The following is a 57,671-nucleotide window of genomic DNA, read 5'->3' on the forward strand; positions in this document are numbered from 1 at the left end:
CGCCTGCGCACGCTTTACGCCCAGTAATTCCGATTAACGCTCGCACCCTACGTATTACCGCGGCTGCTGGCACGTAGTTAGCCGGTGCTTATTCTTCAGGTACCGTCATTCCCGGACTGTGTTAGAGCCGGTGTTTCTTCCCTGACAAAAGAGCTTTACAACCCGAAGGCCTTCTTCACTCACGCGGCATTGCTGGATCAGGGTTTCCCCCATTGTCCAAAATTCCCCACTGCTGCCTCCCGTAGGAGTCTGGGCCGTGTCTCAGTCCCAGTGTGGCTGATCGTCCTCTCAGACCAGCTACTGATCGTCGCCTTGGTGGGCTTTTACCCCACCAACAAGCTAATCAGGCATCGGCCGCTCTAATCGCGCGAGGTCTTTCGATCCCCCGCTTTCCCCCTCAGGGCGTATGCGGTATTAGCACAGCTTTCGCTGCGTTATCCCCCACGATAAGGTACGTTCCGATGTATTACTCACCCGTTCGCCACTCGCCACCAGGTGCAAGCACCCGTGCTGCCGTTCGACTTGCATGTGTAAGGCATGCCGCCAGCGTTCAATCTGAGCCAGGATCAAACTCTTCAGTTCAATTCCTGTGATCCTTGCGGATCGTCGCACTCATTCAAGAAATTGACTTGGTAATAAAACCAAATCTTTTTACTGTCTATGAGTACTATTTATTTACATCTGTCCCGAAGGACTTGATGCTTTCACTTAGTACCCACAATTATCGGTTGACTAATTTTTAAAGAGGGCTGACTTGTTTCGTATTTCTTAAAAACATTCAGCAGAGAGATGAGACTATATCCCACGTATTTGGGTCTGTCAACACCTTTCGTAGTCTTTTTCTCTCAAAATGCGAAGTTTTTTCTTACTTTTAAAATAAACCCATTCAAAACAATGAGATAGGGATTAAAAAAATTTTGAACTTTTTTTCAAAATTTACGTATTTTTTATGGATAGGGCATAAAAAAGCAGTGGTATACCCGCAGTTTTTACCTTCTAAGCTGTTTGCCATCCATAAATTGACATATACCTAGGGAAAACCCTGAAATTTTTGGTAATTTCTGCTAAGATACTGCAATGCACCATAAATTAGCGACCAATCACTTACCTAGCAAGCCATATACGGCTGGCTCGGTTGTTCCTGTTCGCGAATTACATGCTGGACACAAGGGTGAGATATTGCGTCATCTTTTGTTATTAAATGAAGAGGATCGCCGTTTACGGTTTGGCACCCAAACACCTGATGAGGTTATTCATCACTATGTTGATGGACTAGATTTCAATAGAGATACCGTTTTTGGTAGCTTTGATTCGGAACTAAACCTGATTGGTATGGCGCATTTGGCCTATTTACCAAAAATCAAAAATCAGCCACGGGCTGCGGAGTTTGGCGTATCCGTGCTTCCAGCTGGGCGTGGAATGGGGATTGGCACTGCATTGCTAGCACGGGCTTCAGTGCACTCACGCAATACGCGTATCGAAACCTTGTTTATGCACTGCCTAGCAAACAATAGAGCGATGATGCGGCTGGCTCAAAAGGCTGGAATGCGCGTTGAATATGCATATGGTGATGCAGACGCTTACTTGAAGCTGCCGCCTGCAAATCCAGGCACGATTGTTGAAGAGGCCACCAATGAGCAATGGGCAGACTTTGACTATGCGCTGAAAGAAAATTTTAAGCGTTCAAATGATGCCTGGTCTTGGTTACTAGGAAAGCCTGTCGTTCGCCCAACTTAATTTGCGCTAGATGCTCCGCGCAAAATCCAAGTTGTCAGCAGGGATACATCGGCATCGCTTAACTTCGCATTTGCTGGCATTGGCACAACACCCCAAGATCCCGAACCGCCTTTAATAATTTTGTTTTTTAAAAATACTATTGCGCTAGGATCGTTCGCATATTTTTTTGCAATTGCCTGAAAGCTTGGCCCCACAATTTTTTTATCTACCGCATGGCACCCTAGGCAAGCACTTTGTTTTGCAAGTGCGAGCGCCTTTGCATCATCCGCAGTAGCGCGCGCACCAACAGAGAAAAGCGAAAGGAGGGTGGCGAGCAAAAAAAGTTTCACGTCTGATCTCAAAAATAATTTTGCTGACTCACCACCAAACTACTTACTGATTTGGAGCGGAGTTAGGCTGAGACTCATCGGCCTTGCCTTGTTTTTCTAAGCGTACTTTTTCTGCCTCAGAAATAATATCGAAGTAGGCGTAAACCTCTTTTACGCCGTCAGCATTGCTTGCTACTTTCTTAGCAATCGCTGCTTCATTCTGCGTCAGAATTCCCATCAAATAAACACTGCTACCTTCAGCAACAATCGCCATGGAATTGGATGGCAACTTGTCTGTAAAAATCATTTGTGTTTTGATTTTTGATTCGAGGAATGTATCGTTTGCGCGAGCCGTATAACTGCTATTTGGCCCCATGATCAATTCATTAAAGACAGAACGTACGTTCTTCATAGCCTTTACATAAGCGCCGGCCTGGCCTTTAATGTCGGCATCTTTCGCTTCACCGGTCAACAATACCTTTTGATTAAATGATGTCACATTGATATGTGCATCATCGCCATAGCGCTTAGCCAGAGCATTGCCAGCCTCAAGTTCAATGCCCTTATCAATTGCCTGCACAGCTGGCGTACGACGGTCAGCCATGACACTCGCGCCCGCTACAACACCACCAACGGCTAACACTCCACATCCAGATAGGAGCGATGAAATCAAAATCGCAGCAAACAGTTTGATGGTGAGCGTATTTCTCATGTAAGAACTTTCTAATTGGTGAGACTATTAATCAAGCAAGAGATGGTCTACACCATCACATAGCGCGTGAAGCAAAACTAAATGCGTTTCTTGAATGCGTGCAGTACGAGTGGAGGGTGCACACAAATGAATGTCATCAGCGTCTAGCAAGCTTGCAATTTTTCCACCGCCATTACCAGTCAGGGCAATAATTTTGATCCCCATTTTTTTTGCAGCATCGATTGCCTTCACTACGTTTTTTGAATTTCCGGATGTAGAAATTCCAAGCAAGATATCGCCTTTTTTTCCAAGACCACGTACTTGCTTACTAAAAATCTCGTCATAACTGTAGTCATTTCCTACCGCAGTCAAAATTGAAGTATCAGTTGTCAATGCAATCGCAGCCAACTCTTGTCGCTCTCTCTCAAAGCGACCAATCAGCTCAGCGGCAAAATGTTGTGCATCAGCAGCAGATCCACCATTACCGCAGGCCATCACCTTTCCGCCAGCGCGCAAACAATCTGTCATGGCAACGATGCCAAGAGCAACTTGCTCGGGAAGTAATTTTTCAGCTTCTTGCTTTACAGCAATGCTGTCCAAGAAATGTTGGGATGCGCGAGCGCGCAAACGTTCGAGGGTATCTTTATCCATCACATTATTATGCGCCAAAGTACGCGCAAGATGTCTATGCTGCCCCCTAATTCAAAAGAGACGTATTCTCTTACTTATTAATGTCTCTTGTATAAAAGATCGCCCCATGGAATTAAGCTCCTTTGACTTTTTAAAACAGCAGGATTTACCGGCTGGGGCCTTATATATGGTTGCCACTCCCATCGGCAATATGGGAGACATCACTTTGCGGGCTCTGCATGTACTGAATTCTGTAGACGGCATTGCTTGTGAGGACACCAGGCATAGCGCGCCCTTGCTTCAACACTTTGGCATTCATAAGAAGTGTGTCGCCTTGCATGAACATAATGAGATTGCTGGCGCTCAAAATATTATTCAGCATCTCTCCCAAAATGAACGTTGGGCCTACATTTCAGATGCGGGCACGCCTGGCGTTTCTGATCCAGGCGCACGCCTGGTGAATGCAGTTCAAAAAGCAGGCTTTCGAATTATTCCCATACCTGGCGCTAGCGCCGTATCCTCTGCCGTTTCTGCTAGCGGCTCAGTGATGCTACCTTCAGAAGGGCGCTTTCAGTTTCTCGGCTTCTGGCCAAACAAAGTCAAAGAGCGAAGCACGCTGATCCAAGATATTCGCAGCAATTCAAAAGCGAGCATTTTTTTTGAATCGCCACATCAAATCCGCGAGACGCTGATGATGATGAACAAAGAGCTAGAGCCAGATCGACAGGTACTGGTAGGTAGGGAGCTGACTAAAAAATTTGAGCAACTCGTCACCCTCACTGCCGCAGATATTCCCGTGTGGCTTGAACAAGCAGAAAGTCTCAAGGGTGAATTTATTGTTTTGGTGGCCGGCCGCCAAGCTAATGCTGATGAGGCTCCGGAGCGCTCGGCGCTATTGCTGTGGGCAAATGCATTAAGCCCCTATTTAGGCAGCAAGGAAATTGCTGCTGTGCTCGCACAAACGCTAGGGCTCAGCAAGAAAGAGGCCTACCAAGTGGCGCTTGATGCTAAAGGCCAAGATGATGGGCAATAAAAAAGCTGGCTACATGCCAGCTTTTTTGAGTGCGCTAAAAATTATTTAGCGGCAGGGGTGTCGGGAGCCTTAGGCTCTGGCAATTTACCGCCAGCTGAGTTTGCCAGATACACAACGGCGCGACCTAGCTCGTAATCGCTGATGTCAGCTGGGCTTGCACCACCACGTGCAGGCATAGCGCCTTTGCCCTTGATTACTGAGGTCAACAATCCATCGTAGCCCTTGCTTAGGCGGCCACTCCAGGCAACCGCATCACCAAACTTCGGCGCACCAGCGGCACCGCTTGCATGGCATGATGCACATACTGTCTTGTATACCTGCTCCCCAGTTTGCAACTCACGCGGCTTGCTAGCGTCTTTAAAGTTTAATTGCGCAACAGGTTTAATCAATACCTCAGCAGATGCTTCAGCATCTGTACGCTTGCCGTTATTTACAAACACCATTAGTAACAAAATAATAATCAGTGGCACAAAAAAGCTAGCAAACACCATGATGATTAGTTGTTTAGGGGACTTAATTAGGCTGCCGTGCGCTTCGCTCATAGGACTTTTATCGTTTGACGGGTTAAAGGATTACTTTGCCGTGATTATAACGAGACCGAGAGGGTATAGGCACTTACAATGGCGTAGTTAGCGAATTTCCTACTGGCGCCCGTAGCTCAGTGGATAGAGTATTGGCCTCCGAAGCCAAGGGTCGCAGGTTCGATTCCTGCCGGGCGCACCAAAACAGGGGGGTTTTTGACCTATATCATGCGTAAATCCGTGAAAAAGGCTATCATTTGCACCTAACTTATTGATTCTTATCATGTCAAATCATCTAAATTCTGCACTCTCTGAGCCCTCAATTGCCAATCCTTTGGCACCTGACCTTCCATTGCCGCACCGTAAAATCATTCGCAGCTGGCTGATCCCAATGGCTCAAGGAGAAACAGCAAAAGCAATCGCGCTTTTAGTAATTGATGCAGTTTTATGGCTTGCTTGTATTGCTGGGACCATTTTTGTCGAAAGCATCTTAATTAAGATTATCTTGGGCTTGGTAGCTGGTTTTGTTACCGGCCGCATCTTTATCTTAGGGCATGATGCTTGCCACCAAAGCTATACACCTCACCGCGAGCTGAACAAGGTCTTGGGTCGTATTGCGTTCTTGCCATCCCTAACCCCATACAGCTTATGGGATGTAGGCCATAACGTAGTTCACCATGGTCAAACCAACCTTAAGGGCTTTGACTTCGTCTGGGCTCCTCTATCGAAAGCTGAGTTTGATGCTCTGCCAGCATGGCGCAAAGCTCTGGAGCGCCTTTATCGTAGCGGCTGGGGCCCAGTTTTCTACTACCTTATTGAAATTTGGTGGAGACGTGAGTACTTCCCAAATGCGAAGAATAAGCCGGGTGATCGCCCAATCTTCCTTAAAGACAATTTATTAGTGACTGGCTTTGCAATCATTTGGATTGGCTGCCTAATTGCAGGGGCTCTCGCTACAGGCCAATCAGTTTGGATCGGCCTGATTACTGGCTTTGTTGTTCCATTCTTGTTCTGGAACGGAATGATTGGCTTTGTGGTCTATGTTCACCATACCCACCCAAAAGTTTCCTGGTACGACAAGAAGTCTGAGTGGTTGCGTGCGCAGCCATTTGTTTCAACTACAGTTCATTTGACCTTTAACTGGGTTTGGGGCTCTTTAATGCACCACATTATGGAACACACAGCCCATCACGTGGATATGAGCGTACCCCTGTATCGCCTTCAAGAGGCCCAAAATACCCTCGAAACCATCCTTCCAGAGCGTATTTTTGTGCAAAAGTTCTCTTGGGCCTGGTATTTCGATACAGCGCGCAAGTGCAAGCTGTATGACTTTGAAAATAAGGCTTGGTTAGATTTCGATGGCAATAAAACGGCCGATTCAGTCCGAGTCGTCCTAAGCCCAGCCCCAGCGGGACAAAACGGGTAAAATAGATCTTCTGTACAAGATTTGGCTTACCCGGATTGCCCATGACTACCTCGACTCCAGCTGCTACCCAAGAAACCTCACAGAGCCTTAAGTTTTGCTCTTCATGCAGTCGCGAAAAGCGCCTAGAAGGTGGCACCTGGATTCCGACAAGCAATCGAAAGCAACGCTGGATTTGCGCTAGCTGTTTGTACAACCGCACACATCGCACTGGCTCAGCAAAAGCCTAATTTCTCAATTAGGCGTCACCAAATTCAAGTTTGATCAATCCCCAACGTAGGGATTTGTTTGGCGCTCTTTGCCAAAAGTGGACATAGGTCCGTGTCCCGGAACAAACTGCACATCATCGCCAAGCGGCCACAACTTTGTCTTAATCGCATTAATTAAGTCGGCATGATTGCCACGTGGGAAATCTGTTCTGCCGATTGATCCAGCAAATAAAACATCGCCAACTAAAGCTAAGCGATTTTCTTTGTCAAAAAATACTACGTGGCCTGGGGTGTGGCCAGGACAGTGCAAAACTTCCAAATCAACATTGCCAACTTGTACATGGTCGCCATCCTCCAACCAGCGAGTAGGCACAAATGCTTTTGCATGACCAAATCCAAAGCGAACAGTTTGCTCAGGCAATTGATCTAACCAAAACTGTTCATCAATTTGTGGGCCCTCAATAGGGACGCCTAATTGATCAGCCAAGTCCTTAGCTGCAGCACAATGGTCTAGATGGCCGTGAGTCAATAAAATTTTTTTAACAGTTCCGCCCAATTGCTTAACGCCATCCAAAATCTTATCGATATCTCCGCCCGGATCAACTACTGCCGCATCGCCAGTTTCCTGGCAAACCAAGATGGAACAGTTTTGTTCAAATGGGGTAACAGGAACAATTCCTAATTTGATCGGCATAAATAAAAAATGCTTAAAGTAGTTAGCCACTAGTTTATGGCAAAGACGCTAGAATATGTCTCACAGGATACACAATGAAAACTCAAGACACATTTAAATTTGCAGAATCACATGAGTGGGCCAGCATCGAAGATGACGGGCTAGTGTGGGTCGGCATTAGCAATCATGCGCAAGAAGCTTTGGGTGATGTCATGTTTTTTCAAGCGCCAAAAGTTGGGCAACAAGTAAAACGAGGTGAGGCTATTGCTGCGATAGAGTCTGTTAAAGCGGCGAGCGATATTCATGCACCCATTAATGGCGAGATCGTCGCCCTTAATGAAGAGATGGATGCCAACCCTGAAGTAGTGAATGAAAAACCATATGCAGTTTGGCTATTTAAAATTAAGCCGACATCAAAAGAATCTCTGACGGCCGATCTAAATGCCTTAATGTCTCTTGCGCAATATGAATATGGACCGGGTGCCTAAATACTAATTGGGTCCCGCTCAACGAGCCAACGGATGCGTGATGTTTTGCTGATTCTTCCTGTGGAATCTTGACGCAAATCTTGATCAATCATTTCAAGGGCCTCCTGTAGCGTCTTGCGATTAGCTGACTCAATTAATAATTGAGCACGCTCTGATCCCGCCACCCTCATAACAGGCTTGGGCACAGGATCATAGGCTTTCAGCTCTTTCGTAAGCATGCCTTTACTTCTCATGCGAGCCTTCAGCTCATTCAAAAACTGAATCGCCTTATCTAAGCTTTTGCCTTCCGCGTGTATGAGGGCTTGATAAGAGTAGGGCGGTAACTTTGCCTCTTCACGCTCGCTTGCAGTGAATGCTAGAAATCCATCGATATCGTGTCTAAGCAAATACTGAAAAACCGGTGACTCGGGGTACTGAGTCTCAATATAAATATCACCACCAGCATCACTGCTGCTGCCAGATCTACCTGCCCGTCCAGCCACTTGAACTAACTGCGCAAATAATCTTTCTGCAGCCCTAAAGTCTGCCGAATAGAGTCGACTGTCTGCATCCAATACCGCAACCAATCCAATGTTTTGATAGTCGTGTCCCTTGGCAATCATTTGAGTGCCAACAACAATATCTACATTTCCATTGTGGATTTCCTGAAAGAGTGCCTCTGCTCCTTTACTCTTTCTGCTTGAGTCTGTGTCGACCCTTAGCACCCTAGCTTGAGGCCACATGTCTTCAATTGCATCTTCTAATTTTTGTGTACCATGCCCAAGCGTTTTTAGATCGGCATTCCCACAATCTGGACAAAACTGTGGAACAGGTTTTGCCAAGCCACAATGATGACAACTCAACACCGATCTTTTCCCTAATGCTCCCGCCTTATGCATCACAGTGTAGGTTGAGCATTGCGCGCACTTTGACAACCAATTGCATGCCGAGCAACTCAGTACTGGAGCATAACCTCGGCGATTAATCAAAATTAAGCTCTGCTTTTTTTCTGCCAAGGTCTTAGTGATGGCATTCGCAAGCGTTTTACTAATAAGGCTCTTTTCTTTGGTTGCGCCCACATCCCCTGGACTAAATTGATTTTGAGGGTCACGCGTATTGATTAGGTGCACGCTTGGTAGGCTTGCACCCTGCGCTCGCTGATCTAGCCGAATATATTCATAGCGGCCCGATTGAGCGGCAAGCCAGGTTTCTAGTGATGGCGTTGCAGAAGATAAGAGGATGGGAATTTTTTGATCATGCGCTCGCCATATTGCTAAATCTCTTGCTGAGTATCGCGTACCATCTTGCTGTTTATATGACGGGTCATGCTCCTCGTCGACTACGATGGCGCGCAAATTTGGCATTAGCGTTAATGCTGCCAACCTTGTTCCTAAAATAATTTTCGCCTTGCCTGTCATTGCCTCATACCAAGCAACCCCTCTTTTCTTTTCACTGACACCGCTATGCAGTACAGCCATTTTTTTATCTGGGAAGTAGGCCTTCACTCGCCTTTCTAGTTGCGGCGTTAAATTAATTTCTGGCACCAGCAACAGCACTTGTGCGCTTTCATCATGCAAGATACTTGCTAACCAATTCAGAAATACAGCGGTCTTTCCGCTGCCGGTCTGACCCTGTAAAAGGATTGCTCTAAATTGATTTTCTTTTTCATGACTTGCTAATAATTCTTGCAAAGCATTCTTTTGACTAGGATTTAATTGTTCTTGGGTTATTAAACCCTCTGCAAGTACATCAAGCTTTTTTTTACTCTTTTGGGCTGACTCTAGTTTTTCGGGAATTTTTTCCCAGTTATCAGCCTTTTTCCACATCTGCGGAATAACCGGCAAGATGGTTTCTCCCAGGGCGTGGATATAGTACTGGCTTGCAAAATTCATCAGCCTCAATAAGGCGGGGTCAAATGCTGGAAGAGGAGCAAGGCGCTCTACAGACTTAAGCTTTTCTATCTCATAATCGGAGTGATTGCTCACTTTTATTACAAGCCCAATCTCCTTGCCCCTAGAAAAAGGCACCTCTACTACATTACCTATTTCAGGTAATTTGCCTAATTTTTCTGCATCCCATAGATAGTCAAACCCCTGTGCTAGGGGCTTATCTATCACTATCTGAACAACGATGGGATGGGGCGTCATTTACTCAAATTTTCTGTCTTACCCTGTGGATAAGTCTGTGGATATCATTCGCTGCTTTATATTTCTACATCTATTTTATAGGAATGCACTTCTGCACAGAATTTCAGCATTTTTATAATTATTATTATAAATCAATGGCTTACATTGCTTACTAAAGGTGAAAGTTGATAATTCTCACGAATCTCACTGTATTTATGATTTTGCACATTTCTGTGCATAACTTTTGCCACAATATTGGCCAAAGTTAGCAATTACTTGTGCTTATTGCTTTGCCCGAAGGGCTTTTGACTTAGAGATTACAGCTTCAGAGAGGGCTGTCACACTTTCAGGCGGTGTAAATTGATTAATGCCATGACCCAAATTAAAAATGTGCCCATCAAGCGGGTGCAAGCCTGGCTTTAATGGTGGCGCACCAGCTAAGTCTGTCAAAAGATCTTCTGCAGCGCTTGTAACTTGCTTTGGATCTGAGAACAAGATGAGAGGGTCTAAGTTTCCTTGCAATGCCAAGGGCTTATTGATGTCTAAAAGCTGCTTGCGTGCACGACTTAACTTCATAGTCCAGTCAATCGCAATAACATCCGCACCAACCTGGACCATATCATTTAACCAAATACCGCCACCCTTGGTGAACATAACTACCGGGATCTTACGACCCTCATGCTCACGGGGTAGTAGTGCAATCACTTTTTGCATGGCTGCTAAAGACATGCGCTGATACCAGCCATCAGGAAGTAAACCTCCCCAGGTATCAAAAATCATCAGCGCTTGTGCGCCAGCTTTTACCTGCTCAATTAAATAAGCGGCAACTGACTGCACATTAATTTCAAGAATATGTTCCAGTAAATCAGGGCGGCTAAACATCATGGTCTTGGCATGACGGAAGTCGTCAGAGCCAGAACCATCAATCATGTAGCAAGCCAGTGTCCAGGGACTTCCAGAGAAACCAATCAAAGGTACACGCTGCTTACCATCCTGAATCAAAGCTTTACGAATTTCAGAGACAGCATCAAAAACATATTTGAGCTGATCCATATCTGCAACACGTAATTTTTTCACCGCCTCTTCTGTGCGAAGGGGATGATCAAAACTCGGGCCTTCACCGGCAGTAAATTTCAAACCCAAACCCATTGCATCGGGAATGGTCAAAATATCAGAGAATAAAATTGCTGCGTCTAGCGGATAACGATCCAATGGTTGGAGCGTTACTTCGGTAGCATATGCAGGATTTTTTGCGAGGCCGAGAAAACTTCCAGCTCTTGCACGAGTGGCATTGTACTCAGGGAGATAACGACCCGCTTGGCGCATGAGCCAAAGCGGTGTTTGATCAACCGCTTCGCCCAAGCAGGCTTTTAAAAACCGATCATTTAACAGCAAGGAGATGACCGGCTCTTACTTCTTACGACGGAAACGAGCAATTGCTGCAAGCTGTGCTGCTGCCATTGCAAACTCTGATTGAGCCAATGCCAAATCAAAGTCAGTGCCACGATTTTGCATTGCTTCTTCAGCGCGCTTCTTAGCTTCGTAAGCTTTAGCTTCATCTAAATCATGACCACGAATAGCAGTGTCTGCCAATACAGTGACATGATCAGGCTGAACTTCTAAATAGCCACCTGCAACGAATACAAACTCTTCATCACCGTCAGCTTTTTCAATACGAACTGAACCTGGACGAATGCGTGTAATCAAAGGAGTGTGGCCGCGCAAAATACCGAGCTCACCATTCTCACCAGGAAGCGCAACAAACTTGGCTTCACCGCTGAAAATAGATTGCTCAGCACTTACTACATCGACGCGTATGGTTGACATAATTTCCCTAGATGAGTTCGATTAAAGCTTCTTAGCTTTCTCGATGGCTTCATCAATTGAACCCACCATGTAGAACGCTTGCTCAGGCAAGTGATCCAATTCACCGCTGCAAATCATTTTGAAACCACGGATAGTTTCTTTCAATGGAACGTATTTGCCTGGTGAACCAGTAAATACTTCAGCAACGTGGAAAGGCTGGGACAAGAAACGTTGAATCTTACGTGCACGTGATACGGCCAATTTGTCTTCTGGTGATAACTCGTCCATACCCAAAATAGCAATAATGTCGCGCAATTCTTTGTAGCGTTGCAATGTCATCTGAACTTCACGTGCTACTTCATAGTGCTCTTGACCAACCACTTGTGGGTCGAGCTGACGGCTAGTTGAGTCCAATGGATCAACCGCCGGGTAAATACCCAAAGCAGCAATATCACGTGACAACACAACTGTAGAATCTAAGTGCAAGAAGGTTGTTGCTGGTGATGGGTCGGTCAAGTCATCCGCAGGAACGTAAACGGCCTGAATAGAAGTAACGGAACCAGTCTTGGTTGAAGTAATACGCTCTTGCAACTTACCCATTTCTTCAGCCAAAGTAGGTTGATAACCCACAGCTGAAGGCATACGACCTAACAACGCTGATACCTCAGTACCTGCGAGTGTATAACGGTAGATGTTGTCAACGAAGAACAAAATGTCACGGCCTTCGTCACGGAACGCTTCAGCCATTGTTAAACCAGTCAACGCTACGCGCAAACGGTTGCCAGGAGGTTCGTTCATCTGACCAAACACCATCGCCACTTTGTCGATAACGTTAGATTCTTTCATCTCGTGGTAGAAGTCATTACCTTCACGAGTACGCTCACCAACACCGGCAAACACTGACAAACCTGAGTGTTGCTTAGCGATGTTGTTAATCAATTCCATCATGTTCACGGTCTTACCAACACCCGCACCACCGAACAAGCCAACCTTACCGCCTTTAGCAAACGGGCAAACTAAGTCAATAACCTTAATACCGGTTTCTAACAAGTCAACGGAAGGTGAGAGCTCATCAAACTTTGGTGCTGGCTGGTGGATTGCGCGACGCTCTTCAGTAGCGATTGGGCCTGCATCATCAATTGGGCGACCTAAAACGTCCATGATGCGTCCTAGTGTTGCTGGACCAACAGGAACAGAAATTGGCGCACCAGTAGATTTCACTTCCATGCCACGACGTAAGCCATCGCTTGCGCCCATGGCAATCGCGCGAACTACGCCGTCACCGATCTGTTGTTGCACCTCAAAGGTCAAACCTTTTTCAGCAAATGATTTTTCGCCGCTATCAACTAATGTCAACGCATCATAAATGTTTGGCATTTTGTCGCGTGGGAACTGAATGTCCACCACTGGACCGATACACTGCACGATATTTCCGTTACTCATCGCATTTCTCCGCTTTTAATTCCTGAATTCTTTCGTATTCCTAAACGCTGACCGCTTAAACAGCAGCCGCTCCGCCAACAATCTCTGACAACTCTTTAGTAATAGCAGCCTGTCGTGTTTTGTTGTATTCCAATTGCAATTCGCCAATCACATTCTTCGCATTATCTGAAGCGGCCTTCATTGAGACCATGCGTGCAGATTGTTCTGAAGCCATATTCTCAGCAACAGCTTGATAAATCATTGCCTCTACGTAACGCTTGAGCAAGCCATTCAAAATGGACTCTGCATCCGGTTCGTAGATGTAATCCCAAGAATTTCCTGCCTTCTCTTCTGGAGCTAATGCAGCAGACTCCAAAGGTAAGAGTTTTTCTAAAACAGGCTCTTGTTTCATTGCATTAACAAAACGTGTGTATGCCAAATAAACCGCATCAATTTCGCCACGCTCAAACGCTTCTAATTGAGCAGTAATTGCACCAATCAAAACATCCATATGTGGCGTATCACCAATCTGAATTGTTTGAGAAATGAGTTTTGCTTTTGAGCGATTTAAAAACTGAAGGCCTTTTGAACCGATGGCAGTGTATTCAATGCCAACATTAGTGCCTTCCATATCGCGCACTTGGTTTGCAATCAGACGCAGCACGTTGGTATTCAAGCCACCGCATAAACCCTTGTCTGTTGTAACCAAAATCGTGCCAATTTTCTTCACTTCGCGAGTTGCCATGTAAGCGGGGCGGAACTCAGGATTTGCTTTAGAAAGATTGGCAACAATCTCACGAATTTTTTCAGCATATGGACGCGCATTGCGCATGCGCTCTTGGGCGCGACGCATCTTGGATGCGGCGACCATTTCCATTGCCTTCGTGATCTTGCGCGTGTTTTGCACGCTCTTGATCTTTGATCGTATCTCTTTTGTGCTTGCCATGATTTATGCGAGCCCTCTTAGAAAGAGGCTGAACGCTTGTAATCCTCAATTGCAGCACGCAAAGCAGCTTCGTCATCTTTGCTCAAATCTTTGGTCTCTTCAATACGGCCAACTAAATCAGCGTATTTAGATTTCAAATGATCTTGCAAACCTTTTTCGAATGGCAGTACGTTCTTCACTTCGAGGTCATCAAAGTAGCCGTTATTCACAGCGTAGAGTGAAGCCGCCATTTCCCAAACCTGCAAAGGCTTGTACTGAGCTTGCTTACACAATTCTGTAACACGACGACCGCGCTCCAACTGCTTACGAGTTGCTTCGTCAAGATCAGAAGCAAACTGAGCAAACGCTGCCAATTCACGATACTGCGCTAAGTCGGTACGAATACCGCCGGACAATTTCTTAATGACTTTGGTTTGAGCTGCGCCACCAACACGTGAAACAGAAATACCGGCGTTAATCGCAGGGCGTACGCCAGCGTTAAACAAGTCAGTTTCCAAGAAGATCTGGCCGTCAGTAATCGAAATCACGTTGGTTGGAACGAATGCAGAAACGTCACCCGCTTGAGTTTCAATAATTGGCAATGCTGTTAAAGAGCCTGTCTTGCCTTTTACTGAACCGTTTGTAAATTTCTCTACATAGTCAGCGCTTACACGAGCAGCGCGCTCAAGCAAACGTGAGTGGAGGTAGAACACATCGCCAGGATAAGCTTCGCGGCCTGGTGGGCGACGCAAGAGCAAAGAAATCTGACGGTATGCAACAGCTTGTTTTGTTAAATCGTCATACACGATCAATGCATCTTCACCGCGATCACGGAAGTACTCACCCATTGTGCAACCAGCATAGGCTGAGAGGTACTGCATCGCTGCAGACTCAGATGCGCTTGCTGCAACAACTACTGTGTACTCCATTGCGCCGAGCTCTGTGAGCTTGCGAACAACGTTAGCAATAGTAGAAGCTTTTTGACCAATCGCAACGTAAACGCAATAAACGCCTTTACCTTTTTGGTTAATGATCGCGTCAACCGCAACTGCTGTTTTACCTGTTTGACGGTCACCAATGATCAACTCACGTTGACCGCGGCCGATTGGAACCATTGCATCAATCGCCTTCAAACCAGTTTGAACTGGCTGGCTAACGGATTGACGAGCAATAACGCCTGGAGCAACTTTTTCAATAAAGTCAGTCAACTTAGTATTGATTGGGCCTTTGCCATCAATTGGTTGACCAAGTGCGTTTACAACGCGACCGAGCAACTCTGGGCCAACTGGAACTTCCAAAATGCGGCCAGTACATTTAACTGGGTCGCCTTCTTTAATGTGGGTATATTCACCCAACACCACAGCACCAACTGAATCACGCTCAAGGTTCAACGCGAGGCCGATTGTGTTGTTAGGGAATTCCAACATTTCGCCCTGCATAACACCAGACAAGCCATGTACGCGGCAAATACCGTCGGTCACTGAAATTACAGTGCCTTCGTTGCGAAGTTGGGAATCAACACCCATTTCGCTAATTCGGCTTTTGATCAGTTCGCTGATCTCGGAAGGGTTGAGTTGCATTACTTACTCCTGGGTCTTATTTCGTATGTTCTTAATAGGGATAACTTATGCGCCAAGACTTGCTTGCATTTGAGCCAACTGTGCCTTAACAGAACTATCCATTACCTCATCACCAACCTGAATGCGTACTCCGCCAATCAAAGATGGGTCAACCTGAATAGTTGGGCGCAATTCTTTACCCCCAAAGCGCTTCTTCAAACTTGACAATAAATCTTTTAGCGCAGGACCCTCTAATGGGAATGCGCTAGTAATCATTACTTCTGCTGCACCTTCGCTCTGATTCTTCATTGCTTCAAATTGCTGAGCAATTTCAGGAATGGCAGATAAGCGATGGTTTTGGTTTACAAGATTTAAAAAGCTTGCAATCTTGCTATCCAGCTTTGTCTTCACCATGCCGGAAAGCAGTTTGCTTAAATCGTCTGCAGATACTTTAGGATTGTTTGATAAGGCAGCAACTTCTGGCAATGCAGCAAGCTGCGCCAATTCATTTAACTGCTCTAAACAAGTGGCAAGCTCAGCAGGCTTGGCGCTTTGAAAAAGCGCTTCAGCATAAGGGCGTGCAATCGTGGCTAATTCAGCCATATCAAAGTTCTGCCTTTAGTTGATCAAGCAATGCGCCATGTGCTTTTGCGTCAACTTCACGACGCAAAATTTGCTCTGCACCTTTAACAGCCAACACTGCAACCTCAGCGCGCAAGACTTCACGTGCACGAGTAACTTGTTGATCTGCATCTTGCTTGGCTTGAGAAATAATGCGGGCTGCTTCTGCTTGTGCGTTGACGCGAATTTCTTCGGCGGACATTTGTGCACGTTTTTCTGCTTCTGCAACACGCTGCACACCTTCTTGGCGTGCTTTATTTAATTCTTGCTCTGCTTCATTGCTTGCTAATGCGAGTGCTTCTTTACCGCGCTCGGCAGCAGCTAAGCCGTCAGCAATTTTGCTTGAACGCTCATCTAACGCCTTAACTAGCGGTGGCCACACAAAACGTGCAACAACCCACCATAAGACGAAGAAAACGATCATTTGCGCGAATAGGGTCGCGTTCAGATTCACGATATTCCTTTCAGTATTGTTGAGAACGGTTGGATGACCCGATGGTCACCCACGCCAAAACAATTACTTAATAACTGCGAGCAGTGGGTTTGCGAAAGCAAACAACATTGCAACACCAACGCCGATCAAGAACGCAGCGTCGATCAAACCAGCCAAAAGGAACATCTTAGTTTGGAGTGGCTCCATCAATTCTGGTTGACGTGCACAAGCTTCGATGTACTTACCACCCATCAATGCAATACCTAAACAAGCACCGATCGCGCCGAGGCCGATGATGATGCCGATAGCGATTGCTGTGAAACCTTGAATGTTTGCGAGAAATTGTTGCATGTTGCTGACTCCTGAAGTTAAAGAGATAAGTTAAAAATAAAAATCTTAGTGGTGGCTATGCGCTTGCCCGATGTAGACCAAGGTCAACATCATGAAAATAAAGGCTTGCAACAAAATAACCAAAATGTGGAAGATGGCCCAAGCTGATCCTGCAATAACATGGCCCACCAATCCGAACAGGGATAAATCTAAATTAAATGTCCACACGCTACCAAGCAATGCGATCAGCAAGAAGACCAGCTCTCCGGCATACATATTGCCGAAAAGTCGCATTCCCAGTGAAACACCTTTAGCAAGATATTCGATGATGTTCAAAGCGAGGTTGAATGGGGCCAAGTACCACTTTGCGCCAAATGGGGCAGAAACAAGCTCGTGTAAGAAGCCGCCGAAACCTTTTACTTTGAAGCTGTAAAAGAAAACCAAAAGCAAAACGGACATGGACATACCCATGGTCGCATTTAGATCGGTTGTAGGAACAACCTTATGGTGTGGCACATGAACACCAAAACTTTCGATGAAATGGTTTACGCCTAAAACCCAATCCACTGGGACTAAGTCCAGAGTATTTAAAAGGATGATCCAAAAGAATACGAATAGTGCGAGCGGAGCAATATAAGAGCGGTCACCATGAACAATGCTCTTGGATTGTGTCTCGGCCATTTCTACAATCATTTCAACAAAACACTGGAAACGACCTGGCACTCCAGGAGTTGCACGACGTGCTGCAATCAACAAAATAAATACGGCGAGCAAGCCCATAGCTGATGCCCAAAAAATCGTATCTAAATTAATAATGCTGAAATCAATGATGGACGACTGTGGTCCACCTGTATTGTTGAGGTTTTGTAAGTGCTCAGAAATGTACGCTGTTGGCGTCATTTGCTCGGCTGCCCCGTGGGCTTGGTTTACTTCGCTAGACATCTCTTAAAAGTCCTTTGGTTCAATCACATTTATTACTCTTAGCGCCACAACCACGCTAGCCAAACACACTTAAGGGCCAGCACATAAGTCACCAAAAGTGGGACCCAAAGCACGCCCGGGATCCAAAATGCAACCCCTAAAAACAGCATCAAGGTAACGACGATTTTGATAAATTCGCCAGAAACTAATGCTGCCAAATAATTCCCTGGATTCAATATCTGCGTTTTTTTCGCCAACTCCAACCGAACTAAGAACAGGGCGGAGGGCAAGACGCTAATTAAACCACCTAAAAAGGCCGACTGAGTATAAAGGCTAACCCCTACCGGCTCCCCAAAAATTGACCAAATCACCATACTGAGCACGGTAACCACTACTTGTGCAGCCAAAATCTTCCAAGGAGACAGCGGGGGGTGTTTAATGGCGTTACTAGCTTGCAGCGCCGCCATTTCCTCTTTACTTAAAACCCGATATACCTCTTCTTCGGGCTCATCCCAGTCATTTACCTCGGAAAATTGATTTTTTTGAGGAATCAATTTAGCCCCGTGAGTTTAATGTGTGCAGTGCAATATGTCAAAGGATTTGGAAACATATTTCTGCTCAATTTAGGCCTCAATACCCAGCTTTTTAAGCAATGAATCCAGCTCATCAAACTGGCTAAATTGAATCCTGAGCTCGCCACCCTTGCCTTTTAACTTGAATACCGCATTCAAACCTATTAAATCAGCGATTTCTTGTGTTAATCGACGCATATCTGCGTCGTGAGCTGGAGCATCAGCGCTGGCCTTAGTTTTAGTCTTTTTATCGCCAATCTGGCCTCCCGCCAGCGCAAGGGCTGCAGCCATCCTTTCAGCTTCGCGAACTGACAGCCCTTGCGCTGCAATTCTTTGTGCCAGCGCAACTTGACTAGCGCCAGGAAGCGGCAATAAAGCGCGTGCATGGCCCATATCAATATCGCCTGCCAAAAGCATGGCTTGCACTGGTTTTGCCAATTGATTTAAGCGAAGCAAATTCGTTACCGCACTGCGTGATTTACCTACCGCCTTTGCTGCTTGTTCGTGCGTAAAACCAAACTCTTCAATCAGTCTTGCGAGCCCTTGAGACTCTTCCAGCGGATTCAAATCTTCGCGCTGCATATTCTCGACTAAGGCCATTGCTGCAGCGGCCTGATCATTGGCGCCAGAAACTAAAACTGGCACCTCTTTTAAGCCGGCTAATGTTGCCGCACGAAAGCGTCGCTCGCCAGCAATAATTTCATATTTACCAGGAGCAACTAAACGCACCAACAGTGGTTGCATCACACCTTGCTCACGAATACTTTCAGCCAACTCTTGTAATGCAACCGCTTCCATTTTTTGACGCGGTTGATATTTACCAGCCTGCAATGCAGTCAATGGCAAACGATTAATTTCTGCTGTGGGTTCTTTTTGTGCCTTATCACCAAGCAAGGCCTCTAAGCCGCGACCCAGGCCCTTTTTCTTTATTGCAACCATAATATTTTTATCGTTCCTAGGTTTTACATTTGCTTAATGCGCCCGATCATCTCGGCACCAAACTCCAAGTAGGCCTTAGCTCCACGAGATGATTTATCAAACGCCACCCCAGGAAGCCCATAGGACGGGGCTTCGGCCAGGCGGACGTTGCGAGGAATAATGCTCTTAAATACCTTGTCACCAAAGTGCTCAATCAGTTGATCGGAAACTTGTTGTTGCAATGTCATGCGCGCATCAAACATGACGCGTAACAATCCAATAATCACCAAGTCAGGATTTAAATTAGCGTGAACTTGTTTGATGGTGTTCACTAAATCCGACAATCCTTCTAATGCAAAATATTCACACTGCATTGGCACGATTACACCGTTCGCTGCGCATAATCCATTCAGCGTTAACAGAGATAATGCGGGTGGGCAGTCAATCAAAATAAAGTCGTAATCATTCGCTACAAGAGCTAACGCATCTTTCAATCTTTGTTCGCGAGAATCTAAATCTACCAACTCAATTTCTGCACCAGCTAAATCACGATTTGCTGGCAACACATCATAGCCAGAGCTCTCACAAGGCACTGCAGATTCTTTGACTGATGACAAGCCAATTAACACTTGATACACAGTGCTATTGAGATCCGCTTTTTCAATACCAGATCCCATTGTGGCATTGCCCTGTGGATCTAAATCTACCAGCAAAACGCGTTGCTGATGTCCAGCTAAACCAGCGGCCAAATTCACAGCAGTAGTGGTTTTTCCAACCCCGCCTTTTTGATTCGCAATACAAAATATTTTGGCCATAATTTTTCTTAAAAAATGTCGTACTTTAAAGGGGTAATTTTCTCACGGGGGTTAAGACTAAAAGCCTGCGCTCAACCTCCAAATTTGGGATGTGCAGGGGCTCATCCGCCACCAATCGCCAGTCATCCATACACACATCTTGCAGCTCCTCATCTGCACGCTTAGCCTTCATTGCAAATACCAAACCATTTGGCTTGAGAAGGGGAAGGGCAAGCTCTAGAAAGTGGGCAAGATTAGTAAACGCCCTCGAAATCACCGCATCAAACTGTGCTGGCTGTGATTTCGCTACCGCCTCAACGCGCTCACTTAGAACTTGAATATTCTTCAATCCCAGCTTACCGCGTACATGCTGCAAGAATGCCGTTTTTTTTCGGATAGCCTCAATCAAGGTTACATGCCAGCTTGGCTGCAAAATCGCAATGGGTATAGCCGGCAATCCACCACCAGAACCAAGATCTGCAATATTGGGGGTTTCTTGGGTTAGAAATTGGCGCATTAATGGTAAAACAGTAATAGAATCAATGAGATGCAGACGCACAGAGTTCTTTTCGCCCTCAATTGCTGTCAAGTTATGCACCTGGTTCCAGCGCCCCATTTCCTGCAAAAAGAGCTCCAAATCAGCAATATTGACAGCACTAAGGTTGAGATCCAAACTTTCAATCCCCAAAGAAACCAAATCATTACTCATGAGCTTCTTCTTGCGTCCGGCCTAAACCTTTTTTCAGGTGGACCAACAACAAAGAGAGTGCTGCAGGCGTAACGCCAGAAATCCTGCCAGCCTGCCCAAGAGTGCCAGGTTTATGCAAATTCAGCTTTTGCTGCACCTCTTTGGATAAACCAAGTACTTGGGTGTAATCCAAAGCCTCTGGCAAAGGAAAGGTTTCGTTATGCTCCTGACGGGCAATCTCAACAGCCTGCCTATCTATGTAGCCTTGATATTTAATTGAAATCTCAACCTGGTCGCTAATTTGTTGCGCTAAACCCAGGTCGTCGTCCAATGTTCCTGGCGACCAAAGGCCCTCTCCCAAGCCCATAACCGCCTCATAAGTGATGCCAGGGCGCCTTAAAAGATCGGCCAAACTGCACTCATGCGACAAATCCTGTCCTAACAACTCGGAAACAGCCTTTGCCGATCCATGTTTTGGTCCAATCCAAATATCTTGTAAGCGAGATGTTTCACGTGAAACAGCCTCTTGTTTTCTGCAAAACGAAGCCCAGCGGCAATCATCCACCAAGCCAAGTTCACGCCCAATGGTGGTGAGGCGCAAATCTGCATTGTCTTCCCGCAGGCTCAAGCGGTACTCCGCGCGGCTGGTGAACATGCGATATGGCTCTTGAACACCCAAAGTAATCAGGTCATCCACTAAAACACCAATATAAGACTCGCTACGCTTGGGCAACCAGGGCTCTTTGCCTTGTGCTGCCAAGCCAGCATTAATGCCGGCCAGCATTCCTTGGGCAGCAGCCTCTTCATAACCCGTTGTTCCATTAATCTGGCCAGCAAAGTAAAGGCCGGCAATCGCCTTGGTCTCTAGACTATGACGCAAATGCCGCGGATCAAAGAAGTCGTATTCAATGGCATAACCGGGGCGCACGATGACGGCAGACTCCAGTCCACGAATACTTCGGACCAAGTTCCACTGAACATCAAATGGCAAGCTGGTAGATATACCATTCGGATAAAACTCGTTCGTTGTTAGACCTTCGGGCTCCAGAAAGATCTGATGACTATTTCTGGAAGCAAAACGATGAATTTTGTCCTCAATAGAGGGGCAGTAGCGTGGGCCAACCCCCTCAATCACACCCGTATACATTGGTGAGCGGTCTAAACCACCCCGAATAATGTCGTGTGTTTGTTCATTTGTATGGGAAATCCAGCATGGCACCTGTTTGGGATGTTGCTCTGGTCTACCTAGATAAGAGAAAACCGGTACGGGATCTAAATCCCCAGGCTGCTCCAGCATCACAGAAAAATCAATGGTTCGCCCATCAATCCGGGGTGGGGTGCCAGTCTTCAATCTTCCCTGGGGAAGCTTTAACTCCTTCAGTCTGGCAGATAAAGAAACGGCGGCTGGATCACCAGCTCGACCACCAGCATAGTTATTTAAACCTACATGAATCTTTCCATCCAAGAAGGTTCCAGCCGTTAAGACTACTTTCTTGGCCATAAACTTCAGGCCCATTTGTGTAACCACACCCTGGACCTCATCACCCTGAACCAGAAGGTCATCAACGGCAGCCTGGAAAAGAGTCAAATTTTGTTGATTCTCAAGACGACGACGAATCGCCGCCTTATATAAAACCCGATCACCTTGGGCGCGGGTTGCGCGAACAGCAGGGCCTTTACTTGAATTTAATATCCGAAACTGAATACCGGCCTCATCGGTAGCCGCCGCCATAGCGCCGCCCATAGCATCGATTTCTTTAACCAAGTGGCCTTTGCCAATCCCACCAATTGAGGGATTACAGCTCATGGCGCCTAAATTCTCAATACTGTGCGTAATAAGGAGGGTGTCGCATCCCATGCGCGCAGCCGCAAGGGCGGCTTCAGTCCCGGCGTGACCGCCGCCAACAACAATGACATCGAAGTTCTTTGAATAACGCATGATTTGCCTCAGATAGGGCGATGATCATAGCATTTTGTAGGTTTCACGTGAAACAAATACATGCCAAAATAATAAAAAATGTGGTTGTTATTTCACAACTCATTGATTTAATTGAGTTTTCTATAAAAATACTGAGAAATTGTTGGTGTTAGGCAACCCCCCAATGCACATCACCCAGGGGGTGCATTTCTAGTGAATGGCGGAAGGCTTTAAATGAGTGCGGCGCCGAAGCGCCGCACTAAAAACGAATAAGAAAAAACCTAAATCAATTTTTCTTCTTAAAGAGGTGTGTAATTTCGCCAACAACTCCGCGACGGAATGCCAAAACGCAGATTACAAAAATAAATCCTGTTGCAATGGTGCTCCAAGATCCAATATTAGCCAGGTAATTTTGCAAGCCAACCACAATACCTGCACCAACCACTGGGCCAAGGATTGTGCCCATGCCGCCAAGCAAAGTCATTAAGACCACTTCGCCAGACATATGCCAATGCACATCCGTCAACGTTGCCAACTGGAAGACAAGGGTTTTCAAAGAACCGGCCAAACCAGCAAGCGCAGCTGAAATCACAAAAGAGATTAGCTTGAAACGATCAACGTCATAACCCAAAGAAACTGCGCGCGGTTCATTTTCACGAATAGCCTTTAAGACTTGGCCAAATGGGGAATGCACTGTGCGAACGATTAACGCAAATCCCAACAAGAAAACGGCCAGCACAAAGTAATACATGCTGACGTCATCTTTTAAATCAATCAAACCGAACAACATTCCACGTGGCACACCTTGAATGCCATCCTCGCCACCTGTAAATGGAAGCTGTACGGCCAAGAAATACACCATCTGCGAAAGAGCTAACGTCACCATCGCAAAATAAATACCCTGCCGACGAATTGCTAAAGAGCCAATTAAAAAGCCCAAGGCGCCTGAGCCCAGCACACCTAAAGCAATTCCAAACTCAGGAGACAGGCCGGCCTCTTTACAAAGATAAGCAGTAATGTAAGCAGAGGTTCCAAAAAATGCGGCGTGACCAAAAGAAAGGAGGCCCGTGAAACCCAACAACAAATTGAAGGCACAAGCAAAGAGGGCAAAGCACAACACCTTCATTGCAAACACTAAATAGATGAAGTCTTGAAAAGGTAGCAATAGGGCAATTAAAACCAGAATGCCGTACAACAATTTTGTTTTTGAGTTCACTTTATTTCTCCCGGCCGAAAAGTCCAGCAGGACGAATAAGCAACACAATTGCCATGATCACAAAAATTACTACGCCAGATGCTTCTGGATAAAACACCTTAGTTAATCCTTCAATTAAACCTAAAGCCAGGCCAGTCAAAATAGAGCCCATGATTGAGCCCATGCCGCCAATCACAACAACCGCAAAAACTACAATGATGAGATTCGAACCCATCAATGGATTCACTTGAAAAATTGGTGCTGCTAAAACACCAGCAAAACCAGCAAGACCTACACCATAGGCATAGGCCAAAGAAATCATTAAAGGTACATTGATACCAAACGCTTGAAGCAGTTTTGGATTTTCAGTTCCGGCACGAAGGTATGCACCCAACTTTGTTCTTTCTATAACAAACCAAGTAGAAAAACAAACTACCAATGAGGCCACCACCACCCACAAGCGATACTTGGGCAAAATAATGCCAATCGACTCTAATGGGATGGCGCCCTGCAATATCTCAGGGGCTGAATAGCTCTCACCAGAAATTCCATACCAGTGACGAAACATGCCCTCAATAATGAGCGCCAAACCAAAGGTTAATAACAAGCCATAAAGATGATCCAGGTGATAAAGGCGCCTGAGCATAGTGCGCTCAAGTATCAAACCGAAACCTGCCATCACTAGGGGCACAAGAATTAGTGCAAACCAATAATTAATTGAAAACTCTGGAAAACCAATCCACTGACCAACCTGAGTTAGACCAATCCACGCAACGAATGCGCCCATGGTGTACTGAGCACCATGAGAAAAATTAATGATGTTGAGTAGGCCAAAAATAATGGCCAAACCCAAACTCAAAATGGCATAGAAAGAGCCATTAATAAGCCCCACCAAGAGCTGAGCAACCAGCCCTTGTGGGGTAATTCCAAGAAGTTCAAACATGCTTAATAAGAAATAGATTACTTGTTAGTAACCAACTTGCATCGTGACAATGAAAGTGGTTGTGTTGCCTCAGCAGCCGGAATCACCGCTTTGACGTTGTAATAATCCCATGGGCTCTTGGATTCAGATGGCTTCTTCACTTCAAGCAAATACATATCATGCTCAAACTTACCATCAGCACGGATTTTTCCTTTAAACAAACCATCATCAATGTTGGTGGATCTCAAAGCCTTCATTACAGCTTGAGTATCATCTGTGCCCGCTTTTTGAACTGCGGCTAAATAGGCGAGAACAGATGAGTAAACACCGGCTTGAACACTGGTTGGCATGCGCTTATGTTGCAAGATGAAGCGCTTAGAAAACGCGCGTGTTTTCTCATCTTTATCCCAGTAGAAGCCTTCGGTTAAGTACATACCTTGGGCTGCATTCAAACCCAAAGAGTGAACATCAGAGATAAACATTAGCAAAGGAACAACTGTTTGTTTTTTGTTGATACCAAACTCGGAAGCTTGTTTAACAGAGTTGATGGTGTCTTGACCCGCATTTGCCAACGCTACAACATCAGCACCACTAGCCTGTGCTTTCAGGAGGTATGAAGAAAAGTCGCTATTCGGAAATGGGTGCTTACTAGTTCCAAGCACTTTACCGCCGTTAGCATTAACAACATTGGTGGAGTCCTTCTCTAAAGCCGCTCCGAAAGCATAGTCAGCAGTAAGGAAGTACCAGTTCTTTTTGCCCTGCTTTACAACAGCTTTAGCTGTGCCGTTTGAAAGCGCATAAGTGTCGTAAGTCCAATGCACGTTATTGGCAGTACATTTTTCATTGGTAATTGGTAAGGAGGCTGCGCCAGATACCAAAGTAATTTTGTTTTTTTGCTCTGCCACTTCCATTACAGCAAGAGCAACGTTGGTTGAGACCAGCTCAACAATCACATCAACACCGTCTTTGTCGTACCACTCACGCGCTTTATTGGCGGCAATATCTGCCTTGTTCTGATGGTCAGCACTAACGAGCTCAATCTTCTTACCAATAACAGTGCCGTCTTTTGAAAAGTCAGCGATTGCCATTTTTGCTGCAATCACTGCACCAGGGCCAGCTAAGTCAGAATAAGTTGATGATAAATCTGTTAAGACACCAATCTTGATTACGTCACCACTCACTTTGGATGTTTGCGCGAATACTGGATTTGATCCAAAAAGGGTTGTCGCTACCAGACACGCGGTAATTTGCTTTAACTTCATTTACGTCTCCTATAAATAACTACTAGACACCAAGATACTCATTTAATAAGCCTGCTTTTTCAGTAAGCTCGCTTTGATTGACAACCTCAACCACGTTGCCGTGTTCAACCACATAATGCCGATCAGCCAAGGGGGCAGCAAAGCGGAAGTTTTGCTCCACCAGCACAATAGTGAAGCCCTTGTTACGTAAACTAGTTACCACCTCACCCAATTTTTGAACAATCACCGGGGCCAGGCCTTCGGTAATTTCGTCCAACAATAGGAGTTTTGCGCCCGTTCTCAAAATACGTGCCATTGCGAGCATCTGCTGCTCACCACCCGAAAGCCTTGTGCCAGGACTATTACGTCGTTCGTAGAGATTGGGAAACATCTCATAAATCTCATCTAAACCCATGCCGCCAGGAGCAATCTCTGGCAACAACAACAAATTCTCTTCAGCGCTTAAGCTAGCAAAGATACCGCGCTCTTCAGGACAAAAGCCAACCCCTAGGCGGGCGATTCTATAGGTTGGCATCGCAATGGTTTGGGTGCCATAAATCTCTACTGACCCCGTTCTTTTGCTGGTTAGACCTAAGATGGTTTTTAAGATGGTGCTTCGGCCTGCCCCGTTGCGACCCAACAGGGTTACCACCTCACCATCGCGAACAGAAAAGTTCACACCATGAAGAATGTGGGACTCGCCATACCAAGATTCAAGGTTTTTAACCTCTAGCGCCATGGTGCTCATATGCTATCGCCCCCATGGCTACCCATATAAGCCTCTACCACCAGGGGGTTGTTTGAAACCTCATGATAGGAGCCTTCAGCCAAAACCGAGCCCCGTTGTAATACCGTAATTCGGTCGGCAATAGATGAAACCACCTTCATATTGTGCTCAACCATCAAAATAGTTCTACCCTTAGCCACCCGATCAATTAACTCGGTGACGCGCTCAACATCTTCGTGACCCATGCCCTGCGTGGGCTCATCCAGCAACATGAGTTCGGGCTCCATAGCCATAGTGGTGGCAATTTCTAGTGCCCTTTTACGTCCATAGGCCAGGTTTAAAGTTTCCTCATGGGCAAAATCAGCCAACCCAACCTCACATAAGAGCTCTTCAGCTCGCTCATTAAGCACGTTCAGAGAGTCCCCAGACCTCCAAAAATGGAATTCGGTGCCCAATCCTCGCTGCAGTGCAACACGAACATTCTCTAAAACAGTTAAATGTGGGAAAACAGCGGAAATCTGAAATGACCGAACCACACCACGACGCGCGATTTGGGCGGGCTTCTCTTTGGTGATATCAAAGCCGTTAAATAAAATTTGGCCCGCGCTAGGCTCCAAGAACTTGGTGAGTAAATTAAAGCAGGTAGTTTTGCCTGCCCCGTTAGGCCCAATCAAGGCGTGGATAGTTCCACGAGCAACATCCAAGTTGACGTCACTCACCGCGGAAAAACCCTTGAAGGTTTTTCCAAGACCAATTGTTTTTAATATTGTTTCTTGCAAACTCAATTCCTCACGCCACTTCTTAGGCAAGAGTTTGAGGATACTCCAAGAGAGTGTTTACTAATATAGCGATAACCCTAAATACATAAAGGGTGTGTTGTTTAAGTTGCTTGGGTATTTTTTAAAAAAGTTTGGATTGCTGTCTTGGCCATTTCATCCAATACATCCATGGGAACCCTTTGAGCCCCCTGGACAATCATCAGGGCATAGGGTTTTGCAAGCGCTGCAGCCTCAGGACACAAATGCAATTCTTCACCAACCGCGGGTGACTGGCTGCGCCAATAGTTGATGGCCGCCTCCAACTCTTGAATGCTAACAAATAACATTTTTAGAATTATTTGCCGTCAAGGGACAGCATGGTGCCGCGACACTTTTTGGCACCACAACGACACTCGTAGTCTTTTTTCATTTGCTTGGTGACTCGGCCCTCAACATCAAGTGAGTAATCATAAAAAAGTTCTTCACCCACTTTAAGGTCACGTTTCGCATAAATAAAGACGCGAGGCTCACCATCAAAACTATCTTCTCTTGTTTCACAGCTGGGTTTGCATGAGTGATTAATCCAACGTGCTGCATTGCCACCATACTTAGCGTCAATGCACCTTCCATCTTCTAGCGAAAAGTAAAAAGTATGGTTTGGGTCTTTTGGATCGTGTGGGTGGCGCTTCTCTGCCAACTTCCAACTAATCCTCTCCCCCTTGTATTCAATGATGGCCGTACCCTTTTTAATGGGTTTAGCAACAAACACACCTTTACCGTGAATGGGTGAGGACTTAACAACAATGCAAGACCTATCTACGCTCGGTACAGCCAATTTCTTTTTACCCATCTAATCAAACATCCAAGTTGCGAGCAATTAAAGCGTTTTTCTCAATAAAGGCGCGGCGCGGCTCAACCTCATCACCCATCAATGTAGTAAAGACCTGGTCAGCAGCAATCGCATCTTCAATTTTGACTTGGAGCAGAGTTCTTGAACCAGCATCCATGGTGGTCTCCCATAACTGAGACGGGTTCATCTCACCAAGACCCTTATAGCGCTGACGACTGAGCACACGCTCAGCTTCGGAAAGCAACCAAGAGAAGGCGGCCCTGAAATCTTGAATGGCTTGTTCTTTTTGATTTTTATCTGGATCACCACGGCGAACCTTTGAGCCCGGCAACACTTTGCCCGATAAAACTGCAGCAGCATTTGACAGGCTTTGATAATCATCACCATGAACAAAATCAGAGTTAATTGCTGATAACTTTAGATTGCCATGAATGCGGCGAGATAGCAGCAATTTATAACGATCGGTGCGCTCTTCTTTTTGCACAATAATTTCTGGGGGTAGCGATAGAGGATTTAAAGAATCAGCAAGCGCCTGACGCAAAAGCTCGGCAGAGTCGTGTGCTGACTTTTCTGTGTCTAAGTTAAGCTGGGTACCAGAGGCAATTGCACGTAAAGCATCTTCGTCAATGGTGCGTGATAGGCGATCCACAACTGATTGAATGACTTGATAGTGTTTGGCCAACTCACCCAATGCTGCACCCTCAATAATTTCACCAGTTGGGGTTTGTAGTGATGCTGTCTCCAGCGCAATTTTTAAGAGTAGCTGATTCAACTCTGCATCATCTTTAATGTATTGCTCATTCTTACCAAACTTCACCTTATATAAAGGTGGTTGTGCAATATAAATATGACCACGCTCAATCAACTCAGGCATCTGTCTATAGAAGAATGTGAGTAAGAGTGTGCGGATGTGACTACCGTCAACGTCCGCGTCGGTCATGATGATGATGCGGTGATAGCGCAACTTATCAGCCTTGTATTCCTCAACACCGATACCAGTTCCAAGAACGGTAATTAAAGTAACCACCTCTTGGCTGGCCAACATCTTGTCGAATCGGGCTTTTTCAACGTTGAGGATTTTTCCTTTAAGAGGAAGAATCGCTTGAAAACGTCGGTCACGCCCCTGCTTAGCAGAACCGCCCGCAGAGTCTCCCTCGACAATAAATAATTCAGATTTGGTGGGGTCTTTCTCTTGGCAATCCGCCAATTTTCCAGGAAGACCCAAACCATCTAAAACCCCTTTACGGCGAGTCATATCACGAGCTTTACGAGCTGCTTCACGAGCACGTGCAGCATCTACAATTTTTCCGCAAAGGATTTTTGCATCGGCTGGACGCTCTTGTAGATAAGCGCTCAAGGCTTCTGCAACAATTTCCTCTACTGGTCCGCGAACCTCACTAGAAACCAATTTATCTTTTGTTTGGCTCGAAAATTTTGGCTCAGGCACTTTGACTGACAATACGCAAGCTAGGCCCTCACGCATATCATCACCAGAAATTTCTACTTTGGCCTTTTTAGCAACCTCATGCTCATCAATGTATTTATTGATAACGCGGGTCATTGCAGCACGCAAGCCGGTTAAGTGGGTACCACCATCGCGCTGTGGAATGTTGTTAGTGAAACATAAAACCTGCTCACTAAAACTATCATTCCATTGCATAGATACTTCAGCAGTAATGTTGCCACCTAAGTCTGACGGGCGAATACCTTCTGCGTAAAAAATATTAGGGTGTAAAACATTTTTAGTTTGGTTGATGTATTCGACAAAACCTTTAACACCGCCAGAGAAAGCAAAATCCTCTTCTTGACCAGAGCGTTGATCAATTAATTTGATATGAACACCATTATTTAGAAATGAGAGTTCACGAATACGCTTTACAAGAATTTCATAATGAAACTCAATGTTTCCAAAAATTTCTTCGTCCGCTAAAAAATGTACCTCAGTACCAGATAAGGCGGTATCACCTGTAATGGTGATCGGTGAAACTGCAACACCATTTTCTTCTTGAATGTTGCGGTTTTGAATAACACCACGCGCAAACTCCATGTAATGCGCTTTACCGTCGCGACGAATAGTAAGCTTCAGCCATTTTGAGAGCGCATTTACACAACTAACACCCACACCATGCAAGCCACCAGAAACCTTATAACTATTTTGGTCAAACTTGCCGCCAGCATGCAGCTCAGTCATCACAATTTCAGCCGCACTTCTTTTTGGCTCATGCTTGTCGTCGTATTTAATCCCCGTTGGAACGCCGCGCCCGTTGTCAACTATAGATATAGAGTTATCAGTTTGAATGACGACAGTAATTTCAGAGCAATATCCTGCTAATGCTTCATCAATTGAGTTATCTAAAACCTCAAAAACCAAATGGTGTAAACCCGTGCCATCGGAGGTGTCTCCAATGTACATCCCTGGACGTTTACGAACAGCCTCAAGACCTTCTAAGATTTGGATCGATGATGCACCGTACTGCTCTACTACTTTTTTTTCTTCAGTCATTTTTTTCTAAATTAAATACGCATTGGCATCACAACATACTTGAAATCTTCAGAACCAGGTAAGGTAATCACAGCACTACTATTGGCATCACCCAAACTAATTTGAATTTTTTCATTTTTCAAGTTTGATAAAACGTCTAAGAGATAGCTCACATTGAAACCAATCTCAACTGCATCACCACTGTATTCAGTTTCAATCTCTTCTTGCGCCTCTTCTTGTTCGGCGTTGGTCGATTGAACGGTAATTCGATTTGGCGACAAAGAAAAACGTACACCTTTAAATTTATCAGTTGTCAGAATTGCTGCACGCTGTAGGGCTGACTGCAAAACATCACGCCCAACCACTAAGGAGTTTTTATGCCCCTTAGGAATCACGCGTTGAAAATCAGGAAACTTTCCTTCCACGAGTTTTGAAATTAACTCGATATCACCAAATGAAAACTTCACTTGATTTGATGTAAGAGTCATCTCTAACAACTCATCCGAATCTTCAAGTAGATGTTGACACTCCAAAATTGTTTTACGTGGAATGATGATTTCCTGTCTCTGCCCAGAACCCACAGAAGCTTCCGCCAGCTCAACTTGAGAGTAAGCCAAGCGATGACCATCGGTGGCCACTGCAATCACTTGTTTACCTTCAACAACCAACAACATACCGTTTAGGTAATAACGAATATCTTGTTGCGCCATCGCAAAATGGACTTGACTAACTAATTGACGAAAACTCTTTTGAGTCATCTTCCAACTTGCAGTCACCTCACCAACACTTTGCATGACAGGGAATTCAGCTGCAGAAAGTGTTTGTAAAGAGAAACGACTTTTGCCACTCTGTACAACCATCTTGTTGTCTTTAAGATTGAGTGCAACCGGGCCCTCTGGAAGTGCACGTAAGATATCCAACAACTTTCTTGCGGCCACCGTAGTGGTGACATCCTCAGCACCAACACCAAAGCTAGCGTTAGTGGTAATTTGAATCTCTATATCCGTCGACACAAAGGATACCTTGTCACCCTGTTTTTTAAACAATAGGTTTGCCAAAATTGGTAGGGTGTGTCGACGTTCAACAATGCCACTAACTACCTGGAGTGGTTTCAATAAACTATCGCGCGAAGTGTTTACGAGTTGCATTGCTTTTAAATCCTTGTATATATCTTAGTAGTAGTAGTAATAAGGCTTCTTTTTTCAGTGGATAACTCAAAAACCTTATATAAAACAACCCATTAAAACCAAAAAAACCTGTGGAAAACTTTTGTATAAACGCTGTATAAATATTGGATAACTTTTTATCAACACCCTATTTTTGCATGAAGCGCCAGCTTTCCACAATTTATCCACATGTTGTCCCCAAAGTTATCCATTGAGCCATCCACAACCTTATCCACAGGCAAAAAACCTAAGACTTTAAGGTTTGCTCGATAACGTGGATTTCGTGATTAAGTTGCCCGTCGTGGGAGCGTTCCTCACCAATCTTTCGAACCGCATGTAAAACAGTTGTGTGGTCTCGCCCACCAAACAGCTCGCCAATCTCTGGCAGGCTCTTTTGGGTCAGCTCTTTGGCCATAAACATAGCAATTTGACGGGGTCGAGCAATGTTTGCTGGGCGCTTTTTTGAATACATGTCAGCCACTTTGATGCTGTAAAAGTCCGCAACAGCTTTTTGTATGTTTTCAACAGAAATTTGGCGATTTTGTATTGAGAGTAGGTCCTTTAAGGCTACTCGAGCCACATCAATCGTGACCTCTTTGCCGTGGAAGCGTACAAATGCCAAAATTTTCCTTAACGCCCCCTCAAGCTCGCGCACATTTGATCTGAGGTGTTTTGCCACAAAAAAAGCCACATCCTCACTCATTGGGATGCCCTCACTTTGAGCTTTTTTCATCAAAATAGCGACTCGCATTTCCAGCTCTGGCGGTTCAATTGCAACCGTAAGCCCTGAATCAAAGCGTGAAATTAATCGATCATCTATTCCAGCCATTTCCTTGGGGTAGGTGTCGCTTGTGATGATGACCTGGGCTTTATTGCTTAGCAGCGCCTCAAAGGCGTAGAAAAACTCCTCTTGAGTTCTGGATTTGCCGCTAAAAAATTGAATATCGTCTATTAAAATCAGATCCAGTGAATGGTAATAACGCTTAAATCGGTCAAAAGCCTTTTGCTGATAAGCCCTAACCACATCAGAGACATACTGCTCAGCATGAATGTATCGAATTCGAGCATTTGGCTTCTCTTTTAGAAGGTGATTCCCAATCGCATGAATTAAATGTGTTTTGCCTAAGCCAACCCCACCATATAAAAACATGGGGTTATATGAGGTGCCCGGGTTATGGGCAACCTGAATAGATGCCGCCCTTGCAAGTTGGTTCGCCTTACCCGTCACAAAAGTCTCAAAAGTAAGGTTTGGGTTTAATTTAGAGTGGTCTTCAATTTCAAAAGACTGTTCCTCTGTAGAGCTGTTGTCCGAACCCATTAGCACCTCTTGTGGCTCAAATTTATCTTGAGGAGGTGGGTTGATCTCCGGCGACTGCGCGCTCGACCCCTCAATGTTGAGAACAAAACTCAGGGTGATTGGGTGGCCAAAATACTCGTCTGCCATCTCTTGGAGGCGGTCGGAAAAAGTCTTTTTAATCCAATCAAGCTTAAATCTATTTGGGGCTCCCAATATGAGTGATTGCTCACTTTCATCATAAGAAACCAAGCTTAATGGTTGAATCCAAGTCTTAAATTGTTGGGGGGAAAGTTCGCGAGCAAGCGCACCAAGTGCGCCGTCCCAAAACCCCAATGGGCTGAGTGAATTCAATGTGGGGGGATTTTGTAAGTTGCTCATATTTTTGGAGGATCCATTGTAGCGAGCCGATAAAGTTATCCACAAGCTGGAAAAACGTGGAAAACCTGTGGATAACTTGTGAATAAAAATAGAAAACTTAATAAAATCAATCGCTTATATAATTACCGCCAATAAAATAGAGAAAAATACCTATATATTCTTCCGTGGCGGTTGACCTTTTGCTTGGCAACAAGGAAAATACGGGGTTTTGCAGGATGAATCATGAAAAGAACATACCAACCCTCAGTAACACGTCGCAAACGCACCCACGGATTTCGTATTCGCATGAAAACCAAGAGCGGACGCGCAGTATTAAACGCACGTCGCGCTAAAGGCCGCAAACGTCTGGCTGTTTAATTTAGCAGTTGAATAGCGCCAGGATTTCTGAGTTACTGAAAACACGCCCCAAGACAAGTTTGTATTGGGGTTTGTATTTGGCATCTTCCGATCAGGGCACTAAACCCGACTTAGGTATTGCGGTAGCCAAAAAATTAGCTAAGCGTGCGGTAGACCGGAACCAATTAAAGCGCATGATCCGAGAACTAGTCAGGGGCGCTCAAGCTATCAATCTCAACAGTGATGTTGTGGTGAAGCTGAAAAAACCAATTGGTCGCGAAACACGCGGCAGACTCAGAAGCAAAGAAAAAGAAATTCTGCGAACACAAATTGCAGGGCTAATTTAACGTGCATTCAATAAACAAAGTGGCCATTAAATTTGTGCGGCTCTATCAAATAGCGCTTAGCCCTTTTGTTGGCATGCATTGTAAGTTTGCGCCCTCTTGCTCTCAATACGCATGTGACTGCTTTGCGAATTACGGGTTTTTTAAAAGCTTTGGGCTAGTGCTGTGGCGTATTTTGCGTTGTAATCCATGGTCACAGGGTGGATACGACCCAGCAGTAAAACCAACATCTCATCATCATTAAGTGAATGCAAATGGACTATAAAAAAACAATTCTTTGGGCAATCTTTTCCATGTCGGGCCTCTTGTTGTACAACAACTGGCAAGTTCATGAAGGAAAGCCATCGATGTTTGGTGGGAGCCCTGTCAATACTGCCGCTGTGGCCGATAAGACAACGGCGAACAAAATCGATATTCCATCACCCGTACAAAATCCAAGTATTCCAGCCCCAAACCAAACGCCTATGGTTGTTGCTGGAGCAATAGAAACAGCTGAAAAGTTTGTTTTGAAAAATGACGTATTGATTTTGGAGATTAGTGCAAACGGCGGCACCATCATTGATGCAACACTGCCTAAGCAGCTCACACCAGAAAAAAAACAGGTTGAGCTGTTTCAATACACACAAAATCATAAATATTTTGCACGCTCCGGGTTAATTGCCTTAGGTAATGTAGACCTGCCGAATCACACCAGTACATTTAAGTTGGCGCAGTCCGGTAAAGACGGTTCAGGCAACCCCTTCATTGTTTTAGTAAGCGAGCGCAACGGCGTAAAACTAGAGAAGACCTTTATCTTAAGTGCTGGCAGTTACGTGGTTGATGTTGGACACCGCGTTACACAAAGCAATGCAAACGCAGTACCACTAGTCCTGTACACAGAAATCGTTCGCGATGCTTCTCAAGAGCAAAAGATTGGACCTTTTGACGGCGCGTTCTCAGCAAGCACCTTCACTGGTCCAGCCACATACACTGAAAAAGAAAAATTCAATAAGCTGGAATTCACGGCGATTGATAAAAACAAAATTACTATTCCTACGCAAGTTCCAGCTGGTGACCCCGCTTGGATTGCTATGGTTCAGCATTACTTTGCTAGTGCTTGGATTCCTAGCGATAAAGAGGCACGAGATATTTATGCTGGAAAGATTGATAACAACCTTTACCGAATCGGTATGCAAGTGCCGCTGGGCGTAGTTGTACCAGGCACAACAGTTGTTGAAAAAGCCAAACTATTTGTGGGGCCACAAGAAGAGCGCGTATTGGAAACAATTGCTCCGGGCTTTGAGTTGCTAAAAGATTATGGTTACTTAACCATTTTGGCTAAACCCATTTTCTGGCTCTTGGACAACATCCATTCTTATGTGGGCAACTGGGGCTGGTCAATTATTTTGTTGACCATTCTAATTAAGCTGGTGTTTTTCCCGCTGTCTGCTGCTAGCTATAAATCTATGGCACGCATGAAGGAAGTTCAGCCGCGCCTGCTTGCAATGAAAGAGCAGTACAAGGGTGAACCACAAAAACTGAATCAAGCCATGATGGAGATGTACCGCAAGGAAAAAATTAATCCATTGGGCGGTTGTTTGCCGGTGGTGATTCAGATCCCCGTGTTTATTGCGCTGTACTGGGTTCTGCTGTCCTCAGTAGAAATGCGCAATGCCCCATGGATTGGGTGGATTCATGATTTATCAGTTCCAGACCCGTATTACATTTTGCCAATCATTATGGCCGCCTCCATGTTTGTGCAAACCAAACTCAATCCAACACCACCGGATCCAGTTCAGGCGAAGGTGATGATGTATATGCCGCTCGTATTCTCTGTAATGTTCTTCTTCTTCCCAGCAGGCTTGGTCTTGTATTGGGTGGTGAACAACTTACTCTCAATTGCTCAGCAGTGGCAAATCAATCAAATGTTTGGAAAAAAGACGGCTAAATAAATTTTTAGTCGATAAAAAGATAAACAAGGGGTACCCGCAATGATGACGAGAAAGCTACCCATCATTGCGGTTGCCACCGCGCCGGGTAAGGCTGGGGTTGGCGTTATTCGTATTAGCGGCCCACAGCTTTTGCCAATGGCTCAAGCTCTGTTTCATAAGGCGCTTACCCCTCGCCAGACCAATCTCCTTACCCTACGTGATTCACGAGGCGAGACGATTGACCAACTGATTGCAATTTACTTTGCTGCCCCTGCTTCCTTTACTGGTGAGGATGTCTTGGAACTGCAGTGCCATGGGGGCCCCCAGCTTTTAGAGTTGGTTATGAAGCGGTGTCTCGAGCTGGGAAAAGATCAAGGCTTGGTTATTGCAGAGCCGGGCGAATTTTCTTTGCGCGCATACCTCAATAACAAAATCGATTTAGCTCAAGCAGAGGCCATTGCAGATTTAATTGATGCTCAAAGTGAGGCGGCAGTACGAGGTGCGGCGCGCTCATTGCAAGGGGCCTTCTCAAACGACATTAATAGCTTGATAGAAGAAATCACCCAATTACGCATTTTGGTTGAGTCCACCCTGGACTTTCCTGAAGAAGAGATTGAGTTTTTGGAGAATGCCCAAGCTCGCCAGCGCTTGAGCACCGTAATGGAAAAATTGCACAAGCTGAGAGAGGGTGCAAAACAGGGCAAAATTTTGCGCGATGGCATTCAGCTAGTTTTGGCTGGTGCCCCCAATGTTGGAAAGAGTTCGCTTCTTAATCGCTTGGCTGGTGAAGAGGTGGCAATTGTCACTCCTATCGCTGGAACCACAAGGGATCGCGTTAAGGAAAGCATCACCATAAACGGTGTCCCGATGCACATCATTGATACGGCCGGCTTACGCGAGACCAGCGATCTTGTTGAGGCAAAGGGGATTGAGCGGTCTTGGGAGGCAATACGAGCTGCCGATCTAGTTATTTTTCTGCAAGACCCAAATTCAATTAATACGATCGATAGCGCAGCTGTTTTGGAGTTAAAAACCCAAATATTGAAGGCCCTCCCACCAAAGTGCCCCGTCCTAGAGGTGAACAACAAGTCCGACTTGTTGGGCAGTGCCAAGCTTGGCAACAGTGAAAATCCGTCTTTACTTATTTCGGCCAAGACTGGCGATGGGATCGAGGCCTTAAAACAAAAAATCCTAGAATCGGTTGGCTGGGGTGGTTCTCAAGAGGGTGCCATCGTGGCTCGCAGAAGACATCTCGATTGTCTGGATCGAGCAGCAACCCATCTAGATAAATCTCAACAATTCGCTGCAGATGGCAACATATCGCTGGAGTTATTTGCAGAAGAGCTCCGTTTAGCACAAGATCAGCTTGGGCAGATCACCGGAAAACTGCTCCCAGATGATCTTTTGGGCAAGATATTTAGCCAGTTTTGTATTGGCAAGTAAAGGGTTTGCTCTTGGTGGGCCTGCGCCTAAAAATACGCCCAAAATGTTAAAATAGTGCGATCAAAAATATTACATTTCATAGGACTCTCATGACTATCAATACCAATGCACCTGAGTACGTAAAAAATCAAAAACTCATTCAATGGGTTGCAGATGTTGCCGCTCTAACCAAGCCGGACAAGATTCACTGGTGTGATGGCTCTCAGGCTGAATACGATGAATTTTGTGAGTTGCTGGTAAATGCGGGCGTATTTAAGCGTCTCAATCCAGCAAAACGCAAAAATGCGTTCTTAGCGCTATCAGACCCTGATGACGTGGCTCGTGTTGAGGACCGCACATTTATTTGCTCTGCAAAAAAAGAAGATGCCGGCCCAACTAATAACTGGGTAGAGCCAAGCGAAATGCGTGCCACCCTCCAACCATTGTTTGATGGTTGCATGCGCGGTAGAACAATGTACGTAGTGCCATTCTCTATGGGCCCAATTGGCTCCCCAATCGCCCATATTGGCGTTGAGTTGTCTGACAGCCCTTATGTTGCTATCAATATGCGCTTAATGACCCGCATGGGCAAAGCCGTGATTGATCAGCTTGGCGCCACTGGCGAATTCGTTCCTTGCATCCACACGGTTGGTAAGCCATTGGCTGCAGGCGAAAAAGACGTTGCTTGGCCTAATAACAAAAACAAATACATCGTTCACTACCCAGAAACTCGCGAGATTTGGTCTTTTGGATCTGGTTACGGTGGCAATGCATTGCTAGGTAAAAAATGTTTTGCTTTGCGTATTGCATCCAATATGGGGCGCGATCAAGGCTGGCTAGCTGAGCACATGTTGATCTTGGGCGTAACTTCACCTGAGGGCAAGAAATACCATATTGCTGCGGCTTTCCCATCTGCCTGCGGAAAAACCAACTTCTCTATGATGATTCCTCCAAAAGGCTTTGAGGGTTGGAAGGTCACTACAGTTGGCGATGACATTGCATGGATCAAGCCACGCAAAGACCCTGTTACAGGTAAGACACGTTTGTTTGCGATTAACCCAGAGTCTGGTTACTTTGGCGTTGCTCCCGGAACAAACCGCCAAACCAATCCAAACTGTCTCGATTCATTAAACCAAGATGTGATCTTCACTAACGTTGGCTTAACTGATGATGGTGATGTTTGGTGGGAAGGTTTAACTGATACACCTCCTGCCCATTTGATTGACTGGCAAGGTAAGGATTGGACTCCTGCTGATGGCGCTGCTGGCCGTAAAGCCGCACATCCAAATTCACGCTTCACTGTAGCTGCTACAAATAATCCTGCAGTAGATCCAAATTGGGACAATCCTGAGGGTGTGGCGATTGATGCATTCTTGTTTGGCGGTCGTCGCTCAAACACAGTGCCATTGGTAAGTGAGGCACGTGACTGGGTAGAAGGTGTTTACATGGCCGCCACAATGGGCTCTGAAACTACCGCTGCGATTACTGGCCAGGTCGGCGTTGTTCGCCGCGATCCATTTGCAATGATTGCATTTGCTGGTTACAACATGAGCGATTACTTCCAGCATTGGTTAAATATTGGTAGCAAGCTTGCTGCTGAAGGTGCTGTGCTGCCAAAAATCTATTGTGTGAACTGGTTCCGCAAAGATGAAAACGGCAAGTTTGTATGGCCTGGTTTCGGTGAAAATATGCGAGTGCTTTCTTGGATCTTGGGCCGTGCTGAAGGCGCAGCCAAAGGCAAAGAAACTGTATTTGGTATTTGCCCAGAGCATGCTGATATGCATTGGAATGGCCTCGATTACTCGGCAGACAAGTTTGAAAAAGCCATTACCGTTGCTGTTGACGATTGGAAAAACGAGCTCAAGCTGCATTCAGAATTATTCGAGCATCTAGGTGAGCGTTTGCCTAAAGAGTTAATCGAAGCTCGTAGCAAAATTGAGAAGCGCTTAAACGCCTAGGCACCCCCTAGGAATTTAAGAAGCCTTTTCAAAAACATCCGCATTTAATGACCTCACCCCAACACCATGACATCGTGGTGATTGGGGCAGGCATTGCGGGATCTAGCATTGCCAATGAACTGCTTGAACGCGGTCAAACAGTTTGCATCCTTGATTCAGCCTCCCATCCCGCATCAGCATGTTCTAGTCACGCCTACGCTATTGCTCATCCGCATGTTGGTCGAGGTGCCCCCCGTTTATTACGTTTAACTCGCATTGCATTTTTGATGGCCGAAGCCCGCTGGGGCAAGCGCTGGAATCAGCATGGCATCTTTCAACCAAATAAGAAGGATAAAGTTTTTAATCGGGATGATGTTTCAGACTATTTGCAGTCACTCAATCTTGATGAAGGCTTGGCGCAGGCGCTGTATGCAAATGAGGCAATGGAAGCTTGTGGAATTTCTCAAGACGGAATTTGGCTCCCTCGCGGGGCATCTTTGGATTTGTTTGAAGCAACGCAAGATGCGTTGTCTCCCAATCCAAAATTGACTTGCCGTTGGAATACTTCGGTAGCCCGATTGGAGAAAGCCCCTGCGGGCTGGCGATTGATCGATCCCCAGGGCATCACCATCATGACCGCCAACAAAGTCATTATTGCAGCAGCGCTAGAGACTAAAAATTTAGCTGCAAGTATCGACGTGCGACTTCCCTTGAGGCCGGTACGCGGACAGCTGAGTATTTTTTCTATTAATAAACATAGTTCGTGGGTGCCAAAACTACCTCGTACTGCTATCTCGGGCGATGGCTATTGCTTGCCAGCCAAGAAATTACCTGATGGAAGTTACCAGTGGATAGTGGGTTCTAGCTTTGATGAAGGAGAGTCCGATCTGCAGGATTGGGATACAAGCGATGACTTTAATCGCGAGCAGGCAAAGGGTTTGCTGGACTATGAAGAGGGTGATGTTAGCCATCTTCAGAAGTCAGGAAGTTTTGTCGGCGTACGTTGTGTTGCTGGTGATCGCTTGCCGATTATTGGGGCGCTCACTCAACGCCCAGGGATATTTTTGGCAACAGCCCTGGGGTCAAGAGGTATTTTGTGGTCGGCCTTGGCTGCCAAACTGATTGCGAGTCAGGTGCTCGAAGACGACTTTGCTTTGCTGGCACGCTTAGGTTTTGCTGCAGACTTAGTGGCAGCACTTGCGCCTGCACGTTTCTTTGCTGGTGCTTTAGCAGCAGCACCTGCTTTAGGTGCTTTTGCTTCAAACTCAAAACCAATTTTGCCGTCCGCACCTAAAGCAAGATAGGCTTTAAAGCCACGACCAGTACGGTTTGATTTGAAATTGGTCAGCAAATCTGTTTTGCCTTCGGCGAGCAATTTTTGAACTTGCTCAGCAGAAATTTCTTGTTGCAAAACGACCTTACCCGTTTTGAAATCACAGGATTTATTTGGGCCGGTATTGTTTTCACAAAGATAGCGCATACCATCTTCATATACGGCACCAGAGCACTTTGGACAAACACCTAAAGCCTGACGGCCGGTAAAGTCGATTGCTTCCGATTCATCTTCTTGTGTATTGCCGAAATCAAACTCAAGCTTAAAGCCCGCATTTGGATAGTCAGCATCATCTTCAGGAATTTCGCTTAACTTAATAATTGCGGCAAATGGCCTGCCCATCTTGCTGCGAAAGCCTTGGAGCGGCCCAATAGTTTTTTCACGAAGCAGCTCTTCTACCTCTGGATATTCAAATGCACGTCCGCCCGGAGTTTTGCTAATCGTGAATCCGCATTTCTCACATGCAAAGCGACGATAGTTTTCTTTAACTGCGCCCTTACAGTGTGGGCACGGTGTAGACATAGTCGCGTAGTCGCCAGGAATGGTGTCGCTGTCATACTCTTTCGCACGCTTGACGATGCGTTGCGTCATCTGTGCAATTTCTTGCATAAAGGTATCGCGATTCATCTCGCCACGCTCAATTAAAGAGAGCTTGTTTTCCCAGCTGCCCGTGAGATCGGGGCGAGTTAATTCCTCAACATCCAGTCCGCGTAACAATGTCATTAGTTGGAATGCTTTGGCTGTAGGAATGAGCTCGCGCGCCTCGCGAACCATATATTTTTCTGCTAGCAAGCCTTCAATAATCGCCGCACGGGTTGCAGGTGTTCCTAAGCCCTTTTCGGCCATGGCTTCACGCATCTCATCATCGTCGACCCATTTGCCCGCACTTTCCATAGCTGATAGCAAGGTTGCCTCTGTATAGCGAGCAGGGGGTTTGGTTTTTAATGGGATGGCGGAGATGGATTCAGTTTGTACGGTTTCGCCTTCTTGTACGGCCACCAGTTCATCATCTGCTTGGTTGGATCTGCCATAGACAGTTAGCCAGCCTGGGGATACTAGAACACGGCCTTCGGTTTTAAAGTGATGGCCCGATGCTTCGGTGATGCGAGTGGTGACACGGAACTCGGCAGCAGGATAAAACACTGCCAAGAAGCGACGGACTACCAAGTCATACAACTTTTGCTCTGGCTCGCTCAGACTCTTTGGAGACTCTAGGGTTGGGATGATCGCAAAGTGATCAGATATTTTTGAGTTGTCAAAAATACGTTTGTTTGGTTTGATCCAGCCATATCCAGCTTTTGCCTTTGGATCTTTAGGATCGCCTTGCAAAATTTGTTTAGCAAATGGACGATATTCTGATGAGCTCTCCGCTAGGTTCTCCATGGTCTGCTTCACTGTATCCAAATAATCTTCGGGCAAAGCCTTAGCATCCGTACGTGGATAAGTAAGCACCTTATGACGCTCGTAAAGCGCTTGAGCCAGGCCCAAGGTATTTTTGGCGGAGAAGCCAAAGCGTGCATTGGCCTCGCGTTGCAAACTAGTTAAATCAAACAGTTGAGGCGCTAGCTGAGTTGCTGGCTTAGCCTCTTCTTTGACGCTTGCTTTTTTATCGCGACACGCGGCCACAATGCTTTGTGCAGCAGCTTCACTCCATAGGCGATTCTCGCGCGCATCTGGAGCAGCAACATCTTTTTTAAACTTGGGGTCAAACCAGCGGCCTTCATATACGCCAGCTGCAGCAATAAATTCAGCCTTCACTTCCCAATAGTCTTTAGAGATAAATTTACGAATCAGCTCTTCGCGCTCTACAACGATTGATAAGGTTGGTGTTTGTACTCGACCAACTGTCGTTAAAAAGAATCCACCGCTCTTGCTATTAAATGCAGTCATTGCGCGAGTGCCGTTAATGCCAACCATCCAATCTGCTTCAGAGCGGCAGCGTGCTGCATCTGCTAGAGGCTGCATGTCGGCATCACTACGCAGAGAGGCAAAGCCATCACGAATCGCTGCTGGGGTCATAGATTGCAGCCAGAGACGCTTAATGGCCTGCGGGGCTTTCGCATGCTGCGCGATCAAGCGGAAAATTAATTCACCTTCACGGCCCGCGTCACATGCATTAATAAGTTCGTTGATATCTTTACGCTTAATGAGTTTTTGCAACACCTTGAGACGCGATTCAGTTTTAGCAATCGGACGCAAATCAAAATAGGGCGGCACAACCGGTAGGTTTGCAAACGACCATTTGCCACGTTTGACATCAAATTCCTCGGGGGCAGCAATTTCTAATAAGTGGCCCACAGCAGAGGAGATGACAAAGTTGTCGCTCTCGAAATAGTCCTCATATTTAGTGAAGCCTCCTAAAGCTTTGGCAATGTCATTCGCAACAGAAGGTTTCTCCGCAATGATCAGCGCCTTAGGGTGATCCACGGTTGAAGTCTTTGAGCTGCTTTTTTTGGTAGTTGCTTTAGTTGCCACGCGTTTTGCCTAAATTTGAGCTTGAAATCATGTTTTTAATGGATGCAAATAGGGGGCCAAATTACATCAATTTTTGGGCCAACCTTCCCCACATCCCTTTTTTATTATTAACCGATAAATTAACAAAAGTCCAAAACCCTCAATTTTTGGGGCTTCGAAACACCCTTTTAATGCCTAAATTTACCTAAAATAGGCCTTTAAAGGGGTTTAAATGCAGTTTTCACCAATTTTCCAGCTCTTCGAGGATATCTTTTGGGGATTGGACTAGCTTGGCGCCTTGCTGAAGTAGCTGGTGACAGCCCCTGGATAGGGGGTGATGTATCGACCCGGGAATTGCAAAGATCTCACGACCAAGCTCTACCCCCAGTCTGGCTGTAATCAATGAGCCAGAGCGCTCAGCTGCTTCGATTACTAGGATTCCTAGTGCTAGGGCGGCAATAATGCGGTTCCTGCGTGGAAAGTGCCAGGCTTTTGGCCCCAACCCTGGCCTCAATTCAGATACCAGTAAGCCGCTCTTACCAATCGCTTGGGCTAATCTTTGGTGCTCTCTGGGGTACACAATATCCAGCCCCGTTCCGCATACTGCGATGGTTGGCTGGTCCTGTTTCTGTCCAAGGGCACCCAAGTGGGCGGCGCCATCAATACCCCTGGCCAGGCCCGAAATAATGAGATAGCCCTCTGCAGATAGGGCTTGAGCAAAATAGTGGGCATTGTTGATCCCCTCTTGGCTGGCCTTGCGGGATCCAACAATGGCGATCATTGGGAAATCCAGCAAGCGAATATCCCCACATATATAGAGTGAATTGGGAGGGTCGTACAAATCCAATAGGCGAGATGGATAGCAAGGGGTGTTTCGATGAATTTGGGTGATGCCTGGATTTTTTGGGGTGTTCATAAAGCAATTTTCAGCATGGGGCAAGAGAGAACTATCAGGACAGCTTTATTACTCTGTTGGATAATTCCGATATGGCTTTATTAACCGTCCTTTGCTATCCAGATCCACGCCTACATAAGGTTGCCAAACCTGTAGCTCAGGTAGACGCACGTATTAAAAAAATTGTGGCCGACATGGCCGAGACAATGTACGAAGCGCCTGGGGTTGGTTTGGCTGCAACACAGGTTGATATTCATGAGCGAATTGTGGTGATTGATGTTTCTGACAATCAAGATGAGCTAATGGTGTTCATCAATCCAGAATTGGTTTGGGCAAGCCCAGAAAAAAAATCATGGCGCGAGGGATGTCTTTCTGTGCCAGAGTATTACGATGAAGTTGATCGCCCGGCGGTAGTTCGAGTAAAGGCGCTCGACATCAACGGAAAAGAATTTGAAGTAGAGGCAGATGGTTTGTTATCGGTCTGCTTGCAACACGAGATGGATCACTTACAGGGCAAGGTGTTTGTTGAGTACCTCTCGATGTTGAAGCGCAATCGGATTTCTCTCAAAATGAAAAAGCGCGCAAAAGAATTAGTAGGCGAGCGCTAAGCGCCCAATGAGAATTGTTTTTGCTGGTACCCCAGAGTTTGCTGCGCAAGCAATGCGCTCAATAGAAGAGGCTGGCCATCAAATTGTTTTAGCACTTACCCAGCCGGATCGTCGTGCAGGTCGCGGCATGCATTTACAGGCGAGCCCCGTAAAACTTTTTGCGCAAGAAAAAAATATTCCTGTATTGCAACCGGTCTCTCTTAAACAGAGCCACCCTGACTTGCAGAAACAAGCGGCAGCACTTGAGGCATATCAATATTTATCTGGTATTGATTTTGATGCAATGGTTGTAGTTGCATACGGATTAATTCTTCCTCAAGATGTTCTGGACCTTGCATCTCGCAATGGTGGATTTGGCTGCTTTAATATTCATGCCTCTTTGTTGCCAAGGTGGCGTGGCGCAGCCCCAATACAGCGTGCCATTGAGAGTGGTGACGCCTGCACCGGTGTGAGCATCATGCAAATGGATGCCGGTCTAGATACTGGCGATACCGTTTTGGTGGGTGATCTGAAAATTGCATCTGACGAAACTAGCGCAACACTTCACGATCGTCTTGCAAAGCTAGGCGCTGAGTTGATGGTGAAGGTTCTGAATGATCTAGAAAAGGGTGTTGTCATTGCGAGAGTTCCACAGCCTAGTATCGGCATTACCTATGCAGAAAAAATATTAAAGAACGAGGCAGAAATTGATTGGCAACTCAGCGCCGTTGAAATTGATCGACGCATTCGGGCTTTCAATCCATTTCCTGGATCAACGAGCTGCCTTCAAGGTGAGCAATTTAAGTTTTGGAGCTCTTGCTTGCCCAAGCAAGTGGAAGTGGATCCAGCTGCTAAGCCTGGACAAATTGTGGGCTGTAGTGCTGATGGTGTGTATGTTCAGTGTGGTGAGGGCGTGATCGAGATTTTAGAAATGCAAAAACCAGGCGGAAAAAAGATTTCTGCAAGTCTATGCATTCCTGGTGGAGTAAGTGCACATCATGTAATGAGGTTTGAAAAGATGGCAAACAAGCAAGGAGACGTAAATGTTTAATTTAGCAAAGACCGCGATTTTGATGGCGGCAATTACTGCGCTCTTCATAGTGGTTGGTGGCATGCTTGGTGGTGAAGAGGGGATGTTGATTGCGCTGCTGATCGCAATCGGAATGAACTTTTTTAGCTACTGGTTCTCAGATACGATGGTCCTCAAGATGACGAATGCACAGCAAGTAGATGAGCATTCCGCTCCCCAGCTGTATGCCATGGTTAAAGAGCTGGCTGAAAAGGCTGGACTCCCCATGCCCAAAGTATTTTTAATTGATGAGGATGCACCCAATGCATTTGCAACCGGTCGCAATCCGGAGAATGCTGCTGTTGCAGCAACCACCGGCATCCTCAGAGTTCTTTCGCCTCGTGAATTGCGCGGCGTAATGGCGCATGAGCTTGCACACGTAAAGCACCGAGATATTTTGATTTCTACTGTCGCAGCAACTATGGCCGGCGCCATTTCTGCGTTGGCAAATTTAGCGATGTTTGCTGGTGGTCGAAATTCAGAGGGTCGGCAAGGCAATCCCATTGCGGCATTGGCGGTAATGATTTTGGCACCTCTGGCAGCAAGCCTAATTCAAATGAGCATCTCTCGGGCGCGTGAATATGAGGCCGATCGTGGCGGAGCGGAAATGAGCTCTGATCCTGAGTCCTTGGCACAGGCCCTGCAAAAAATTCATGCCTATGCCCAAGGTATCCCATTTCAAGCAATTGAGCGGCATCCTGAAACGGCGCAGATGATGATCATTAACCCTCTGACCGCTGGTGGCCTCTCACAACTTTTTTCTACCCATCCCCCAATGGAGGAGCGGGTAGCTCGTTTAATTAACATGTCTAAAAACGGGGTTTACCCCGGAGCGGAATAATTTGACTGACCAAAAAACACCACGCAGTCTTCCGCTATCCGAGGCGATCACTATTTCTGCGCAAGCAATTGGTGAGGTGATGGTGGGTCGATCACTCACAGAAGTATTGGATCAACTGGATGCGCACGAACGCCCTATTGTTCAAAGCCTTACATTTGACGCTTTGCGTAAGTGGGTGAGATCTCATGAGTTCATTAAGCAATTCATTCCAAAGACACCACCAGTAGAAGTAGAGCATTTATTAAGCGTAGCAATTGCCTTGTTCTTACAACGTGGTTCAGAAAGCAAGGGCTACGCAGCTCATACGATCGTTGATCAGGCAGTAAAGGCCTGTAGTGAATATGAGCCAACGATGTATGCCAAGGGCTTAGTGAATGCTGTACTGCGTAAGGTTAGCCTGGCAGTTCAGGCTGAGAATGAGAAGCCTTATCCCCCAGACCCTATTCCTATGTTCTTCCCGCCCTGGTGGCGAGCTAGCTTGAAGCGCAACCATTCCAAGTCTTGGCAGGCCATGTTGATTCAGCAGGCCCAACGTGCACCCTTAATTTTGCGGGTGAATCTCAAACAGCATACGCGTCAGGAATATCAAGAGCTATTGCATCAAGCCGGCATCGTTTCTGAGCCCATTGATAGCGTTGCTGGAATCTCGTTGAATTCTGCATTGGTCTTGCGTGAGCCCGTGCCGGTATCCGATTTGCCGGGATTTTATAGTGGCGCCGTTTCTGTTCAAGATGCAGGGGCCCAAATTGCAGCAGTTCTCCTTGATCCAAAACCGGGAGAGCGTGTATTGGACGCTTGTGCTGCGCCTGGTGGAAAAACTGCCCATTTATTGGAGCTGGCGCAATGCGAGATGATTGCATTGGAGTTAGATGGTCAGCGCCTTGGAAAAATTGGCGGCAATTTAGATCGATTGCGATTGCAATCTGACAATGTTCAGGTGGTGCGTGGCGACGCCTCAAAGGCAGTCTGGTGGGATGGCAAGCTGTTTGACAAAATTCTATTGGATGCACCCTGCTCCGCGTCTGGCATTGTCGCAAGACATCCTGACATTCCCTTCTTGCGTCGTGAGGCAGACATTAAGGCCTTACAACTAAGGCAGCGTGCTATCTTGGAGCAAGCGTGGAAGATGCTGAAGATGGGCGGTACGCTTTTGTATGTGACTTGCTCTGTATTTCCGGAAGAGGGTGAGGAGCAGGCCGTTTGGTTTGCGAATGAGTATTCCGATGCGTTACGATTGAGCGCTCCAGGACAAATTTTGCCTGCCGAGCTAAATGATGGTTTTTTCTATGCTTTGTTTAAGAAAAAAGGGCCATGAGCCAATGCATTAAACAATTCACCCTTTGTGTTTTGATAACGCTGAGTCTATTTTCGGTGACTGCAAATGCAGAGGGAATCAAACTTAAATCTGCTGAGCTAGAGCGGGTGGATAACGACTGGCTATTGAATGCCACTTTTAAGATTGAATTAAGCCCTGGCCTAGAAGACGCAGTTCAAAAAGGGGTTGTCTTATATTTTCAGACTGAGTTTGATGTAACTCGTTCACGCTGGTATTGGTTTGATGAAAAGCCTGCACTGGCGCAGCGACTAACGCGCTTGTCATATCAGCCAATGACTCAGCAATATCGTATCGCTTCTGAGGGCTTTACCTTTTCTGCAAAAACAATATTTGAAGCCTTGCAGGCCGTAGGGAGTATCGGGGGTTGGCGGGTTATTGATGGCAGCCAAATTGACGCAAGCAAGTCATACACTGCAGCACTCAGAATGACTCTAGATTTGAGTAAGCTACCCAAGCCATTTCAAGTAAATGCGCTAAACAATCGTGACTGGAATGTCACTAGTGATTGGGTTCGCTTTCCATTTTTACCAACTGGCCCCAACCTGATTAAACGATGAAGATATCTTTAGACTTCATTGGATCAAATGCGTTTGAGAAGGACGCTTGGAAAAGGCGCGCGCTGCCGATAGCGATGGCAGTGATTGGTACTTTTGCGCTCCTCCTACTAGTATTGCTATCCATTGCAACATCAAATACTGAGTTCTTTGATAACTATTTTATTTGGCTCTATGCAGCCAACGTCATCATTGGCATTTGTTTAACGCTGGTCATTTTGACCTTGGTGATAGTCATTGCCATTCGTTGGCGTAAGGGCCGATTTGGTACCCGCTTAGTTGCTAAGCTAGCTATGATTTTTGCCTTGGTTGGTGTCGTCCCGGGCTTAATTTTGTATGGCGTCTCTTTGCAATTCGTTTCTCGAAGCATTGAGACATGGTTTGATGTGCAGGTAGAGTCTGCACTAGACGCTGGGCTGGAGCTGGGGCGCGTTACCCTGCGCGTTGCACAAGAAGAGATTTTGGCTGAAGGCAATTACATTGCTGAGCAAATTATTCAGGTCCCATCGGGCACGAGCTCTGAGCAGGTTGGCCCCATGGTGATGAAGATTCGCAATCAATTTGGCATTCAAGAGGTAAGCCTTTTTGGTATTCAGCGTAACTTGATCTTAACTAGTGAATCACGACCTAAAAAATATCTTCCCGCACCTGCTCCCGATGTCATTGCTGAGGCATTTAAAAAGAAGGGCATCACTTCTGTAGAGCAAATAGAAATAGATGGTGGGGAGCGCGGTTATCGAGTGAGGGCGATCGTCCCAATTGTGCGTAAAAAACAGCTCTCCAATAAATCGGGTTCTGTCAAAGAGGTGGAAGAAAAATATTTTTTACAGTTAGTACGGTTTATTCCTGGACCATTAGCTAAAAATATCGTTGCAGTTGAGTCTGCCTATAGCGATTATCAAGAGAAGTCCTTGGGCCGAACTGGCTTAAGGAAAATGTTTGTGGGTACGCTTACATTAACGCTATTTTTTGCATTATTTGTGGCGGTTACTTTGGCCTTGACTTTGGGCCGTCAGTTAGCCAGACCTTTGTTGATGTTATTAAAGGGGACTCAGGCTGTTGCTCAGGGTGACTTATCTCCCAAGCCCGAGTTGGATACTGGTGATGAATTGGGGATGTTAACTCGTCAATTTAATGTGATGACCCGTCAGTTGGCCGATACCAGGACATCCCTCCAAGAATCCAAATCATTCCTAGAAACAGTATTGGGTAATTTAACCGCAGGCGTTTGTATTTTTGATAAAAATTTCAATGTGGTTTCAAGCAATGCAGGTGCTGATCGCATCTTTGGGCAAGACCTAACTCAACTGGATGGACGTCCTTTAAGTGAAAGCCCAAGTCTTGTTGAATTTGATCAGGCAATTAAAGAGGGCTTTGCCACAATGAAGCTAGCAGTCGGCGTAGAGAGTGGTCAGCCAGACTTAGAGCCTAAGAAATCTGCGCCAGTATGGCAAAAGCAGATTCAGCTCCACAGTACAAACGAGTTTGAGAATGAGCCTGGTGTGACCTTATTTATTCGCGGAACCGAGTTAACTGCGGATTTGCGCATGGTGGTGTTTGATGACATTACTGATGTAGTCAGCGCTCAGCGCTCGATTGCTTGGAGTGAGGTTGCCAGACGCCTAGCGCATGAGATTAAGAATCCTCTAACCCCCATACAGCTCTCTGCAGAGAGATTGCAGCATAAGTTAGCAGGCAAGCTAAGCCCTGAGCAAGAAGAGATGATGAATCGCAGCACGGAAACGATCATCGGACAAGTTCAGGCAATGAAAGAAATGGTCAATGACTTTAGGGATTTTGCAAAAACACCTAGCCCACAACTCAAATCAGTCTCTATCAACACCTTGACACAAGAGATTTTGGGTTTGTACGAAGGCAGCCCCATAAAAACCCAACTAGATGCGCGCTGTCCCAACATCATGGGCGATCCTACGCAACTCAGGCAGATTATTCATAATCTTTTACAGAACGCACAAGATGCTACTCTTGAGGGTAAGCATCAGGCTGAGCCGGTTGAAGTAAAAACTGAATTAGTGTCTTACGGTGAAGTCAATGGTGTGCCACAGAATGCGGTACGCCTAACAATAAGTGATAGCGGTTCAGGATTTCCAGCTAAGATATTGGCAAGGGCTTTTGAGCCGTATGTAACAACAAAGAGCAAGGGCACTGGATTGGGTCTGGCAGTAGTGAAGAAAATCGTGGATGATCACGGCGCCAAAATTGAAGTTCGAAACCGCATGCGGGGAGACGAAGTGATCGGTGCACAAGTATCAATTTTGTTTATGAATCTGGCAAAAGAGGCAGCATAAGTATGGCAAGTATTTTGGTGGTCGACGATGAGATGGGAATCCGAGAGCTTCTCAATGAGATTCTGACGGATGAAGGCCACACTGTTTATGCGGCTGAGAGCGCTATGCAGGCTCGTACAATCCGCGAACAAATGCGCCCAGACCTCGTCTTGCTTGATATTTGGATGCCAGACGTTGACGGTATTACTCTATTAAAGGAGTGGTCTAAGACAGGTCAGCTCACGATGCCAGTAGTCATGATGTCTGGACATGCCACGATTGATACCGCAGTTGAGGCTACACGCATTGGCGCACTCAACTTCTTAGAAAAGCCAATTGCACTCCAAAAGCTTCTAAAGACAGTGAATAAGGCGCTTGAGAGTGCGCCTAAATATGTAGAGCCTGCGGAGGAGAAGACACCATCGGCACCTTCATCCACCCCCATTCCTAGAGCAGCAGCTAGCGAGCAAGTGACTCAAGCACAAGAGGGTGAGTACATTAGCGGAATTGCAAAAACCTATTTTGATTTGCCGCTCCGTGAGGCTAGGGACTTATTCGAAAAAGCCTATTTTGAGCATCAAATGATCATTATGGGCGGTAGCATGACCAAGATTTCTGAATACACTGGTCTGGAGCGAACCCACCTCTACCGCAAGCTAAAGGCCTTAGGAATCGACACATCACGCAATAAAGCCGAGCAGTAAAACCCCGCCATGAGCCCCTGGTAATGATTTTTGGGGATATGGGTGTGGCACACAGCGTTGACGTTGCGACGGATAATAGCGCTCACATCATTTCGGAATTATTCCCATGGAAATAAAGGTTAACTTTCTCGATAAGTTGCGGCTCGAAGCCAAGTTCGATGACTTCACGGTGATTGCCGATCAGCCCATTCGATATAAAGGGGATGGTTCAGCCCCGGGACCTTTTGACTATTTTTTAGCCTCCTCAGCTTTATGTGCCGCCTATTTTGTGAAGCTGTATTGCAATACACGCAATATCTCAACTGAGAACATTCGCCTTTCGCAAAATAATGTTGTCGACCCAGAAAATCGCTACCAACAGATATTCAAAATTCAGGTTGAATTGCCAGAAGATATTTCTGCCAATGATCGTCAGGGTATCTTGCGATCCATCGAGCGCTGTACGGTCAAGAAGGTCGTGCAGGCGGGCCCGGAGTTTGTCATTGAAGAGGTTAAGAACCTAGATGCTGATGCGCAGAGCCTGTTAACTTTGAACTCGGTCTCAGATGTAAGCACCTTTATTCCAGGCAAGGATTTACCGCTAGAACAAACCATTGCGAATATGTCTGCCGTGCTCGCTAATCTAGGAATTAAGATTGAAATTGCATCATGGCGCAATCTGATTCCTAATGTGTGGTCATTGCATATTCGCGATGCACACTCGCCAATGTGTTTTACCAATGGCAAAGGCTCTACCAAAGAAAGCGCTTTAGCATCAGCGCTGGGCGAGTATATCGAGCGACTGAGTAACAATCATTTTTATGCGGGCGCATTTTGGGGTGAAGATATTGCCAATGACCATTTTGTTCATTATCCAAATGAACGTTGGTTTAAGCCGGGACCTAAAGATGCATTACCCAAAGAACTGCTTGATGAATATTGCCTAGAGATTTTTAATGCCGATGGTGAACTACGTAGCTCACATTTAATCGATACCAATTCTGGCAATGTAGAGCGGGGAATTTGTTCGTTGCCATATGTGCGACAGTCAGATGGCAAGACTGTTTATTTCCCATCCAACTTAATTGAAAATTTGTATGTCAGTAATGGCATGAGCGCTGGCAACACACTAGCTGAAGCACAGGTGCAATGCTTGTCAGAGATCTTTGAGCGAGCAGTTAAACGTCAAATAATTGAAGATGAAATTGCATTGCCGGATGTGCCGCAAGAAGTCCTGGCAAAGTATCCCGGTATTTTGGCTGGTATTCAGAGTCTTGAGGAGCAGGGCTTTCCGGTGTTGGTTAAGGATGCATCTTTGGGTGGCGTCTACCCAGTCATGTGCGTTACTTTGATGAACCCTCGAACGGGAGGAGTATTTGCATCCTTTGGTGCACATCCAGGCTTGGAGGTCGCTCTGGAGCGGAGCCTAACGGAGCTCCTACAAGGCCGCAGTCTGGAGGGCTTGAATGATTTACCCCCACCCACTTTTGCAAGTGAGGCAGTGACTGAGCCAAATAATTTTGTTGAGCACTTTATTGACTCTAGTGGCATTGTGTCATGGCGATTCTTTAGTGCAAAACCAGATTACGATTTCGTTGAGTGGGATTTTTCTGGAAAAGGGGAAAACTCAAATGCTCAAGAAGCCGCTACATTATTTGGCATTCTTCAGTCTTTGGGCAAAGAGGCCTACGTCGCGGTATATGACCAGCTGGGTGCGATTGCTTGCCGAATTTTGGTGCCAGGATATTCCGAGATTTATCCAGTTGAAGATCTGATTTGGGATAACACCAACAAAGCACTATTGTTCCGTTCCGATGTTTTGAATCTACACCAACTAGATAATGCCAATCTAAGCCAGCTACTAGAAAATCTAGAAAATAATGAGTTGGATGAGTACGGCGATATTCCCACATTGATTGGCATTGAGTTTGATGAGAATACGCCTTGGGGTCAGTTAACAGTATTGGAGCTGAAGCTGCTCATCCATCTTGCCTTAAAGCAATTTGAAGAGGCGCATGAGTTAGTCGGCGCCTTTCTGCAATACAACGACAATACGGTCGAGCGCAAATTGTTTTATCAGGCATTAAATGCGGTGTTAGAGGTCGTATTAGATGATGACTTGGAGTTGGATGACTACACAGCAAACTTCCGCCGAATGTTTGGCGACGAGAGAATGGATGCTGTCATGGGATCAGTAGATGGCGCTGTCCGATTCTATGGTTTGACTCCTACAAGCATGAAGCTAGAGGGCCTTGATAGGCACCACCGCTTGATTGATAGTTATAGAAAATTACATGCCGCTAGGGCTAAATTTGCGGCTAAAGCCAGTTAGGTTGAGGGCAAGACCTTCTTGATAGCCTTTTTTCAGCCTAGCATTAAGTTTCATTTATAATTCCCACTCTTGGCCTGGTGGCTCAGTCGGTAGAGCAGAGGATTGAAAAGCTAGGATAGAGGACTAAAACAGTTCTGCACATTGGGTCTTAGCTGGTTGCGACCCACCGCCCTACAAGCACCGAATTTCGTGGCTCTCAGCGGTTTCGAATAATTCCCAAATGGCATCCGCAGCGTTGTGTTGGCCAGAACAATCCCATCTTGGAATTTTTATTACCCAGAAACATCGTTTTAAAGCTCTTTAAAGCATGTTTGTTGTATTTGGGTAAACCTTACTAGCAATGTGTAATTGTTAGGGAGTATTATTCATTCATCCCGCCCTTGGCAGTAAGCGATCCAAACATCTAGGATTTGCCGAACCCCTGGGCTTTTTTATTTTGTTGAAGAGCCAAAGTTATGTCTACAGCCATACTGATAGATGGCGCTTATTTTATTAAGCGATTTCGGAAAATCGAGCCACATAATTCTTATGATGCCAAGAGGGCATCTGAATTCTTGTTTAGATGTGCGCTAGCCCATTTGGTTGAGGGCGTAAAAGGCAAGGAACGCAGAAAGCATGAGTTGTATAGAATTTTTTTCTATGATTGCGCTCCCTTAAATAAAAAATTACACAATCCCATAACTAAAAGCGCTGTTGATTTTTCAAAGTCTCAGGAGGCTATTTTTAGAAATGAGCTTCATGAACACCTAAAGGCTAAGCGCAAGACAGCTCTTCGATTGGGGCATTTATCTAATGAAACCCCTTGGACTATTAAGCCTGAAAAAATAGAATTAATGCTTAAAGGGAAAGTTAAGTTTGAGCAGTTAACAGAGCATGATGTTATGCCCAATGTGAGGCAAAAAGGCGTTGATATGCGTATCGCAGTCGATATTTCGTCCTTGGCAATGAAGCATCAAGTGAGCCAGATTGTATTAATGGCTGGCGATGCTGATTTTGTGCCTGCTGCAAAAATGGCCAGACGAGAAGGCATTGATTTTATTGTTGACCCTATGTGGGGACGAATTTTGCCAAACTTACTGGAGCATATAGATGGGCTGAGATCTACATGCCCAAAACCAAAATCTATTAATGATGGAGATGCTTCTTAGATCATCATTCCATCAAGCCTCGATAGATAGAGGATTTGTTTTTGTCTGTTCTAAATAGAACAAACTTATTCAGCGTCTAGTTACGGGACACTGACCTGGTTAATTCGGCTTACTCGATCGCCACTGTTCAAATTGGCGCTGATTATGAGCGACCACACCTTCAATAGAGTCTTGCGGTAATTGCTTAAGACATTCAGCTAAGGCTTCAGGACTGAGTTTTTCAGCGGGTTTAATTTGTTTTATCTCTTGTGGCGATTTGCCATCCCAAGCAAAGGGGTTGGTAAATGTTGGCGGGTCGGGTAAACAGTCATCACTATAAATTGGTGCGTCATCAGCGGCAAATGGTGTGAACGAAATTGTCTTTTCAAAGATGAGTAGTTTTCCAGTTGGCGTGGGTGGTGGCGGTGGCATTGAATAAATTGCTTTGCGAGCAAGGGCCTCAGCCTTATCAGATGTTTTCCAGAGGGTCTCAACTCTAGTAATGCTGCCATTTGGGGCAATCTCGATTCTGAATCTCACATGCCCTTGATCGGGGCCTTCCACAGCGGTACCCATCATGCTACGTACTTGCTTGCCCCAAGTGTGTCTGTAGCCTTTACTATTTTTTAATGTGTATGTTGAGGCAAAAGCCCATTCCTCTGCTGTTGGGGCATTAGGGGCAGCTTGTGTTGCTGGGGCTTTTGTTGTGAGCGTTTGATTCTTTTGGATGTTGACGGGCTCTTGTTTTTCTTGCGGCTCATTCAGTTTGATAACAACGATATCTTCTTTAACTTTTTTTAGTGGCTTTACTGTTGATGGAGACCATAAAAGCAATAAGCAAATATGTACGGCTAAAGAGAGGACAAGCGCCGACTTAAAAGCAGACTGTGGCGTTTGAATAAGGCGATTAAGACGGAACAATCACTACTCGTCTTGTTTGGCTAGTTTCAGATTCATATTGAGCCAATTAGGAATGCCATCTTCGGCTCGAACTGCTTTAAATCCTTTTTCTCGAAGTCGTTTAACCGCCTCATAAGACAATACGCAATATGTTCCTCGGCAGTAAGCCACAATGGTTTTAGATTTTGGAAAATCTCCCAATCGCTCTTCTAATTCCTCAAGGGTGATATTGAGTGCCCCTTCAAGATGGGAGTGAGCGTACTCTTCACTAGGCCGAACGTCTAAAAGGGTGATTTCTCCACGCTTAGCCAATTTAAGCACTTGATTAACTGGCATGCCTTCTAAGCTATCGCGCGAGGTGAGGTACTTATTAACCAGGCTATCGACTTCTTCAATGTGGCGCTGCCCTACACCTTGTAGCTTTAAGAATAAATCAATAACATCTGAGTCCGCTATCTCATAAACAATGGATTTACCCTGTCTGATCGTGTTCACAATGCCGACTTGTTTGAGTACTTGTAGATGTTGCGACACATTAGCAATGGGCAATTTAACCTTTTTAGCAAGGTCTTCAACAGCTGTAGGGCACTGAATAATGAGCTCAATAAGCTCTAAGCGCACCTCAGAACCAAGGGCTTTCCCGAGTTTGGCAAATTGCTCGAACAGTTTTTGCTTGAAAGTCAATTTTTGTTTAGGCATAATCATTCAATGATTTTATTGAATATAAGTGAGGGTGTAAATGCTTAAAAAGCTCGTGGGTGTCATTATCTCTTTGTTCTCATTAAGTGTTCTAGCTGATAGCCCTGTACCACTCGAGATTAATGGACAAAAAGCCTTGGTATTCATTAATCAAGACCCTCCCGGAACCAGATGTAATACCAATGTTCAAATTGCCGCAGAAATTGCTAATGCGTATCGACTACCCATTTTGATTCTGCCCCAAACAGCCGTTCCGCCATTAACGCCAGCTCCTTCAGTTTGGTACAACGGACAAAACATAGCGGCAAGTGGTGGCGCTCACAATGGCATGGTGAGCTATCAAATCATTGCGGACATTCTGGAGTTAGAGGGAACGACCAAGCAGAAGAGGCAAGGTAAGTTATTTAACGATAGCGTAAGACCTGAATTCGATAAGTTCAAATCAACTATTAAGACTGGGAAATAAATGAGAAAACTATTCATTGCGCTTGCGCTCACATCATTCGTAGCAAGCCCAGCGTTTGCTGATAACAAAGCTATTGCTGTTGATGAGATGGCGGGTTATCTTGAGTTTGTAGACTATGGCGGCGCTACGATATTTCCTGAGCAGATACCCGCTGAAGAATACAAGAAGATGATGGTGATTGATGCTAGAGATAAGGCTCAGTTTGATAAGAGTCATATTCCAGGAGCAGTCAACATTGAGTGGCGCCAAGTCTTGGCACAAAAAGATAAGATTCCTAAGAACAAGCCTGTCTTAATCTACTGTAATACCGGCAGTCTCTCAGCTCAGGCAGGCTTTGCTTTGCGTGTTGCTGGCTATGAGAATTTGCGCATTCTTCAAGGTGGCTATGAAGAGTGGAAAACTAAAGGCGGCATGGAT

General features: G+C 45.8%; 56 protein-coding genes, 1 tRNA gene, 1 rRNA gene and 1 pseudogene (1 of these 59 running past the window's edge). 24 read left to right on the top strand and 35 right to left on the bottom strand.

The genetic code is table 11. The features are described 5' to 3' along the window. Positions 1-582, bottom strand: a 16S ribosomal RNA gene (locus A2X74_RS09170); the annotation flags it as partial. 495 nt (positions 583-1,077) lie between these two features. Between A2X74_RS09170 and A2X74_RS09175 the strand changes: the two genes are divergently transcribed. Continuing rightward, positions 1,078-1,737 (top strand): GNAT family N-acetyltransferase, encoded by a 660-nt coding sequence (locus A2X74_RS09175; protein WP_293625120.1) that lies wholly within the window; start codon positions 1,078-1,080, stop codon positions 1,735-1,737. On the opposite strand, the gene A2X74_RS09180 is transcribed toward A2X74_RS09175, so the two are convergent. From A2X74_RS09180 to A2X74_RS09190, 3 genes are read right to left on the bottom strand one after another with little or no spacing between them, the layout of a single operon-like run. Then, positions 1,734-2,066: a c-type cytochrome gene (locus tag A2X74_RS09180; RefSeq protein WP_293625122.1), complete on the bottom strand. Its 333-nt coding sequence runs from the start codon at positions 2,064-2,066 to the stop codon at positions 1,734-1,736. The two genes, A2X74_RS09175 and A2X74_RS09180, sit on opposite strands and share 4 nt — an antisense overlap. A 43-nt stretch (positions 2,067-2,109) precedes the next feature. Further along, complete coding sequence (locus A2X74_RS09185; protein WP_293625124.1) at positions 2,110-2,757, bottom strand: BON domain-containing protein; 648 nt, start codon at positions 2,755-2,757, stop codon at positions 2,110-2,112. A 27-nt stretch (positions 2,758-2,784) separates the two neighbouring features. Continuing rightward, positions 2,785-3,387 (bottom strand): phosphoheptose isomerase, encoded by a 603-nt coding sequence (locus A2X74_RS09190; protein WP_293625126.1) that lies wholly within the window; start codon positions 3,385-3,387, stop codon positions 2,785-2,787. 106 nt (positions 3,388-3,493) lie between these two features. On the opposite strand from A2X74_RS09190, the gene rsmI reads away from it, so the two are divergent. After that, a complete protein-coding gene (gene rsmI, locus A2X74_RS09195) occupies positions 3,494-4,399 on the top strand; it encodes a 16S rRNA (cytidine(1402)-2'-O)-methyltransferase (RefSeq protein WP_293625128.1) in 906 nt (301 codons plus the stop codon). 41 nt (positions 4,400-4,440) lie between these two features. On the opposite strand, the gene A2X74_RS09200 is transcribed toward rsmI, so the two are convergent. Beyond that, entirely contained in the window at positions 4,441-4,941 is a 501-nt protein-coding gene (locus A2X74_RS09200; RefSeq protein WP_293625130.1) for a c-type cytochrome, read from the bottom strand. Between the two features lie 105 nt (positions 4,942-5,046). Here A2X74_RS09200 and A2X74_RS09205 point away from each other — a divergent pair. From A2X74_RS09205 to A2X74_RS09215, 3 genes are all read left to right on the top strand, one after another. Then, positions 5,047-5,122 (top strand) — tRNA-Arg (locus A2X74_RS09205). 81 nt (positions 5,123-5,203) lie between these two features. Continuing rightward, positions 5,204-6,346 carry a fatty acid desaturase gene (locus A2X74_RS09210; RefSeq protein ID WP_293625132.1) on the top strand — a complete coding sequence of 381 codons (1,143 nt, stop codon included), beginning with the start codon at positions 5,204-5,206 and terminating at the stop codon, positions 6,344-6,346. Between the two features lie 41 nt (positions 6,347-6,387). Continuing rightward, positions 6,388-6,573, top strand: a complete 186-nt coding sequence (locus A2X74_RS09215; RefSeq protein ID WP_112202563.1) for a hypothetical protein — start codon at positions 6,388-6,390, stop codon at positions 6,571-6,573. A 34-nt stretch (positions 6,574-6,607) separates the two neighbouring features. Here A2X74_RS09215 and A2X74_RS09220 read toward each other — a convergent pair whose 3' ends face one another. Further along, positions 6,608-7,240 (bottom strand): MBL fold metallo-hydrolase, encoded by a 633-nt coding sequence (locus A2X74_RS09220; protein ID WP_293625215.1) that lies wholly within the window; start codon positions 7,238-7,240, stop codon positions 6,608-6,610. Between the two features lie 80 nt (positions 7,241-7,320). Between A2X74_RS09220 and gcvH the strand changes: the two genes are divergently transcribed. After that, on the top strand, positions 7,321-7,713 hold the full coding sequence (gene gcvH, locus A2X74_RS09225; RefSeq protein ID WP_293625134.1) for a glycine cleavage system protein GcvH: 393 nt from the start codon (positions 7,321-7,323) through the stop codon (positions 7,711-7,713). Here gcvH and priA read toward each other — a convergent pair. From priA to dnaA, 25 genes are all read right to left on the bottom strand, one after another. Further along, a complete protein-coding gene (gene priA, locus A2X74_RS09230) occupies positions 7,710-9,839 on the bottom strand; it encodes a primosomal protein N' (protein ID WP_293625135.1) in 2,130 nt (709 codons plus the stop codon). The genes gcvH and priA overlap by 4 nt on opposite strands. Positions 9,840-10,100: 261 nt before the next feature. Beyond that, entirely contained in the window at positions 10,101-11,219 is a 1,119-nt protein-coding gene (gene hemE, locus A2X74_RS09235; RefSeq protein WP_293625217.1) for a uroporphyrinogen decarboxylase, read from the bottom strand. A gap of 9 nt (positions 11,220-11,228) precedes the next feature. After that, positions 11,229-11,645: a F0F1 ATP synthase subunit epsilon gene (locus tag A2X74_RS09240; protein ID WP_293625137.1), complete on the bottom strand. Its 417-nt coding sequence runs from the start codon at positions 11,643-11,645 to the stop codon at positions 11,229-11,231. A 21-nt stretch (positions 11,646-11,666) separates the two neighbouring features. Beyond that, positions 11,667-13,067 carry a F0F1 ATP synthase subunit beta gene (atpD, locus tag A2X74_RS09245; protein ID WP_215302331.1) on the bottom strand — a complete coding sequence of 467 codons (1,401 nt, stop codon included), beginning with the start codon at positions 13,065-13,067 and terminating at the stop codon, positions 11,667-11,669. 55 nt (positions 13,068-13,122) lie between these two features. Then, positions 13,123-13,992: a F0F1 ATP synthase subunit gamma gene (gene atpG / locus A2X74_RS09250; RefSeq protein ID WP_293625139.1), complete on the bottom strand. Its 870-nt coding sequence runs from the start codon at positions 13,990-13,992 to the stop codon at positions 13,123-13,125. A 17-nt stretch (positions 13,993-14,009) separates the two neighbouring features. After that, complete coding sequence (gene atpA / locus A2X74_RS09255; RefSeq protein ID WP_015420205.1) at positions 14,010-15,551, bottom strand: F0F1 ATP synthase subunit alpha; 1,542 nt, start codon at positions 15,549-15,551, stop codon at positions 14,010-14,012. A gap of 45 nt (positions 15,552-15,596) precedes the next feature. Then, the gene (locus tag A2X74_RS09260) at positions 15,597-16,133 is read right to left on the bottom strand and encodes a F0F1 ATP synthase subunit delta (protein WP_293625145.1); all 537 of its coding nucleotides are present in this window, start codon (positions 16,131-16,133) and stop codon (positions 15,597-15,599) included. A gap of 1 nt (position 16,134) precedes the next feature. After that, positions 16,135-16,605 carry a F0F1 ATP synthase subunit B gene (locus A2X74_RS09265; protein WP_293625147.1) on the bottom strand — a complete coding sequence of 157 codons (471 nt, stop codon included), beginning with the start codon at positions 16,603-16,605 and terminating at the stop codon, positions 16,135-16,137. A 63-nt stretch (positions 16,606-16,668) separates the two neighbouring features. Further along, positions 16,669-16,935, bottom strand: coding sequence for a F0F1 ATP synthase subunit C (gene atpE, locus A2X74_RS09270; RefSeq protein WP_012357116.1), 267 nt, complete (start codon positions 16,933-16,935; stop codon positions 16,669-16,671). 45 nt (positions 16,936-16,980) lie between these two features. Next, the gene (gene atpB / locus A2X74_RS09275) at positions 16,981-17,856 is read right to left on the bottom strand and encodes a F0F1 ATP synthase subunit A (protein ID WP_293625149.1); all 876 of its coding nucleotides are present in this window, start codon (positions 17,854-17,856) and stop codon (positions 16,981-16,983) included. A gap of 38 nt (positions 17,857-17,894) precedes the next feature. Further along, positions 17,895-18,389 carry an ATP synthase subunit I gene (locus A2X74_RS09280; RefSeq protein ID WP_293625151.1) on the bottom strand — a complete coding sequence of 165 codons (495 nt, stop codon included), beginning with the start codon at positions 18,387-18,389 and terminating at the stop codon, positions 17,895-17,897. 69 nt (positions 18,390-18,458) lie between these two features. Continuing rightward, complete coding sequence (locus A2X74_RS09285) at positions 18,459-19,346, bottom strand: ParB/RepB/Spo0J family partition protein (protein ID WP_293625153.1); 888 nt, start codon at positions 19,344-19,346, stop codon at positions 18,459-18,461. Between the two features lie 23 nt (positions 19,347-19,369). Then, positions 19,370-20,140 carry a ParA family protein gene (locus A2X74_RS09290; protein WP_293625155.1) on the bottom strand — a complete coding sequence of 257 codons (771 nt, stop codon included), beginning with the start codon at positions 20,138-20,140 and terminating at the stop codon, positions 19,370-19,372. Between the two features lie 25 nt (positions 20,141-20,165). Continuing rightward, positions 20,166-20,828, bottom strand: coding sequence for a 16S rRNA (guanine(527)-N(7))-methyltransferase RsmG (rsmG, locus tag A2X74_RS09295; protein WP_293625157.1), 663 nt, complete (start codon positions 20,826-20,828; stop codon positions 20,166-20,168). Then, entirely contained in the window at positions 20,821-22,746 is a 1,926-nt protein-coding gene (mnmG, locus tag A2X74_RS09300) for a tRNA uridine-5-carboxymethylaminomethyl(34) synthesis enzyme MnmG (protein WP_293625159.1), read from the bottom strand. The genes rsmG and mnmG overlap by 8 nt, the downstream gene beginning before the upstream one ends. 265 nt (positions 22,747-23,011) lie before the next feature. After that, positions 23,012-23,941, bottom strand: coding sequence for a branched-chain amino acid ABC transporter permease (locus tag A2X74_RS09305; protein WP_293625161.1), 930 nt, complete (start codon positions 23,939-23,941; stop codon positions 23,012-23,014). Between the two features lies 1 nt (position 23,942). Further along, a complete protein-coding gene (locus tag A2X74_RS09310; protein WP_293625163.1) occupies positions 23,943-24,863 on the bottom strand; it encodes a branched-chain amino acid ABC transporter permease in 921 nt (306 codons plus the stop codon). 17 nt (positions 24,864-24,880) lie between these two features. Beyond that, positions 24,881-26,104 carry an ABC transporter substrate-binding protein gene (locus tag A2X74_RS09315; RefSeq protein WP_293625165.1) on the bottom strand — a complete coding sequence of 408 codons (1,224 nt, stop codon included), beginning with the start codon at positions 26,102-26,104 and terminating at the stop codon, positions 24,881-24,883. 22 nt (positions 26,105-26,126) lie between these two features. Continuing rightward, on the bottom strand, positions 26,127-26,831 hold the full coding sequence (locus tag A2X74_RS09320; protein WP_293625167.1) for an ABC transporter ATP-binding protein: 705 nt from the start codon (positions 26,829-26,831) through the stop codon (positions 26,127-26,129). Next, positions 26,828-27,595, bottom strand: coding sequence for an ABC transporter ATP-binding protein (locus A2X74_RS09325; protein ID WP_293625219.1), 768 nt, complete (start codon positions 27,593-27,595; stop codon positions 26,828-26,830). Before A2X74_RS09325 ends, A2X74_RS09320 begins: the two co-directional genes overlap by 4 nt. A 95-nt stretch (positions 27,596-27,690) precedes the next feature. Continuing rightward, a complete protein-coding gene (locus A2X74_RS09330) occupies positions 27,691-27,915 on the bottom strand; it encodes a DUF3717 domain-containing protein (RefSeq protein ID WP_293625168.1) in 225 nt (74 codons plus the stop codon). Positions 27,916-27,923: 8 nt separating this feature from the next. After that, the gene (locus A2X74_RS09335) at positions 27,924-28,418 is read right to left on the bottom strand and encodes an SET domain-containing protein-lysine N-methyltransferase (RefSeq protein WP_293625169.1); all 495 of its coding nucleotides are present in this window, start codon (positions 28,416-28,418) and stop codon (positions 27,924-27,926) included. 4 nt (positions 28,419-28,422) lie between these two features. Beyond that, the gene (gene gyrB / locus A2X74_RS09340; protein ID WP_299765405.1) at positions 28,423-30,921 is read right to left on the bottom strand and encodes a DNA topoisomerase (ATP-hydrolyzing) subunit B; all 2,499 of its coding nucleotides are present in this window, start codon (positions 30,919-30,921) and stop codon (positions 28,423-28,425) included. 11 nt (positions 30,922-30,932) lie between these two features. Further along, a complete protein-coding gene (gene dnaN / locus A2X74_RS09345) occupies positions 30,933-32,048 on the bottom strand; it encodes a DNA polymerase III subunit beta (protein ID WP_293625171.1) in 1,116 nt (371 codons plus the stop codon). Between the two features lie 265 nt (positions 32,049-32,313). After that, positions 32,314-33,741 (bottom strand): chromosomal replication initiator protein DnaA, encoded by a 1,428-nt coding sequence (dnaA, locus tag A2X74_RS09350; RefSeq protein ID WP_293625173.1) that lies wholly within the window; start codon positions 33,739-33,741, stop codon positions 32,314-32,316. Positions 33,742-33,963: 222 nt separating this feature from the next. Here dnaA and rpmH point away from each other — a divergent pair, with 222 nt between their 5' ends. The 7 genes and pseudogenes from rpmH to mnmC all read left to right on the top strand — a co-directional run. Beyond that, the gene (gene rpmH, locus A2X74_RS09355) at positions 33,964-34,098 is read left to right on the top strand and encodes a 50S ribosomal protein L34 (protein WP_011903922.1); all 135 of its coding nucleotides are present in this window, start codon (positions 33,964-33,966) and stop codon (positions 34,096-34,098) included. A 77-nt stretch (positions 34,099-34,175) separates the two neighbouring features. Further along, positions 34,176-34,424, top strand: a complete 249-nt coding sequence (locus tag A2X74_RS09360) for a ribonuclease P protein component (RefSeq protein WP_293625175.1) — start codon at positions 34,176-34,178, stop codon at positions 34,422-34,424. A 73-nt stretch (positions 34,425-34,497) separates the two neighbouring features. After that, the gene (gene yidD / locus A2X74_RS09365) at positions 34,498-34,665 is read left to right on the top strand and encodes a membrane protein insertion efficiency factor YidD (RefSeq protein WP_293625221.1); all 168 of its coding nucleotides are present in this window, start codon (positions 34,498-34,500) and stop codon (positions 34,663-34,665) included. 10 nt (positions 34,666-34,675) lie between these two features. After that, entirely contained in the window at positions 34,676-36,352 is a 1,677-nt protein-coding gene (gene yidC / locus A2X74_RS09370; protein ID WP_293625177.1) for a membrane protein insertase YidC, read from the top strand. 42 nt (positions 36,353-36,394) lie between these two features. Further along, positions 36,395-37,774 (top strand): tRNA uridine-5-carboxymethylaminomethyl(34) synthesis GTPase MnmE, encoded by a 1,380-nt coding sequence (gene mnmE, locus A2X74_RS09375; RefSeq protein WP_293625223.1) that lies wholly within the window; start codon positions 36,395-36,397, stop codon positions 37,772-37,774. Positions 37,775-37,863: 89 nt separating this feature from the next. Continuing rightward, positions 37,864-39,711, top strand: a complete 1,848-nt coding sequence (locus tag A2X74_RS09380; RefSeq protein WP_293625179.1) for a phosphoenolpyruvate carboxykinase (GTP) — start codon at positions 37,864-37,866, stop codon at positions 39,709-39,711. Between the two features lie 47 nt (positions 39,712-39,758). Then, positions 39,759-40,760, top strand: a pseudogene (gene mnmC, locus A2X74_RS09385) (FAD-dependent 5-carboxymethylaminomethyl-2-thiouridine(34) oxidoreductase MnmC); the annotation flags it as partial. Positions 40,761-40,819: 59 nt separating this feature from the next. Here the strand turns inward: mnmC and A2X74_RS09390 are convergent. Both A2X74_RS09390 and dprA read right to left on the bottom strand, forming a co-directional pair. Further along, complete coding sequence (locus A2X74_RS09390) at positions 40,820-43,498, bottom strand: DNA topoisomerase III (protein WP_293625181.1); 2,679 nt, start codon at positions 43,496-43,498, stop codon at positions 40,820-40,822. Positions 43,499-43,718: 220 nt separating this feature from the next. After that, complete coding sequence (dprA, locus tag A2X74_RS09395) at positions 43,719-44,393, bottom strand: DNA-processing protein DprA (RefSeq protein WP_293625183.1); 675 nt, start codon at positions 44,391-44,393, stop codon at positions 43,719-43,721. A gap of 71 nt (positions 44,394-44,464) precedes the next feature. On the opposite strand from dprA, the gene def reads away from it, so the two are divergent. From def to A2X74_RS09440, 9 genes are all read left to right on the top strand, one after another. Continuing rightward, positions 44,465-44,980 carry a peptide deformylase gene (gene def / locus A2X74_RS09400; protein ID WP_197712879.1) on the top strand — a complete coding sequence of 172 codons (516 nt, stop codon included), beginning with the start codon at positions 44,465-44,467 and terminating at the stop codon, positions 44,978-44,980. Positions 44,981-44,987: 7 nt separating this feature from the next. Further along, positions 44,988-46,010 carry a methionyl-tRNA formyltransferase gene (gene fmt / locus A2X74_RS09405; RefSeq protein WP_293625189.1) on the top strand — a complete coding sequence of 341 codons (1,023 nt, stop codon included), beginning with the start codon at positions 44,988-44,990 and terminating at the stop codon, positions 46,008-46,010. After that, the gene (gene htpX, locus A2X74_RS09410; protein ID WP_293625191.1) at positions 46,003-46,869 is read left to right on the top strand and encodes a zinc metalloprotease HtpX; all 867 of its coding nucleotides are present in this window, start codon (positions 46,003-46,005) and stop codon (positions 46,867-46,869) included. The genes fmt and htpX overlap by 8 nt, the downstream gene beginning before the upstream one ends. Position 46,870: 1 nt before the next feature. Beyond that, on the top strand, positions 46,871-48,184 hold the full coding sequence (rsmB, locus tag A2X74_RS09415; protein ID WP_293625193.1) for a 16S rRNA (cytosine(967)-C(5))-methyltransferase RsmB: 1,314 nt from the start codon (positions 46,871-46,873) through the stop codon (positions 48,182-48,184). 56 nt (positions 48,185-48,240) lie between these two features. Further along, the gene (locus A2X74_RS09420; RefSeq protein WP_299765425.1) at positions 48,241-48,762 is read left to right on the top strand and encodes a DUF4390 domain-containing protein; all 522 of its coding nucleotides are present in this window, start codon (positions 48,241-48,243) and stop codon (positions 48,760-48,762) included. After that, complete coding sequence (locus tag A2X74_RS09425; protein ID WP_293625197.1) at positions 48,759-51,068, top strand: ATP-binding protein; 2,310 nt, start codon at positions 48,759-48,761, stop codon at positions 51,066-51,068. The genes A2X74_RS09420 and A2X74_RS09425 overlap by 4 nt, the downstream gene beginning before the upstream one ends. A gap of 2 nt (positions 51,069-51,070) precedes the next feature. Then, positions 51,071-51,751 carry a response regulator gene (locus tag A2X74_RS09430; protein ID WP_293625199.1) on the top strand — a complete coding sequence of 227 codons (681 nt, stop codon included), beginning with the start codon at positions 51,071-51,073 and terminating at the stop codon, positions 51,749-51,751. Between the two features lie 106 nt (positions 51,752-51,857). After that, positions 51,858-54,062: an OsmC domain/YcaO domain-containing protein gene (locus A2X74_RS09435; RefSeq protein ID WP_293625201.1), complete on the top strand. Its 2,205-nt coding sequence runs from the start codon at positions 51,858-51,860 to the stop codon at positions 54,060-54,062. 455 nt (positions 54,063-54,517) lie between these two features. Continuing rightward, positions 54,518-55,210 (top strand): NYN domain-containing protein, encoded by a 693-nt coding sequence (locus A2X74_RS09440; protein WP_293625203.1) that lies wholly within the window; start codon positions 54,518-54,520, stop codon positions 55,208-55,210. Between the two features lie 99 nt (positions 55,211-55,309). Here A2X74_RS09440 and A2X74_RS09445 read toward each other — a convergent pair whose 3' ends face one another. Both A2X74_RS09445 and A2X74_RS09450 read right to left on the bottom strand, forming a co-directional pair. After that, positions 55,310-56,110, bottom strand: coding sequence for an energy transducer TonB (locus A2X74_RS09445; RefSeq protein ID WP_293625205.1), 801 nt, complete (start codon positions 56,108-56,110; stop codon positions 55,310-55,312). A gap of 3 nt (positions 56,111-56,113) precedes the next feature. Beyond that, positions 56,114-56,788, bottom strand: a complete 675-nt coding sequence (locus tag A2X74_RS09450) for a metalloregulator ArsR/SmtB family transcription factor (protein WP_293625207.1) — start codon at positions 56,786-56,788, stop codon at positions 56,114-56,116. Positions 56,789-56,828: 40 nt separating this feature from the next. Here A2X74_RS09450 and A2X74_RS09455 point away from each other — a divergent pair, with 40 nt between their 5' ends. Both A2X74_RS09455 and A2X74_RS09460 read left to right on the top strand, forming a co-directional pair. Further along, positions 56,829-57,254 (top strand): hypothetical protein, encoded by a 426-nt coding sequence (locus tag A2X74_RS09455; protein WP_293625209.1) that lies wholly within the window; start codon positions 56,829-56,831, stop codon positions 57,252-57,254. After that, positions 57,255-57,671, top strand: the 5' portion of a protein-coding gene (locus A2X74_RS09460) for a rhodanese-like domain-containing protein (RefSeq protein ID WP_293625211.1). The gene runs 39 nt beyond the window's last position; the window shows 417 of its 456 coding nt (coding positions 1-417); the start codon lies at positions 57,255-57,257; the stop codon falls past the right edge of the window. It begins immediately after the preceding gene.

Origin of the sequence: Polynucleobacter sp. GWA2_45_21 (assembly GCF_001830325.1) — a bacterium.
In the GTDB taxonomy this organism is placed as follows: Bacteria; Pseudomonadota; Gammaproteobacteria; order Burkholderiales; family Burkholderiaceae; genus Polynucleobacter.

Coding starts and splice junctions, on each gene's coding strand:
- A2X74_RS09175 (WP_293625120.1), top strand. CDS start 1,078: ATGCACCATAAATTAGCGACCAATCACTTACCTAGCAAGCCATATACG.
- A2X74_RS09185 (WP_293625124.1), bottom strand. CDS start 2,757: ATGAGAAATACGCTCACCATCAAACTGTTTGCTGCGATTTTGATTTCA.
- A2X74_RS09190 (WP_293625126.1), bottom strand. CDS start 3,387: ATGGATAAAGATACCCTCGAACGTTTGCGCGCTCGCGCATCCCAACAT.
- rsmI (WP_293625128.1), top strand. CDS start 3,494: ATGGAATTAAGCTCCTTTGACTTTTTAAAACAGCAGGATTTACCGGCT.
- A2X74_RS09200 (WP_293625130.1), bottom strand. CDS start 4,941: ATGAGCGAAGCGCACGGCAGCCTAATTAAGTCCCCTAAACAACTAATC.
- A2X74_RS09210 (WP_293625132.1), top strand. CDS start 5,204: ATGTCAAATCATCTAAATTCTGCACTCTCTGAGCCCTCAATTGCCAAT.
- A2X74_RS09215 (WP_112202563.1), top strand. CDS start 6,388: ATGACTACCTCGACTCCAGCTGCTACCCAAGAAACCTCACAGAGCCTT.
- gcvH (WP_293625134.1), top strand. CDS start 7,321: ATGAAAACTCAAGACACATTTAAATTTGCAGAATCACATGAGTGGGCC.
- priA (WP_293625135.1), bottom strand. CDS start 9,839: ATGACGCCCCATCCCATCGTTGTTCAGATAGTGATAGATAAGCCCCTA.
- A2X74_RS09240 (WP_293625137.1), bottom strand. CDS start 11,645: ATGTCAACCATACGCGTCGATGTAGTAAGTGCTGAGCAATCTATTTTC.
- atpD (WP_215302331.1), bottom strand. CDS start 13,067: ATGAGTAACGGAAATATCGTGCAGTGTATCGGTCCAGTGGTGGACATT.
- atpG (WP_293625139.1), bottom strand. CDS start 13,992: ATGGCAAGCACAAAAGAGATACGATCAAAGATCAAGAGCGTGCAAAAC.
- atpA (WP_015420205.1), bottom strand. CDS start 15,551: ATGCAACTCAACCCTTCCGAGATCAGCGAACTGATCAAAAGCCGAATT.
- A2X74_RS09260 (WP_293625145.1), bottom strand. CDS start 16,133: ATGGCTGAATTAGCCACGATTGCACGCCCTTATGCTGAAGCGCTTTTT.
- atpE (WP_012357116.1), bottom strand. CDS start 16,935: ATGCAACAATTTCTCGCAAACATTCAAGGTTTCACAGCAATCGCTATC.
- atpB (WP_293625149.1), bottom strand. CDS start 17,856: ATGTCTAGCGAAGTAAACCAAGCCCACGGGGCAGCCGAGCAAATGACG.
- A2X74_RS09285 (WP_293625153.1), bottom strand. CDS start 19,346: ATGGTTGCAATAAAGAAAAAGGGCCTGGGTCGCGGCTTAGAGGCCTTG.
- A2X74_RS09290 (WP_293625155.1), bottom strand. CDS start 20,140: ATGGCCAAAATATTTTGTATTGCGAATCAAAAAGGCGGGGTTGGAAAA.
- rsmG (WP_293625157.1), bottom strand. CDS start 20,828: ATGAGTAATGATTTGGTTTCTTTGGGGATTGAAAGTTTGGATCTCAAC.
- mnmG (WP_293625159.1), bottom strand. CDS start 22,746: ATGCGTTATTCAAAGAACTTCGATGTCATTGTTGTTGGCGGCGGTCAC.
- A2X74_RS09310 (WP_293625163.1), bottom strand. CDS start 24,863: ATGTTTGAACTTCTTGGAATTACCCCACAAGGGCTGGTTGCTCAGCTC.
- A2X74_RS09315 (WP_293625165.1), bottom strand. CDS start 26,104: ATGAAGTTAAAGCAAATTACCGCGTGTCTGGTAGCGACAACCCTTTTT.
- A2X74_RS09320 (WP_293625167.1), bottom strand. CDS start 26,831: ATGAGCACCATGGCGCTAGAGGTTAAAAACCTTGAATCTTGGTATGGC.
- A2X74_RS09330 (WP_293625168.1), bottom strand. CDS start 27,915: ATGTTATTTGTTAGCATTCAAGAGTTGGAGGCGGCCATCAACTATTGG.
- A2X74_RS09335 (WP_293625169.1), bottom strand. CDS start 28,418: ATGGGTAAAAAGAAATTGGCTGTACCGAGCGTAGATAGGTCTTGCATT.
- gyrB (WP_299765405.1), bottom strand. CDS start 30,921: ATGACTGAAGAAAAAAAAGTAGTAGAGCAGTACGGTGCATCATCGATC.
- dnaN (WP_293625171.1), bottom strand. CDS start 32,048: ATGCAACTCGTAAACACTTCGCGCGATAGTTTATTGAAACCACTCCAG.
- dnaA (WP_293625173.1), bottom strand. CDS start 33,741: ATGAGCAACTTACAAAATCCCCCCACATTGAATTCACTCAGCCCATTG.
- rpmH (WP_011903922.1), top strand. CDS start 33,964: ATGAAAAGAACATACCAACCCTCAGTAACACGTCGCAAACGCACCCAC.
- yidD (WP_293625221.1), top strand. CDS start 34,498: ATGCATTGTAAGTTTGCGCCCTCTTGCTCTCAATACGCATGTGACTGC.
- yidC (WP_293625177.1), top strand. CDS start 34,676: ATGGACTATAAAAAAACAATTCTTTGGGCAATCTTTTCCATGTCGGGC.
- mnmE (WP_293625223.1), top strand. CDS start 36,395: ATGACGAGAAAGCTACCCATCATTGCGGTTGCCACCGCGCCGGGTAAG.
- A2X74_RS09380 (WP_293625179.1), top strand. CDS start 37,864: ATGACTATCAATACCAATGCACCTGAGTACGTAAAAAATCAAAAACTC.
- dprA (WP_293625183.1), bottom strand. CDS start 44,393: ATGAACACCCCAAAAAATCCAGGCATCACCCAAATTCATCGAAACACC.
- def (WP_197712879.1), top strand. CDS start 44,465: ATGGCTTTATTAACCGTCCTTTGCTATCCAGATCCACGCCTACATAAG.
- fmt (WP_293625189.1), top strand. CDS start 44,988: ATGAGAATTGTTTTTGCTGGTACCCCAGAGTTTGCTGCGCAAGCAATG.
- htpX (WP_293625191.1), top strand. CDS start 46,003: ATGTTTAATTTAGCAAAGACCGCGATTTTGATGGCGGCAATTACTGCG.
- A2X74_RS09425 (WP_293625197.1), top strand. CDS start 48,759: ATGAAGATATCTTTAGACTTCATTGGATCAAATGCGTTTGAGAAGGAC.
- A2X74_RS09430 (WP_293625199.1), top strand. CDS start 51,071: ATGGCAAGTATTTTGGTGGTCGACGATGAGATGGGAATCCGAGAGCTT.
- A2X74_RS09435 (WP_293625201.1), top strand. CDS start 51,858: ATGGAAATAAAGGTTAACTTTCTCGATAAGTTGCGGCTCGAAGCCAAG.
- A2X74_RS09440 (WP_293625203.1), top strand. CDS start 54,518: ATGTCTACAGCCATACTGATAGATGGCGCTTATTTTATTAAGCGATTT.
- A2X74_RS09450 (WP_293625207.1), bottom strand. CDS start 56,788: ATGCCTAAACAAAAATTGACTTTCAAGCAAAAACTGTTCGAGCAATTT.
- A2X74_RS09455 (WP_293625209.1), top strand. CDS start 56,829: ATGCTTAAAAAGCTCGTGGGTGTCATTATCTCTTTGTTCTCATTAAGT.